This is a genomic window from Candidatus Nitrososphaera sp. 86-2, assembly GCF_056726185.1.
Map to the genome: position 1 here is coordinate 53,486 of NZ_JBWZON010000001.1, position 54,211 is coordinate 107,696.

General features: G+C 49.9%; 69 protein-coding genes and 1 tRNA gene (2 of these 70 cut by a window edge). 28 read left to right on the forward strand and 42 right to left on the reverse strand.

All coding sequences use genetic code 11. The features are described 5' to 3' along the window. Positions 1-115 carry the 3' portion of a hypothetical protein gene (locus tag ACYOR7_RS00355; RefSeq protein WP_294805756.1) on the forward strand. Its footprint begins 50 nt before the window's first position, so only the last 115 of its 165 coding nucleotides appear in the window; the start codon falls outside the window, past its left edge; its stop codon occupies positions 113-115. Between the two features lie 45 nt (positions 116-160). On the opposite strand, the gene ACYOR7_RS00360 is transcribed toward ACYOR7_RS00355, so the two are convergent. The 4 genes from ACYOR7_RS00360 to ACYOR7_RS00375 form a co-directional block, all read right to left on the reverse strand. Then, positions 161-589, reverse strand: coding sequence for a VOC family protein (locus ACYOR7_RS00360; protein ID WP_479912796.1), 429 nt, complete (start codon positions 587-589; stop codon positions 161-163). A 163-nt stretch (positions 590-752) separates the two neighbouring features. Next, positions 753-896, reverse strand: a complete 144-nt coding sequence (locus ACYOR7_RS00365) for a hypothetical protein (protein ID WP_294805752.1) — start codon at positions 894-896, stop codon at positions 753-755. Continuing rightward, positions 893-1,930, reverse strand: coding sequence for an LLM class flavin-dependent oxidoreductase (locus ACYOR7_RS00370; RefSeq protein ID WP_366137615.1), 1,038 nt, complete (start codon positions 1,928-1,930; stop codon positions 893-895). Before ACYOR7_RS00370 ends, ACYOR7_RS00365 begins: the two co-directional genes overlap by 4 nt. Positions 1,931-2,510: 580 nt before the next feature. Further along, positions 2,511-3,956 carry a multicopper oxidase domain-containing protein gene (locus ACYOR7_RS00375; RefSeq protein ID WP_479912797.1) on the reverse strand — a complete coding sequence of 482 codons (1,446 nt, stop codon included), beginning with the start codon at positions 3,954-3,956 and terminating at the stop codon, positions 2,511-2,513. 463 nt (positions 3,957-4,419) lie between these two features. Between ACYOR7_RS00375 and ACYOR7_RS00380 the strand changes: the two genes are divergently transcribed. The 5 genes from ACYOR7_RS00380 to ACYOR7_RS00400 all read left to right on the forward strand — a co-directional run bounded on the left by ACYOR7_RS00380 (position 4,420) and on the right by ACYOR7_RS00400 (position 6,484). Then, positions 4,420-4,650, forward strand: a complete 231-nt coding sequence (locus ACYOR7_RS00380) for a hypothetical protein (protein ID WP_479912798.1) — start codon at positions 4,420-4,422, stop codon at positions 4,648-4,650. 204 nt (positions 4,651-4,854) lie between these two features. Continuing rightward, a complete protein-coding gene (locus ACYOR7_RS00385; protein WP_479912799.1) occupies positions 4,855-5,265 on the forward strand; it encodes a hypothetical protein in 411 nt (136 codons plus the stop codon). A 110-nt stretch (positions 5,266-5,375) separates the two neighbouring features. Beyond that, entirely contained in the window at positions 5,376-5,636 is a 261-nt protein-coding gene (locus tag ACYOR7_RS00390) for a DUF7521 family protein (protein ID WP_479912800.1), read from the forward strand. 3 nt (positions 5,637-5,639) lie between these two features. After that, positions 5,640-5,996: an ArsR family transcriptional regulator gene (locus ACYOR7_RS00395; protein WP_479912801.1), complete on the forward strand. Its 357-nt coding sequence runs from the start codon at positions 5,640-5,642 to the stop codon at positions 5,994-5,996. Between the two features lie 71 nt (positions 5,997-6,067). After that, on the forward strand, positions 6,068-6,484 hold the full coding sequence (locus ACYOR7_RS00400) for a hypothetical protein (protein ID WP_479912802.1): 417 nt from the start codon (positions 6,068-6,070) through the stop codon (positions 6,482-6,484). Positions 6,485-7,334: 850 nt separating this feature from the next. Here ACYOR7_RS00400 and ACYOR7_RS00405 read toward each other — a convergent pair. From ACYOR7_RS00405 to ACYOR7_RS00420, 4 genes are all read right to left on the reverse strand, one after another. Further along, positions 7,335-7,628, reverse strand: a complete 294-nt coding sequence (locus ACYOR7_RS00405; RefSeq protein WP_479912803.1) for a hypothetical protein — start codon at positions 7,626-7,628, stop codon at positions 7,335-7,337. 1,047 nt (positions 7,629-8,675) lie between these two features. Further along, positions 8,676-9,170, reverse strand: coding sequence for a universal stress protein (locus tag ACYOR7_RS00410; RefSeq protein WP_479914435.1), 495 nt, complete (start codon positions 9,168-9,170; stop codon positions 8,676-8,678). A gap of 33 nt (positions 9,171-9,203) precedes the next feature. Next, positions 9,204-9,590 (reverse strand): hypothetical protein, encoded by a 387-nt coding sequence (locus ACYOR7_RS00415; RefSeq protein WP_479912804.1) that lies wholly within the window; start codon positions 9,588-9,590, stop codon positions 9,204-9,206. Between the two features lie 193 nt (positions 9,591-9,783). After that, positions 9,784-10,227, reverse strand: a complete 444-nt coding sequence (locus ACYOR7_RS00420) for a thioredoxin family protein (RefSeq protein WP_479912805.1) — start codon at positions 10,225-10,227, stop codon at positions 9,784-9,786. A 66-nt stretch (positions 10,228-10,293) separates the two neighbouring features. Here ACYOR7_RS00420 and ACYOR7_RS00425 point away from each other — a divergent pair, with 66 nt between their 5' ends. Continuing rightward, on the forward strand, positions 10,294-10,710 hold the full coding sequence (locus tag ACYOR7_RS00425; RefSeq protein ID WP_479912806.1) for a helix-turn-helix domain-containing protein: 417 nt from the start codon (positions 10,294-10,296) through the stop codon (positions 10,708-10,710). A gap of 78 nt (positions 10,711-10,788) precedes the next feature. Here the strand turns inward: ACYOR7_RS00425 and ACYOR7_RS00430 are convergent, their stop codons facing one another. The 3 genes from ACYOR7_RS00430 to ACYOR7_RS00440 form a co-directional block, all read right to left on the reverse strand. Continuing rightward, positions 10,789-11,211 (reverse strand): hypothetical protein, encoded by a 423-nt coding sequence (locus ACYOR7_RS00430; protein WP_479912807.1) that lies wholly within the window; start codon positions 11,209-11,211, stop codon positions 10,789-10,791. A gap of 369 nt (positions 11,212-11,580) precedes the next feature. Then, positions 11,581-12,210, reverse strand: a complete 630-nt coding sequence (locus ACYOR7_RS00435) for a hypothetical protein (protein WP_479912808.1) — start codon at positions 12,208-12,210, stop codon at positions 11,581-11,583. A 25-nt stretch (positions 12,211-12,235) separates the two neighbouring features. Continuing rightward, positions 12,236-12,799, reverse strand: a complete 564-nt coding sequence (locus ACYOR7_RS00440) for an RDD family protein (RefSeq protein WP_479912809.1) — start codon at positions 12,797-12,799, stop codon at positions 12,236-12,238. Positions 12,800-12,984: 185 nt separating this feature from the next. Between ACYOR7_RS00440 and ACYOR7_RS00445 the strand changes: the two genes are divergently transcribed. From ACYOR7_RS00445 to ACYOR7_RS00455, 3 genes are all read left to right on the forward strand, one after another. Then, on the forward strand, positions 12,985-13,533 hold the full coding sequence (locus ACYOR7_RS00445) for a hypothetical protein (protein WP_479912810.1): 549 nt from the start codon (positions 12,985-12,987) through the stop codon (positions 13,531-13,533). A 665-nt stretch (positions 13,534-14,198) separates the two neighbouring features. Then, a complete protein-coding gene (locus tag ACYOR7_RS00450) occupies positions 14,199-14,885 on the forward strand; it encodes a VIT1/CCC1 transporter family protein (RefSeq protein ID WP_479912811.1) in 687 nt (228 codons plus the stop codon). Between the two features lie 279 nt (positions 14,886-15,164). Beyond that, positions 15,165-15,545, forward strand: coding sequence for a hypothetical protein (locus ACYOR7_RS00455; RefSeq protein ID WP_479912812.1), 381 nt, complete (start codon positions 15,165-15,167; stop codon positions 15,543-15,545). A gap of 197 nt (positions 15,546-15,742) precedes the next feature. Here ACYOR7_RS00455 and ACYOR7_RS00460 read toward each other — a convergent pair whose 3' ends face one another. Beyond that, entirely contained in the window at positions 15,743-16,087 is a 345-nt protein-coding gene (locus ACYOR7_RS00460) for a P-II family nitrogen regulator (protein ID WP_294807097.1), read from the reverse strand. Positions 16,088-16,177: 90 nt separating this feature from the next. Here ACYOR7_RS00460 and ACYOR7_RS00465 point away from each other — a divergent pair, with 90 nt between their 5' ends. Further along, positions 16,178-16,615 carry a CBS domain-containing protein gene (locus tag ACYOR7_RS00465; protein WP_294807100.1) on the forward strand — a complete coding sequence of 146 codons (438 nt, stop codon included), beginning with the start codon at positions 16,178-16,180 and terminating at the stop codon, positions 16,613-16,615. A 163-nt stretch (positions 16,616-16,778) separates the two neighbouring features. Here ACYOR7_RS00465 and ACYOR7_RS00470 read toward each other — a convergent pair whose 3' ends face one another. Then, the gene (locus ACYOR7_RS00470) at positions 16,779-17,231 is read right to left on the reverse strand and encodes an Hsp20/alpha crystallin family protein (protein WP_479912813.1); all 453 of its coding nucleotides are present in this window, start codon (positions 17,229-17,231) and stop codon (positions 16,779-16,781) included. 812 nt (positions 17,232-18,043) lie between these two features. Here ACYOR7_RS00470 and ACYOR7_RS00475 point away from each other — a divergent pair. Beyond that, on the forward strand, positions 18,044-18,496 hold the full coding sequence (locus ACYOR7_RS00475) for a universal stress protein (protein ID WP_294807105.1): 453 nt from the start codon (positions 18,044-18,046) through the stop codon (positions 18,494-18,496). Between the two features lie 6 nt (positions 18,497-18,502). Here ACYOR7_RS00475 and ACYOR7_RS00480 read toward each other — a convergent pair whose 3' ends face one another. The 3 genes from ACYOR7_RS00480 to ACYOR7_RS00490 form a co-directional block, all read right to left on the reverse strand. Then, positions 18,503-18,895: a nuclear transport factor 2 family protein gene (locus tag ACYOR7_RS00480; RefSeq protein ID WP_294807107.1), complete on the reverse strand. Its 393-nt coding sequence runs from the start codon at positions 18,893-18,895 to the stop codon at positions 18,503-18,505. A gap of 82 nt (positions 18,896-18,977) precedes the next feature. Continuing rightward, the gene (locus ACYOR7_RS00485) at positions 18,978-19,589 is read right to left on the reverse strand and encodes a hypothetical protein (protein WP_294807109.1); all 612 of its coding nucleotides are present in this window, start codon (positions 19,587-19,589) and stop codon (positions 18,978-18,980) included. Positions 19,590-20,081: 492 nt separating this feature from the next. Then, on the reverse strand, positions 20,082-20,639 hold the full coding sequence (locus ACYOR7_RS00490; RefSeq protein ID WP_294807111.1) for a CBS domain-containing protein: 558 nt from the start codon (positions 20,637-20,639) through the stop codon (positions 20,082-20,084). A 98-nt stretch (positions 20,640-20,737) separates the two neighbouring features. On the opposite strand from ACYOR7_RS00490, the gene ACYOR7_RS00495 reads away from it, so the two are divergent. The 5 genes from ACYOR7_RS00495 to ACYOR7_RS00515 all read left to right on the forward strand — a co-directional run bounded on the left by ACYOR7_RS00495 (position 20,738) and on the right by ACYOR7_RS00515 (position 24,247). Beyond that, the gene (locus ACYOR7_RS00495) at positions 20,738-21,241 is read left to right on the forward strand and encodes a CBS domain-containing protein (protein WP_294807114.1); all 504 of its coding nucleotides are present in this window, start codon (positions 20,738-20,740) and stop codon (positions 21,239-21,241) included. 1 nt (position 21,242) lies between these two features. Then, positions 21,243-21,665 carry a universal stress protein gene (locus ACYOR7_RS00500; protein WP_294807117.1) on the forward strand — a complete coding sequence of 141 codons (423 nt, stop codon included), beginning with the start codon at positions 21,243-21,245 and terminating at the stop codon, positions 21,663-21,665. Positions 21,666-21,676: 11 nt separating this feature from the next. Then, positions 21,677-22,996 (forward strand): APC family permease, encoded by a 1,320-nt coding sequence (locus ACYOR7_RS00505; RefSeq protein ID WP_479912814.1) that lies wholly within the window; start codon positions 21,677-21,679, stop codon positions 22,994-22,996. A gap of 274 nt (positions 22,997-23,270) precedes the next feature. Continuing rightward, complete coding sequence (locus ACYOR7_RS00510; RefSeq protein ID WP_294807123.1) at positions 23,271-23,435, forward strand: ECF-type sigma factor; 165 nt, start codon at positions 23,271-23,273, stop codon at positions 23,433-23,435. An 11-nt stretch (positions 23,436-23,446) separates the two neighbouring features. After that, complete coding sequence (locus ACYOR7_RS00515) at positions 23,447-24,247, forward strand: CBS domain-containing protein (RefSeq protein ID WP_479912815.1); 801 nt, start codon at positions 23,447-23,449, stop codon at positions 24,245-24,247. Here ACYOR7_RS00515 and ACYOR7_RS00520 read toward each other — a convergent pair. Beyond that, the gene (locus ACYOR7_RS00520) at positions 24,240-25,328 is read right to left on the reverse strand and encodes an NAD(P)-dependent alcohol dehydrogenase (RefSeq protein WP_479912816.1); all 1,089 of its coding nucleotides are present in this window, start codon (positions 25,326-25,328) and stop codon (positions 24,240-24,242) included. The two genes, ACYOR7_RS00515 and ACYOR7_RS00520, sit on opposite strands and share 8 nt — an antisense overlap. A 69-nt stretch (positions 25,329-25,397) precedes the next feature. On the opposite strand from ACYOR7_RS00520, the gene ACYOR7_RS00525 reads away from it, so the two are divergent. Both ACYOR7_RS00525 and ACYOR7_RS00530 read left to right on the forward strand, forming a co-directional pair. Next, positions 25,398-26,585, forward strand: coding sequence for a CBS domain-containing protein (locus ACYOR7_RS00525; protein WP_479912817.1), 1,188 nt, complete (start codon positions 25,398-25,400; stop codon positions 26,583-26,585). A 396-nt stretch (positions 26,586-26,981) separates the two neighbouring features. Continuing rightward, complete coding sequence (locus ACYOR7_RS00530; protein ID WP_479912818.1) at positions 26,982-27,353, forward strand: hypothetical protein; 372 nt, start codon at positions 26,982-26,984, stop codon at positions 27,351-27,353. Positions 27,354-27,402: 49 nt separating this feature from the next. Here the strand turns inward: ACYOR7_RS00530 and ACYOR7_RS00535 are convergent, their stop codons facing one another. The 3 genes from ACYOR7_RS00535 to ACYOR7_RS00545 all read right to left on the reverse strand — a co-directional run bounded on the left by ACYOR7_RS00535 (position 27,403) and on the right by ACYOR7_RS00545 (position 29,131). Beyond that, positions 27,403-27,837 carry a hypothetical protein gene (locus ACYOR7_RS00535; protein ID WP_479912819.1) on the reverse strand — a complete coding sequence of 145 codons (435 nt, stop codon included), beginning with the start codon at positions 27,835-27,837 and terminating at the stop codon, positions 27,403-27,405. 115 nt (positions 27,838-27,952) lie between these two features. Beyond that, the gene (locus tag ACYOR7_RS00540) at positions 27,953-28,414 is read right to left on the reverse strand and encodes a universal stress protein (RefSeq protein WP_479912820.1); all 462 of its coding nucleotides are present in this window, start codon (positions 28,412-28,414) and stop codon (positions 27,953-27,955) included. A 156-nt stretch (positions 28,415-28,570) separates the two neighbouring features. After that, entirely contained in the window at positions 28,571-29,131 is a 561-nt protein-coding gene (locus ACYOR7_RS00545) for a hypothetical protein (protein ID WP_479912821.1), read from the reverse strand. 189 nt (positions 29,132-29,320) lie between these two features. On the opposite strand from ACYOR7_RS00545, the gene ACYOR7_RS00550 reads away from it, so the two are divergent. Next, positions 29,321-29,476: a hypothetical protein gene (locus ACYOR7_RS00550; protein WP_479912822.1), complete on the forward strand. Its 156-nt coding sequence runs from the start codon at positions 29,321-29,323 to the stop codon at positions 29,474-29,476. A gap of 76 nt (positions 29,477-29,552) precedes the next feature. Here ACYOR7_RS00550 and ACYOR7_RS00555 read toward each other — a convergent pair whose 3' ends face one another. The 3 genes from ACYOR7_RS00555 to ACYOR7_RS00565 form a co-directional block, all read right to left on the reverse strand. Further along, positions 29,553-30,116, reverse strand: coding sequence for a hypothetical protein (locus ACYOR7_RS00555; protein ID WP_479912823.1), 564 nt, complete (start codon positions 30,114-30,116; stop codon positions 29,553-29,555). Between the two features lie 266 nt (positions 30,117-30,382). Further along, a complete protein-coding gene (locus tag ACYOR7_RS00560) occupies positions 30,383-30,925 on the reverse strand; it encodes a hypothetical protein (RefSeq protein ID WP_479912824.1) in 543 nt (180 codons plus the stop codon). Between the two features lie 55 nt (positions 30,926-30,980). Beyond that, positions 30,981-31,592 (reverse strand): hypothetical protein, encoded by a 612-nt coding sequence (locus tag ACYOR7_RS00565; RefSeq protein ID WP_479912825.1) that lies wholly within the window; start codon positions 31,590-31,592, stop codon positions 30,981-30,983. A 121-nt stretch (positions 31,593-31,713) separates the two neighbouring features. Between ACYOR7_RS00565 and ACYOR7_RS00570 the strand changes: the two genes are divergently transcribed. Together ACYOR7_RS00570 and ACYOR7_RS00575 are read left to right on the forward strand one after the other, a co-directional pair. Further along, on the forward strand, positions 31,714-32,727 hold the full coding sequence (locus tag ACYOR7_RS00570; protein WP_479912826.1) for a hypothetical protein: 1,014 nt from the start codon (positions 31,714-31,716) through the stop codon (positions 32,725-32,727). Between the two features lie 155 nt (positions 32,728-32,882). Next, the gene (locus ACYOR7_RS00575) at positions 32,883-33,107 is read left to right on the forward strand and encodes a hypothetical protein (RefSeq protein ID WP_479912827.1); all 225 of its coding nucleotides are present in this window, start codon (positions 32,883-32,885) and stop codon (positions 33,105-33,107) included. A gap of 956 nt (positions 33,108-34,063) precedes the next feature. Here ACYOR7_RS00575 and ACYOR7_RS00580 read toward each other — a convergent pair. The 8 genes from ACYOR7_RS00580 to ACYOR7_RS00615 all read right to left on the reverse strand — a co-directional run bounded on the left by ACYOR7_RS00580 (position 34,064) and on the right by ACYOR7_RS00615 (position 39,919). Continuing rightward, positions 34,064-34,137: transfer RNA gene (locus ACYOR7_RS00580), tRNA-Pro, on the reverse strand. Positions 34,138-34,170: 33 nt separating this feature from the next. After that, positions 34,171-34,950: an ABC transporter permease gene (locus ACYOR7_RS00585; RefSeq protein WP_479912828.1), complete on the reverse strand. Its 780-nt coding sequence runs from the start codon at positions 34,948-34,950 to the stop codon at positions 34,171-34,173. Then, a complete protein-coding gene (locus tag ACYOR7_RS00590) occupies positions 34,940-35,893 on the reverse strand; it encodes an ATP-binding cassette domain-containing protein (RefSeq protein ID WP_479912829.1) in 954 nt (317 codons plus the stop codon). Before ACYOR7_RS00590 ends, ACYOR7_RS00585 begins: the two co-directional genes overlap by 11 nt. A gap of 84 nt (positions 35,894-35,977) precedes the next feature. Continuing rightward, positions 35,978-36,115: a DUF5679 domain-containing protein gene (locus tag ACYOR7_RS00595; RefSeq protein WP_226987284.1), complete on the reverse strand. Its 138-nt coding sequence runs from the start codon at positions 36,113-36,115 to the stop codon at positions 35,978-35,980. Between the two features lie 41 nt (positions 36,116-36,156). After that, a complete protein-coding gene (locus tag ACYOR7_RS00600; protein ID WP_294808581.1) occupies positions 36,157-36,564 on the reverse strand; it encodes an RNA-binding domain-containing protein in 408 nt (135 codons plus the stop codon). Continuing rightward, positions 36,561-37,130 (reverse strand): AAA family ATPase, encoded by a 570-nt coding sequence (locus ACYOR7_RS00605; RefSeq protein WP_479912830.1) that lies wholly within the window; start codon positions 37,128-37,130, stop codon positions 36,561-36,563. The genes ACYOR7_RS00600 and ACYOR7_RS00605 overlap by 4 nt, the downstream gene beginning before the upstream one ends. A gap of 36 nt (positions 37,131-37,166) precedes the next feature. Further along, complete coding sequence (locus ACYOR7_RS00610; RefSeq protein WP_479914436.1) at positions 37,167-37,961, reverse strand: sulfurtransferase; 795 nt, start codon at positions 37,959-37,961, stop codon at positions 37,167-37,169. Between the two features lie 104 nt (positions 37,962-38,065). Then, positions 38,066-39,919, reverse strand: coding sequence for a nitrite/sulfite reductase (locus ACYOR7_RS00615; RefSeq protein WP_479912831.1), 1,854 nt, complete (start codon positions 39,917-39,919; stop codon positions 38,066-38,068). Positions 39,920-40,063: 144 nt separating this feature from the next. Here ACYOR7_RS00615 and ACYOR7_RS00620 point away from each other — a divergent pair, with 144 nt between their 5' ends. The 3 genes from ACYOR7_RS00620 to ACYOR7_RS00630 all read left to right on the forward strand — a co-directional run bounded on the left by ACYOR7_RS00620 (position 40,064) and on the right by ACYOR7_RS00630 (position 41,998). After that, positions 40,064-40,603, forward strand: coding sequence for a VOC family protein (locus ACYOR7_RS00620; protein WP_294805944.1), 540 nt, complete (start codon positions 40,064-40,066; stop codon positions 40,601-40,603). Positions 40,604-40,650: 47 nt separating this feature from the next. Continuing rightward, positions 40,651-41,391 carry a 50S ribosomal protein L2 gene (locus tag ACYOR7_RS00625; RefSeq protein WP_294805942.1) on the forward strand — a complete coding sequence of 247 codons (741 nt, stop codon included), beginning with the start codon at positions 40,651-40,653 and terminating at the stop codon, positions 41,389-41,391. Between the two features lie 79 nt (positions 41,392-41,470). After that, a complete protein-coding gene (locus ACYOR7_RS00630; RefSeq protein ID WP_294805940.1) occupies positions 41,471-41,998 on the forward strand; it encodes a DUF6659 family protein in 528 nt (175 codons plus the stop codon). On the opposite strand, the gene ACYOR7_RS00635 is transcribed toward ACYOR7_RS00630, so the two are convergent. From ACYOR7_RS00635 to thpR, 5 genes are read right to left on the reverse strand one after another with little or no spacing between them, the layout of a single operon-like run. After that, positions 41,982-42,581 carry a DNA-3-methyladenine glycosylase family protein gene (locus ACYOR7_RS00635; protein ID WP_479912832.1) on the reverse strand — a complete coding sequence of 200 codons (600 nt, stop codon included), beginning with the start codon at positions 42,579-42,581 and terminating at the stop codon, positions 41,982-41,984. The two genes, ACYOR7_RS00630 and ACYOR7_RS00635, sit on opposite strands and share 17 nt — an antisense overlap. Positions 42,582-42,618: 37 nt before the next feature. Next, entirely contained in the window at positions 42,619-43,359 is a 741-nt protein-coding gene (locus ACYOR7_RS00640; protein WP_294805936.1) for a proteasome assembly chaperone family protein, read from the reverse strand. 45 nt (positions 43,360-43,404) lie between these two features. Continuing rightward, positions 43,405-44,169, reverse strand: coding sequence for a serine/threonine protein kinase (locus ACYOR7_RS00645; protein WP_479912833.1), 765 nt, complete (start codon positions 44,167-44,169; stop codon positions 43,405-43,407). Next, a complete protein-coding gene (gene cca / locus ACYOR7_RS00650) occupies positions 44,132-45,484 on the reverse strand; it encodes a CCA tRNA nucleotidyltransferase (RefSeq protein WP_479912834.1) in 1,353 nt (450 codons plus the stop codon). Before cca ends, ACYOR7_RS00645 begins: the two co-directional genes overlap by 38 nt. Beyond that, positions 45,481-46,038: an RNA 2',3'-cyclic phosphodiesterase gene (gene thpR / locus ACYOR7_RS00655; RefSeq protein WP_479912835.1), complete on the reverse strand. Its 558-nt coding sequence runs from the start codon at positions 46,036-46,038 to the stop codon at positions 45,481-45,483. Before thpR ends, cca begins: the two co-directional genes overlap by 4 nt. Positions 46,039-46,129: 91 nt before the next feature. Here thpR and ACYOR7_RS00660 point away from each other — a divergent pair, with 91 nt between their 5' ends. Next, positions 46,130-46,519: a hypothetical protein gene (locus tag ACYOR7_RS00660; protein WP_294805930.1), complete on the forward strand. Its 390-nt coding sequence runs from the start codon at positions 46,130-46,132 to the stop codon at positions 46,517-46,519. Here the strand turns inward: ACYOR7_RS00660 and ACYOR7_RS00665 are convergent. Further along, positions 46,514-47,638, reverse strand: coding sequence for a homospermidine biosynthesis protein (locus tag ACYOR7_RS00665; RefSeq protein WP_294805929.1), 1,125 nt, complete (start codon positions 47,636-47,638; stop codon positions 46,514-46,516). The two genes, ACYOR7_RS00660 and ACYOR7_RS00665, sit on opposite strands and share 6 nt — an antisense overlap. A 125-nt stretch (positions 47,639-47,763) precedes the next feature. Here ACYOR7_RS00665 and ACYOR7_RS00670 point away from each other — a divergent pair, with 125 nt between their 5' ends. Then, positions 47,764-48,726, forward strand: coding sequence for a deoxyhypusine synthase (locus tag ACYOR7_RS00670; protein ID WP_294805922.1), 963 nt, complete (start codon positions 47,764-47,766; stop codon positions 48,724-48,726). Here the strand turns inward: ACYOR7_RS00670 and ACYOR7_RS00675 are convergent. Continuing rightward, the gene (locus ACYOR7_RS00675) at positions 48,723-49,106 is read right to left on the reverse strand and encodes a nuclear transport factor 2 family protein (RefSeq protein WP_294805921.1); all 384 of its coding nucleotides are present in this window, start codon (positions 49,104-49,106) and stop codon (positions 48,723-48,725) included. The genes ACYOR7_RS00670 and ACYOR7_RS00675 overlap by 4 nt on opposite strands. A 13-nt stretch (positions 49,107-49,119) precedes the next feature. Here ACYOR7_RS00675 and ACYOR7_RS00680 point away from each other — a divergent pair, with 13 nt between their 5' ends. Further along, a complete protein-coding gene (locus tag ACYOR7_RS00680) occupies positions 49,120-49,977 on the forward strand; it encodes an inositol monophosphatase family protein (protein ID WP_479912836.1) in 858 nt (285 codons plus the stop codon). Here the strand turns inward: ACYOR7_RS00680 and ACYOR7_RS00685 are convergent. The 4 genes in view from ACYOR7_RS00685 to ACYOR7_RS00700 are tightly spaced (at most 49 nt apart) and all read right to left on the reverse strand, a layout consistent with a single transcriptional unit that may run on beyond the window. After that, a complete protein-coding gene (locus ACYOR7_RS00685; protein WP_479912837.1) occupies positions 49,974-52,739 on the reverse strand; it encodes a peptidylprolyl isomerase in 2,766 nt (921 codons plus the stop codon). The genes ACYOR7_RS00680 and ACYOR7_RS00685 overlap by 4 nt on opposite strands. Before the next feature lie 49 nt (positions 52,740-52,788). Beyond that, entirely contained in the window at positions 52,789-53,442 is a 654-nt protein-coding gene (locus ACYOR7_RS00690; RefSeq protein WP_294805917.1) for an MBL fold metallo-hydrolase, read from the reverse strand. 32 nt (positions 53,443-53,474) lie between these two features. Next, positions 53,475-53,864 carry a PIN domain-containing protein gene (locus tag ACYOR7_RS00695; protein ID WP_294805915.1) on the reverse strand — a complete coding sequence of 130 codons (390 nt, stop codon included), beginning with the start codon at positions 53,862-53,864 and terminating at the stop codon, positions 53,475-53,477. Positions 53,865-53,868: 4 nt separating this feature from the next. Continuing rightward, positions 53,869-54,211 carry the 3' end of a translation initiation factor IF-2 subunit gamma gene (locus ACYOR7_RS00700; protein ID WP_479912838.1) on the reverse strand. The gene runs 920 nt beyond the window's last position, so only the last 343 of its 1,263 coding nucleotides appear in the window; its start codon lies beyond the right edge, outside the window; its stop codon occupies positions 53,869-53,871.

The window sequence follows — 54,211 nt, forward strand, 5'->3', positions numbered from 1 at the left end:
CGGGGTAAACGTGGATGAATTCAGAAAGATGAGGCTGCCTCCCAAGGAACTGGGAGAGTTTGTGCGCTGCATAGACCGGCTACTGCTGGAAGGGCGCTCTGGTAATTCTGGATGAATCGCACCGCGTCGTTCCGGCAGCCAAGTCCATTTTTTCACGGCATCACTTCTTGTTCTTCATTTCCTCCGGCAGGGCATCCATGTTTGCGTAAAAAGGCTCCCAGATGTGCCCGTTTATGTCCTGAAAGGCGCGGCCGTACATCCAGCCATAGTCTTGCGTTTCTCTGTATTCCGAGCCTCCGGCCGCCACTGCCTTCTTGATCATCTCGTCGACTTTGGCGCGGCTTTCAAGGGACACCGCAACTAACGCCTCGGTGCTCTTGCGGGAATCGCAGATCTCTCTGCCCGGTATAAAGCCCTTGAAGAATTTTTCCGTCAGCAGCATGGCGTAAATGTCCTCGCTTATCACCATGCAGGCGGCGTTTTCGTCGGTGAACATCGGGTTGAACCCGAACCCCAGGTTGCCAAAGAACTCCATCGTCTTTTTGAGGTCTTTGACCGGCAGGTTTACGAATATTTTTTTGGTACTCATATCTTGCCTGTGGCAAATGACTTAAAAGCGATTGCTCCCCAAGGGGTGTCTGTTCCCGGAGAACCAAAGAGCGGGCGGATTATTACTTTTGCAGCCAATACGCAACCCTGCCATGTCGCATACTTGGATGATTGCTATTTTCAGGTTGTTGTCACCTTTCTGCCTAATCATCGTGATCAATCCCCAAGTTCTTGACATACTTTACAAACTCGTCATGGCTGATCTTGTAGTAGCCCATCATCTCTCTGGCAGTTGGCTCGTCTATGCCAAGTGTGCCTGTGCCAAGCTCGCTCTGTTCTTCTGTCATTTTGTGTCAACCTCTATTTCACGTAGTGCAGGAGCGACGCGCTCGCCTAGCAGCTCGATTGCCCGCACCATCCTTTCCTGAGATAATGAACCCGGATCCATCTGAAAAGTGACGCGGGATATGCCGCCAAGTGCCTTGCTATGTCGAATTATTTTTTCGACCACTTCATCAGGATCGCCGATTATCAGTGCCCCTTGTGGGCCACGCTGCATATCATATTCTGCGCGAGTTATCGAACGCCATCCGCGCTCCTTGCCGATTTTGTTCATGGCCCGCATGTAGCCGGGATAAAAGTCGCTGGCTGCCTGTTGCGTCGTCTCTGCGACATAGCCCAGTGAATGTAGGCCCACCTTTAATTGATCCGGCGAATGCCCTGCCCTTCTTCCAGCCTCCCTGTACAGGTCAACAAGTGGCCGGAAGCGCTGCGTTTCGCCGCCTATTACTGCAACCATCAATGGCAGTCCGAGTGTGCCGGCCCGGACGAATGATTCCGGTGTTCCGCCAACGCCTAGCCAGATCGGCAATGGATTCTGCAGGGGCCTCGGATAGACTCCCTGTCCGGTCAGCGCAGGCCGGAATTCTCCGGACCATCGGACATGCTCGTTATCACGGATTTTCAGCAACAGTTCAAGCCTTTCTGCGAATAGCGAGTCGTAATCTTCCAGTCGAAGGCCAAACAGAGGAAATGCTTCGATGAACGAGCCGCGGCCCACAACCATCTCTGCCCGGCCCTTTGACAAAAGATCCAGAGTCGCGAATTCCTGGAACGCCCTGACTGGATCGGCTGCACTCAGCACTGTTACGGCACTTGTGAGGCGGATGCGATTTGTCCTTGCGGCCGCTGCTGCCAGTATGACAGCAGGGGCCGAATCGAGAAATTCTCTGCGGTGGTGCTCGCCAATACCAAATACATCCAACCCGACCCGATCGGCGTGTTCAATTAGCTTTACCAAGTCCTGCAAACGCTCAGCCTGACTGATTCCCTTGCTGGCATCATCAAATGCTGCTGCAAAACTGTCAATTCCGACTTCAATCTTATTTGCTGACAGATTCCTAGCCATAGTGTCATTATGGAAACGATGATATTTAAAGTCAGTAGCAATATCTGACCTAGTAAGTATGTAATACTATACTTGGTAAGTCCGGGCTGCCTCTAGCTATTGAGGCAATCTGCGCAGTCATTTTTTGGCTCGCTATTTGAGCGATTGTGAGCTCTAACTCTTTCTCATCTCTTCCATGGTTGAGTCCAATTCAAGAACCGTTAAAAGGAATGGGGCCAGTGGGATTTAAGTATAGTAGGAAAATGGGTTCAGCGTTTTTTCCGTTCCGTTAATGACTTCTGGAGAAGCCCCCAAAACTCGATTGTGGTGGCATGACAAAAGGCCTTTGTTAGCTAATAGGTCCAGCATTGCCTTTCCATGTTTGTGGGTTCAATGCCAAAGTATTTAGCTATTGTGCAAAGTTTCTCTTGACGGCTTTTTTCGCAACTAGCTTATGTCTTGGCTTTTGACGCAACACTACCTTGCCGTTGGATTCGTACTCACTTTACTTCCTGATCTCCACCTTGCCGTTCCCTTTTGGTTGCTCGATGTCCTAAGGGAAAAGAAGATGCGTTCACTCAACAAATACCGTTCCCTTCATCCACGGATGAAGCATACAATAGTAATCTGACTTGCCCTCTTCTCCAAATGTATGCTGCCACTTTGCTCCCGCATTCAAAAAACCTGAGTCAAATTTGTTGTTAACTTCAGTAACCGTATGCATAGCGTTGTCTTCGTTTGTCCACGTAACAGCGGTGCCCTCTTTGACGCTTATGGCCGGGGGTGAAAACGGGTTTGTGACATCAGGACTGGAGGAGCCTTTTACAATAGTTACGGCATCTGTCTTGACGGCAGTCATGTTTTCAGTATTATCCTGACCGCTCTCGGCATGACCCGCATGCATGTTATCTGGCACTGACGCCTGACCGAGGTTGTCATATTGAGTCAGCTTTGGCATTTCGAGATTTCGCAAGTGGTCCTGCTGCCATTCAATCATTGATTTGCTGCCCTGCATGTTGCTTGGTTTTTCATTTGGTTTCACCAAAGTATCATTATCTAGAACGTCTAGAAATGCCATTGAGCCTCGCTCTTCCTGTATTCCATGAACATGAAAGAGGTATCTACCCGGCTCGCTCCATTTAGCTTCAATTATCGCCGTGTCGCCGTTAGCAACAAGATGCGTCTGTGCCCAGTGTGGAGCATTCCACAGTATTCCTGACTGCCATACCTTGAACAATGTACTGTGAATGTGGAAGGGTGACTGAAGAACGCCCCCGATTCCTATGACGTAGAATCTGGCGGTTTCGTTCTTTACTACGCGGATAGGCTCCTCCATGTACTGGTCTGCATAGCCATTAATGGGGTAGAATTGGGTAAAGTTTGCAAGAGCATTGTTAGGATCAAGCTCGCTTAGGACAAACAAGTATTCCCTTGCAGGTTGCATAGGGTGGTCAACAGGATCAATAATCATGGCTCCATACATTCCCATTCTGACATGCTGTGTTGTAGGAAATGCATGGCAATGGTACATGAACAGACCCGCCTCCTCTGCTGTGAAATTGTAGGTGTATTGCTGCCCCGGCAATACTTGAGGAATTACGCCGTCGTTAGCTGAATTGTGAGAACCGTGAAAGTGTATTGTATGGGAGTATGGAGTTTTGTTGATGAACTTTACTGTAACGCTGTCGCCTTCATTAAATCTCAGTGTGGGTGCCGGAACCGTTCCATTGTACGTCCAGACCTTTGCTTTTACACCCTTGGCTACTTCGATCTCCGCATTTTGAGCAATTAGAGTATATTCTCTATGTTGGGGATTTGGATTCTGTGCTTTTGGGTAGACATCATTTGCAGAAATATACGCTGATGAGACCGGTAGCGAGTTACCATTTTTCTGCTGTCCTTGTTGCTGCACCTGAGCTCCAGATATGAAACTGGTTTGAAAAATAAAGACAAAAATCATGCTCAGGGTAACTCCCATAACCAATCCTGTCACAAGGTACCATATGATGGGTTTATCCAAAAATCTAGCACACCCTCTCTATTTCATGACCGCGCGACTCGGTTTTATTGCGTTCTATCGTTTGACATATTCGCCGCATAGCTGGCAACTGCGTATCGACCTGCCGTGGATAAACCGTAAGTTTCGACGAGCCAGTTTGACCTGCTATCTTCTGCCCAATAGTTGTCATTCTCAATATTTCTTCCCCTTGTTCATCAGCAAGTGCGCAACACGAGTAGTTAATGGGATAGTCTGCTTTGCATTGCAAAGCAAGACAACCCTGCAAGATTTTATGCGATCAAAGGTGAAATGGCAAAAAGCCTGACTACTGTAAGGAGGTTCTCTTCTAACAACTAATGCTGCTACAGCGCTACACGATGGCTTTGCATAGCCGCAACGCTGTTGTCTTGAGATATAGTCTTTAATAATATTTTGAGATCCTAAGACTTTGATGACTCTGACACCAAGAAGGATACGTATGATCTTGACACCAAGCTCGCTGTTATTGATGTCTGTTCTGGCAACGATGGCCGTTTTCACCATAATGGCTGGACCACTGCATATCAGTGGCGTTCATAGCGCATTTGCGCAAGGTAATAACGTAACAACGTCTGGGAATCAAACCGGCGGCAACGCGACAGCGACCGGAAACCAGACAAGCAGCAGCGGTGGAGGCGACATGGACCAAGGCGACCCAGACGGAGACGGCATCTAAAGCTCAGCAAGATAGGTACTAGGCAGCCATCCGTACGATGTAGGTAGGTCCGTTTCTAGTTTTTTTCTTTTTCTTACATCTATCTGATTTATTTCCATTCATCCTTCTATGCCAATATCCACGAACTTATTCCCCAAGATTTTCAAGGTGACATTTCTTCGCAATCCTTAAGGTCGATTCTTGCGAAACTCTGTAGTCTTCAAGATGAATGGGCAAGCCGGAGGGAGGAGATATGGTCTCTTTTATCTAGGAGCGGCCGCAACAACTGGTTTAGCAGGGCTGCTTCATCTAGCTCTAGTTGTTAATGCCATTTCGCATAACATCTATACAAACACCATTACACTATTTTTGATAGGAGGAATTGCTCAGGTATTCTGGACTGTTCCTATTCTGAAGCGATGGGGAAGACCGTGGTACGCTGTAGGAATTGCAGGAACTGTTGTCTTTATTGCATTGTGGGCAATAACTCGAATGCAAGGCAATCCTATTACTCAACGGGCATCACGTGTCGGTCCAATTGATATTTCAACTGAGATCGTCCAGTTCGCATTCATAGCACTCAGCTTTGCTATCTTGGCAATCGAAAGTAAAAGGCTGCGAAAAGAAATATCGTGAGGCAAGGAAGAGCTCTTATCCATGGGAGTTGCCACGTACTTTCATTCTTTGCCCGTGGGAATGGTGGTTAAGCTTATGTCCTAGATTTAGATAGCAACGACAATCCAATCATGGAGCTTCATTATGTAGTATTAGCGATCCACCTGATTGTTGGATTCTTTCTTGTCTATTTGGCAGCTAAGGCATTTAGAAAGACACGATATCCGCCGATGGCTTTGCTTGCCATCGGATTCTCCATCATTGTCCTTGGAGATGCCGTCTTGGGCGACCTTATCGCACCCTTTGTAGGCTCGGATTTTGCGGATATTATAGAAGAGGCCGTCGAGATAGGCGGCTTTCTAGTGCTAATCTTGGCCGTAAAAAGAAGTTGAGAGATGATAGACTCGGCTCCTTTTGGAGATATCTTGGCATTATTATCAGACGACCAAAATAGACAGATAATCTCCATCTTGTACGACAAGGAGCTAAATGTCCGTCAGATATCTACCATCCTCAATATGCCGCAGTCAACCGCTTATCGCAAGGTACGGGTGCTAGAAGATCTCAAGATAATAAAGAAAACAAAGATAGTAAGGACCTTGGAAGGTCTTGATGAAGCATACTATAGAAGCTGGATATCCGAGATTGTCATTACCTTCAAGGACGGCAAGATATCTTATCGGCTAGAGCGAGTCAAACTGGAGGACAAAATAATGAGGTTGTGGCAGCACTTCTCCTCTGATCGAGTTTAAGAAAAACGTCCATTCCCACGTCGTGGGAATCATCGGCACTCATTATTATCAAAAAATGCTTCATAGTGCTCATGAACAATAAGAAAATGCTCGCCACAATCCTTGCAGGATTGATGGCTGCAACTGCAATAGCCTACATCATCGCATCATTCGATGATTTCCCGGAGCTAGGAGAAGAAATGGCAGCAACTCTGGAATTAACGTTGTTCCTTGGATCAGCAGCAGGCTATGCATTGGCGACCATTTGGATTTTGAAAAACAGAGAGAAATATAGCATCAAGCCATACATAGTGGCGATAGCAGGTTCTTCATTCCTAATTGTACTCTATGTCGTCTCCCGTACTGCGGACCTGCCAGTGGTTGGCTTACAAGATGATATAGGTGCAGTAGATATTGTCAGCAAGGTACTCCAAGTGGCAATCATTGGCATCTCTATCTCTCTTATCCAGAAGATCAGAAAGATGAAGGTGGTCAGTGGGGTGCAGTAATGACATCATCATCATCGTCTAAACCGTTTTCAATAAGGCGACTGCTTTCATCAGAGAGATTGCTTAAACCAACTTGTCGTCTTTGTCATGATAGAGCCACCAATGAAATACTTTTGGAGGTGCCAAATTATTACGGTTTGAATAGATTCTGCGATCCATGTCTAGCGAAAATAGGATACGAGATACCTGAAGAATAGGAATGGGGCGCCTTGGAACCGGGTTGGGGCTTCAGATGCAGGGCGAGGCCGTCCCTTGGGGCGGTTAGTGAGGGGCAGGCCAAGTTGCTATTCTGATTAGAGCAGGATAGTAACAATGCCATATAATATACATACAAAGTTTAGGCGTCCTATATCATTCCACTCAAACCAGTCAGTTTTACACAACTATCGAGTACTCACGAGAGGGAACGGCGGTGGGCGGCAAGTTGGAGACCAGCGTAATGCTATAGCGAGTAGACGGTAAGTTATCCAGACTGTGGCTAACGGTCATTGCCGAGCGGGTCCACTGAGTCATAATCTCCTTCTATACTTGACAAAATGACTGGGGGAGGGCAGTGGCAAAAACATTCCAAACAATGCCGATACAACCGGCGAAATATCAAGCAAGCCTCCGCATAGTGCTGCATTTGTTCAAAAACAGCGACAACTATTATACTATTTCAACTAGAAGATTGCGTGATCGTTCAGAAGTACTGTAGCACCTGTCTGCCGAATGCAGAGTACGAGGTTGGACACTGTTTGCCGTAACTATTCGCAGTATTCCTCGATTACTTCTTAACCCATCGACGAAAGCTAGGATTAGCTTCATTTGATGCAGAGCGCCTGCCTTGGAGAGGAGGGCTGCCGATGCGTCATGGCAACGCTACATCATCATTTTTTGCTCTTTGCTGATGAATAAGATTACCCGCTTCTTGACGTACAGTTTTATTCAGCCTCAAAAGCCAGCTTTCTTTCATTTGGCTCAATGATGTAAGAAAGAATCCTGCTATCGCAATGGCCGACCATGTATGGCTGAGCTGTGGTGTCGTAACACTTGCGATATTCAGAAAATGCATCCCTGTACCTGCAATTGCAAACGATAGGCCTGTGTTCCTTACGATGTCGTTGTTTCTGACGATGTGACCTAGCAACTGAACGGAGGACAATTTTTGTTCTAGTATAGTCCTATTTAATAATATTATGTTTGTAATACAAAATTGATTATTTCAGATGTAACGGCGGCAATTCTTACTGCCTCAACGTAAAGACAGGGCTCTGCTCTATTTAATAGAGGACGTTGCCGTAGCAGCCTGGATATCTATCCCCCTGTAGTTTCAACCTGCGATAAAATTTCTCCCCCTCCTACTGAGCTGACGTTAAATTCATTTGGGCTACAGAGTCGATATTTACTCCTAGCAGTTCGAGCTTGTGATAAAGATTATTTTCTAATTCTTTGTCTGTTCGCAATGCATTATCCTTTTGCCCTCATTACAAAGGGTACAGTCCGTGCTATCATTGATGCTTGTAGTCCGCTCTACTGGTAAACCCTTTGGTTGTCCGCTTCGGAGCCTTTTTCACTCATCCAATCATGGGCTGAGGAGACGATAGGTGCGAGCAAGAGGGTCTCCATCCCGCTCTAGTCCTTCCAAACACTAGCGGTTAGCTATACTAGATTAATTCTTTCTGCACACTTCCAATGGTACTTTCTGTCCTTCTTTTTCCTGGAACTATTGTAGTACAGGTCTCCCAAACCAATTAACTTGCCACAAGCTCGGCATAAAGGAAAGTGGCTACTCCTTGCAAAAAGCCTTTTCATTGTTGTATTGTCCGTCGTTCTAGGTTTGGATGGCCTGAATCTTTCTATTTTGACGATGGACAGCTCTTCATCTGAAGCACTGTCATAGTTCAATAGCCTTCGTACGCAAAGTGAAGATATAACTAGAGTGTGTACTGTGCATTCTCTTTCTAGAAAGAATAGGCCCTGTCATGCACTGCATACTTGGTCCCTAAGTAATGAAAAAGACGATCTTTGCATAGGCTTTGTATACAAGCAAGTGACTTGGTGGCTCTCCAAGAGAGCAGGATGACATACATGCAACCGCACTAATTCAAAATCTGATAAGGTTTTTTGGCTGAAGTTTTGTATGCAAGACGTGATCTACGAAATTGGTTACGGTACAGGACGTATGCTGGAAGCAGAACGGAACATGAGGTTAATGGACTATGGTAACAGGGCAAAGTGCTCTTTCACTTACGGCTCTTGACACACTGCCGAGAGTCTTTAGCTTTGATATTCCACCCCGACCAACATTTCCTATTATTATCAGGTCCGCTTTTTCGGTTTTTGCAATCTCTAATATCTTTTCTGCGACAGAATCACCCAGCGATACAGCTATCTTAACCACAGCCTTCGAACCTGTGATGCTCTCAACTTCTTCCTTTTTCCTTTCCAGCATTTCTTTGGCGTGTGCTTGCATTTCGCCGTATAATCTTTCAACATATTTTGAAAGTGGAATATGACGTCCGTCTGAGGTACTTATCGGACGTTCAATGAAAAGCGGCGTAGTTGGAATCTCCGGAACGATGTGCACGAGTATAATCTGACAGGTCATCCCGCTGTTTGTACTCTTTGCAAGATTGGCAGAATATTCTACAGCCTTGTCTGCGGGCTTTGAGCCATCGTATGGAACAACAATGTTTCTAAACATCGTTTTCACTTTGGAGCATCAAAAAAAGGAGAGTTAGTTCCTCCTCTCAAAGTAGGCACCCTTCATCCCTGTGCCACCACAGAAACTGCCATGCACCTCAACCACATCATCAGAGTCAGAGATTTCCTTCAGCATCTCAAGCGTTAGTTTTTGATTAGTTACGTAGTGTGTACCATGATCGAATATTGCAGGAGCCATTCCTGTCTTTTCAATGATGTATGCTCTTGCCTTTTCTGTGTCCACGCCTTCTCTTGTGAAAACCTCCAGTGTGTATGGCAAGCCTTCATCTGAATTCCGTTCCCTCTCTAGTAGATCATTTAGAAGTGCCGGATCAATTTTTGGCAACACGTGCTGGTATGTCTCTCTCAACTTGGTAAATTGGTCTCTGACTTCATTCACATTGAGTAGTTTTGTTGTCATATGAAAACATTGCAAAATTTTGGTAATAAGCAGAGAGTGTACTGTGTAATGCACTGCATCGCATTGGCTAGGCCATAAATGCTAAAGCTAGCCCCGTCCTAGCCTCCATTATGAACTCGCCCGGCCAAAGGAATCTGAATTCGCGTCTCAGGATAGATGATGAGCAAGAAGAAAAGGGAAGCTTAACCATCACTCAGAGACTCATGATCCGAGTCATCATAGACTTTATCTGTGTTTTTGGAGCCACTCCTCTGAACCCGTCCACCAATTCTCCGTTCCTAAACATTATGACAGTCGGAATGCTCTGTACTTCAAACAAATTCGCAATCCTCGGATTCTCCTCTACGTTCAGCATTCCAAAGACTGCCATGCCTGCCATTTCTGAAGCCATCTGTTCTATTGTCGGCGCGATCGTCCTACATGGTCCAACCCCTGGAGCAAAAAAGTCTACTACGAACAGAGGATATTTTCGCAGAGCTTGTTCAAAGTTCGAGTCAGTCAACGTAATAGGGACATCAATAGTCGCTTTGGTGTTGCCATCTCTTACGAACTCTTTCTTGCTGGCTCCGGTCAGCTCTCCTATCCTCAAGTCAGGGTCGAGATTATCAAATTGCACGGTATTGTCTTCACCGTGCAATATGAGAGACAATACCTATTAAATATTACGTTATTGCCAACACGGTACAATATCTTTAATAGTGAAATGCCACCAAAGGCTGCATGGATGCGGAATTCATCGCTTAATGTCATAACATCGGCTAATGCAACATGTAAGGATCTTCTGTCTTGTGTGTACGACCTCTCTTCTTCTGACATTGCGTTGCTGGCATTATTGCTTAGAGAAGCAAGGCCCAGGACCTTGGATGAGCTTGCCGATTCCATGGATCGAGATAGAGGCACTATATTTAGATCACTTCAGAGGCTGGTCGGCCTAGGCTTTTGCACAAAGCAGACTGTAAATCTGAAAGAGGGTGGCTACAAGCACTTGTACAATACTGCGGATATTGAGCAGATTGAGAGGAATGCGGAATATCGCGTAAAAGAGATACAATCTTCATTGAATCGCCTGATGAAGAAGTTCCGTCAGGATATCAGAAAGATGGCTACTTCTGAACAATGATGTAAGATCGCCAGATGTAAGGTCAGAGACAGGGACTGGTCATGTCCAAGATGGCCAAACGATCATTTGCAAGGAAAATTAGCTTGGCCGGTGAGGAGATTCTGGCGGTGCAAATGTCCCTGACTCGAACATCGTTTGCGCCTTCTCAATTATTTCCTGTTCGGTCTGACAACCCTTGATGCAATCCAAAAGATAAAGTCCCAATGCTGTGAGCCTAACTTTGCTGCTCAGAAATTGCTGGAAATAAACATCTCCACCAACAAGCGATTCTTCGGTATATCCAGTGTGGACTTTTGGTAGTGTTTCCTTGTCTATCTCTATTACACCGCTAACCCGAACGTAGTTGAGGTCCTGCCTAGTCAGGCCGTACTCGAGCAGTTCGAGAATTGAAAGGCTGACAATATCTAGAATCGTAACCACTCTGACTATTAGGGAGTCCCTTAGAAGTTTCGTCAACTCTTCAAAATCTATCTGCTTTTGAGCCTTTTCCTCCACAGTCATACAAACAGGATTCTACTTTAAAGATATTTCATTGCGTCCATGTTCTGGTAACTTGCCGTCTGCCGTTTGTTAGTCTGCTCTTTAATGACTGAAGATTATATAGTACAGCTTCAGAATTGCGCCCATCCCCGCCGAGCAAGATAACTTTATGCCGATAAAAAGAGCTGTAGCGAGGATGGGCATATAGGATTGCGCTTTTGATATGCACTCCCTTCGTGAGGAGAGTTCCATTGTTTATGTTCACACACGCACTCTGCTTCAACCCCTGCCTCTTGCAGACCCTTTGCAAGTGAGCCGGCAATTCTCTCTGTGTTTTTCCAAATAGTAGTGTGTCAAAGAGGACTACTGCTTGATCCCTTCTCCACCTTGCTAATCTTTCCTGTAGGTGATGCCGTTTTCGCTAGTTGTTGTCGCGCCACTTTGATTCTGCTTGTTTGCTCTACCGTCTATAGCCGTGATTATTGCTCCTACGACGAGTGCGATGATTCCTGCCGCGACCAGCCCTCCACCTGCAATTATCATGCCAAGTCCCTCTCGTTCTTTACCACCACCAACTGCGGTAGCATGGATTTTGGGTTTACCATCAGGTCCGACGAACGACATGTAGCCAAATGCGCCGCTAATGCTGACTGGCTTGGTGCCAATGTTTGAAATGGTTATGGTATAGACTCCTGCCACCTGCGGATTAAAACTGGTGAAGAAGGGCCCACCAAATGCATTGCTGTTCACCACTTTCCCATTTGGATCTGTCACCGTTTCTTTCAGCCTTATGTCTGAGAATGTTTGTTGTTGCTGTCCCGGTCCGTCAATGCCTATTGCCAGAGAAATCGGCCCATCCAAACGATTGACATCAGTTTTTGCATTCACTGACTTTCCCGCATCTATAATCGTCTTTGCCACTATTGTATTCTCCCGGAGGAAAGAGCCAGCGAAGGAAACACCCCATATTGCGGATATGACTATTCCTGCGACCAGCAGGACGGCGCCAGATGCCAGCACAACATGTCCTCTTTTCATATCTTGATCATTCCTTTAGGTATCTGACATTCTGGGCGCTATCCCCGCCTTCTTCGGCAGCTCTTATCACTATGGTATTTGCAGCCCCGCTGAGCAATCTCTGTCTTTTTTCATTTGTAAATATCCAGCCGAGAATTACATCTATAGGCAGCAGAAATACTTTGCCAAAGCTAGAGATTGCAATGCTTCTTTTGTCAGCCTGCTTGCCCTCAAGATTTGTAGTCTTGATATGCAAAAGCATTTTTCCAACTGATTGACCGCCATACTGGGATTCCATATATGTCCAGTATAGGAAGAATACCAAACTGCTTATTGCAAACCCAAATGGCCCGCCAAAACCGTTACTCCACCACCATTCATTACCATAGATCGGCATCATCATCGTCATTCTTGGGTTTGCAAATCCGTAGAGCCACATTGGCATAGATAGTAAGCCAAACAGAACCCCCAATCCTACGTTTACTATTATAAAGTCTACCAGCCAAGCCCAGAATCTTGTGCTCCATCTTGCCAAAACTATTTCTGGTTGATGACCTTCATCGTTAGGTTGACTTTTCGGATCTAGGGTCATGCATGGATTTCCCGATCATGATATTATAGCACTAGGATTGCTTTGTAGTGCACTGCAGCGCATGCCTGCTTGTTTGTTTGTTGATGGTGCCAGTCACTGGATGCTGCTATGACAACTATGGACGATTGCATTGCCATGCGATGTACTCCTAGGCGATAATAATCTCGGCGTCAAGTACTTGTCACATGGAGAGACGGTCAGTGTTCAAATCTCTGAATCCGTGGCCGGTCAGGTTTGTTGCAGCTGCGATAGTCCAAGGCGCCGCCATCGTAGCTCTCACAGCTATGCTGGTGATAGGATCGGCATTTTTCATGAAGCCTGATGTGGCAAGGGTAATAGCTGCTGGAGGGGCTGGAACTTGGTTTACATTTGGTTATCTAATCTACATTGTTGTCGGCGTAATTGGGGTAGCTGTTTCTGCGTTGTTTTATCAACTTCTAGGCACCAAGGTCTCAAAAGTCCTTGGATGGATGCATCTCCTTCTCATGAATGCCGGAACCGCTGCAGCAGCAGGAATGATGATGTACGTGGGCTATATGGGAGGAGGGGCGGCGCTCCCGCAGTCTGTCGGGGGATCTGGCTTTAACCCAGCACAAGTGCACGAGATTATCGCTCCCTTTGTAGAGCCAATAGGAGCTTCGATATTGGTCACACTACTTGGAGTCCTGTCTGGAGGAGTGGGCTATCTGGTGGCCTACAGAAGGGAACATAGAGAAAAGTCGGCTACACACTAAGATTTCTTTGGCATTCGTTCGGTAAAAGTAGTAGTAGTAGTAGTAGTAGTAGCTTCCAGTCCTGTCTTTCGCTTCAAGTGGAAGAATATCAAGTTGAGCAAGTGCTTGGCCGGTGATGCAATAGATTAATCATTAAATCCTTTATCTTTTCCTACAGATCTTTCAGATCTGTAATGCAATGCAGTCCTGAAAGATAAATCTCGCACGTATTAAATTAATGATCACCGTGAACATCCGAAATTCACGCACCTTGGGACTGACTAGTGGAAGCCGGAGCAGGTATCCATCTGTACGGAGGCAGATTCTCGGTAGATGAAATTGCTGATCAGATGGATGTAGGAGTGAAGATAGTAGTAAAAGTAATATCTTTTCTTCCTTGAACCGTTCAACCTCTGATAGGTAAATATGGTAATCTGGTTGAAATTCATGGTAGCGACCACGTTTGCGATTAATACTCTCCGATGAATGCCATTATTTCGATATCTATGCCGATTGGATTGCACTTAATCATACCTTTCTTCACCTTTAGGACGCCGCCATGATTTGCTTCCAGAACTTATTTTAAGAACTTTTCATGTGATGCACTTGCAGATCTAATTGGGCATATCAAAAGGACTAAAACATACAAGTCATAGCAAAGACTCTGTAGGTAACGGCAGCGACACATGAAATGGACACTTGAGGATTTTGTCTATGGCGCAACAGACGGCGCTGTCACTACCTTTGCCGTAGTTGCTGGTGTGGTGGGTGCATCGCTTTCACCTGCCATAGTGCTCATTCTCGGATTTGCCAATCTCTTCGCAGATGGGTTTTCCATGGCAGTAGGAAACTATCTTGCAACAAAGTCCAAAAAGGAGGCCATTGAACGAGCACGTCACCACGAAGAGTGGGAGATTGACCACCTTGCTGATCAGGAAAAGCAGGAAATCCGCGACATTTATGCAAAAAAGGGTTTCAAGGATGAACTGCTAGAAGAGATCGTACGCATAATTACGTCTAGGCGAAAGGTGTGGCTTGACACAATGATGAAAGAAGAGCTCGGACTAATCGAGGATCAAAAAAGACCAATCGATACAGCAATCACAACATTTACTGCCTTCAATGCGATAGGCTTCATACCGCTCTTGCCGTTTGTCATCATATATGCAACGGGTGCCATAGCAGTATCCCAAGATGCGTTCGTATTTTCCAGCATCTCAACCGCGGTAGCATTTTTCATTATTGGCGCAGTGAAAGGAAGAATATTGGGCAAGCCACTTGGTCGCTCCGGCCTCGGTACCCTGGGCCTCGGAGGCATTGCTGCAGCAGTAGCCTTCATTGTGGGATACTTGCTGAATCGGCTTGTGTCATGAAGGTGTCATATGGAGAGTATAGAGAGGCAATTTCTTAACAGAGAATGAAGAAGAATATGCAGTGCATTGCAGGGCACACCCCGAAGAGAAATAACAGCGAGTTCCTGATACCAATAAGAAATATCATCGCTATCCGCAGTAGGAAGCACAAAGGAAGGCATTCCAATTGAGTTACTTAAGGAAGGTTCTTCTGAAATTAAATGCAAGATTGCCGTGCGAAATAACATTGAGGCTGCCACGCTATAATAGAAAATCCCGCGAGTTTTTATAAGGAGTACAGTGCATGGCGGTGCATACCCGGTGATTAAGAACAAACCTGCGGTAAGAATTCTCGACATGGACACAACGTTATTGCGCTCTGACGAAAATAGAAAAAAGATGCTTGCAGATTTGGAGAACAAATACGGCGTTGTTTTCAAGCCGATGGCCCAAGCGGTAGAGGATGCCGTCCTTGAACGATTACTAACTGAATTGGAAAGACAGAACAAGGATGTTGCCGAAACAAGAACAATAGAAAATCGCAGTGCCGCATATGACCGGTACGTGATGATGATGGCCGATTATCTCTGCATACCGACGATCTTGACGGCGTTGTTCGCGTCTTACCCGTGGATGAAATTATGGTGGCCGTGGATTCAGGACTATCGCACAGACCATTGATAAAATTCCACTTTGTGGTTGTCTATGATAACTCGGCTGTTTAATGCCGGCCATTCGCTCTTTTCTAATTGTCGCAAAACATAATGAGTTATTCGAATATTATTCGAATAAGGTTCTCTCCACATAGTGTTGCCGCAGGATTGGATTTGTCGTCCAAATTGCAAGAGTTTGGGCTCTGCCCGGATTTTGCGGCTAGTCTAAAGCGCCCTATCTCCCTTTTCACCATTGCCCAAGTCATACGCTTCCGTCACTTCGTAGACAAATATCTTGCCTATTGCAGAAGCGCCCGTGCCAAAAGTCTGGAGAACGTCTTTTACGATCTCTTTGCTCATGGCATCAGATGCTATCACTTGGACCTTGGTGCGGAACCCGAATTCCGGCACATACGTCATGACCCCTCTCCCTACTGTCACAGGAGTCTGTCTTGCACGCCCTCTCCCCTTAATATCGTAAAACGACATCCCTCCGACCTGATGCTTGTGCAGCAGTTCATTAAGCTGGGGCAAGTGCTCTTGCGGAATAATTATGTCAAGCTTTTTCATGAATGTTATTTTTCTACATGCGAATGATAAACTAGTTGCACTGCTCTGCAAACATACTCGTTAAGAAGAAGCTATTCTAATACTTGAGATATGAGTGCAGTTAGCGAAATAATGTGTGCAAAAGTCATAACTGTCGACGGCAACTCTGAACCATTAGTTCTTCAGATTGTTGATATGATGGTCAAGAACAAAGTGGGCGCCGTCATAATTCTTGAAAATGGAAAGCCGTCGGGCATTATTACCGAGAGGGATATCCTCAAGAAAGTCTCCGTTCATAACAAAAAACCGGAGGATATTGCTGCCAAGAACATCATGTCATCGCCTCTGATAACCGTAAAGGCTTATGATTCCATAGATACTGCAGCCCAAGCCATGACTAAGAACAAAATAAAAAGACTGCCAGTCTTGGAGGACGACGGCTCTATTGTAGGGATGATATCTTCGACAGACATTGCCAAAAAGCTGGCCAAGATACTGGCCGATGATTACAACAGATACCGCTCCCTTAGGGCGGCTCTTGAATTGTAAATAACAATAGTTCAATACCTGTCCATGGTTGCGCCCTTGTGGCAGGCTTGGCATGCTCCGCACCACTCGCACACATGTGGCGTCTCGATGTTGCACTTGACGCACCTTGTTTCTGGATTGTGGACAGGAGTCTCGTGGTAGTTATGCGGTTGGCGCATGCGTGTCATTTGACTGGCACCTTCATCGCTTGTCGGGACGCACCTTCTTCCGCCTTTGGGAGTCTGACAGTCAATACACCATTGTTCATGTCTGCTGAAACCTTGGATGGTTCAATTTCTTCAGGAACAGGTATCCTGCGGTAGAAAGATCTGGCAGACCTTTCGCTGTAAAGGTAGCCTCCGCGCTTTTCCTCAGACTTGCCAGATATCTCGACTGTGTTGCCTGTCGCCTTGACTTCAATCTTGTCCTTATCTATTCCCGGCACCTCGACATGGATCTGGTACCTGTCACCCTTATCTGCCAGGTCACAGAGCGGAATCCGCATATTTCCGAGATTCAGCCCCTGCCAGGCGCTCATCATGGCAGCGATTTCTCTCCTAAATCCGTCAAACATGTCATCCATCTCACTTCTTTTTGCAAGTATGTTTCTCTTGGCAAGTTTGCCAGATTTTGTCATATGCGTCATCTTCAATCAGTTGGTATTTGAAACCCGGGTACGCAGTGCATTGCAATGTATACTTGTTCTGTAAATACGCGCAGAACATAACATCGTACAATGAGCAGGCTATCGAAGCCAAAAATGAGTGATGGGGCATTCGTGCTCATAGCCGTTGTATGATGCCTGGCCGCTTTTGCCATCCTTCTTGCAGCGGTAAGCACCGCCGCCGTTAGATAGGTGTTCAGATTCCTGCAAGAAAAGACCCGAGACATCATAGCGTTTAGAAATGTTGACGGTCTAGTAAAGATCGTATGCATGAAAGGGATTACAGGCGAGAACCCGCCTCCGCTCATGAGGGCGGGCGATTTTGCATTAGAGCATAAAGGCAGTAAAAGTCAATGCGTACGAATAGTCAGCGAAGCGGAAGTTTTCTTACAAAGCGGAGCGTGATTCCTCGTTTTTCATCCCTTTCAAGTATGCACATTTCATCAACTGCCATCGGGATCATTGAAGTCCGCATTTGACATATCGGGCAAGTTAACTGTATGCCTCTTTCATTGATGCAGGTTGCACACCACTTGCAACTATCGCAAATTTCAAGCACAATGTCAGGAAAGGTTTCGCCGGTGATTTTTTCTTGCCGTGTATTCAGGTCATCATAAGGCAAGACCTGGATTTCAGGCGAGTCCTTCTCCCTCTGCTCTCTTTTACGGGGCATATGTATACCAGTCTCAACTTGTCGTAATTAAGCTTCAAGAATGCAGTGCATTGCAGTAAAGCCATGTTGTGTGTGTATGTGTGTGTATATACTCCCTCGTGAAATTACAACCATGGTTTCGAGGATTCTTGTACCGCATGATGGGACTGTAATGTCCGACAGAGCACTGGCCAAGGCGACGGAGTTTGCCAAGGCGCTCAGAGCAGAGATTGTCATTGTACATATTGTAGACAGCAGATTCGTGCCGCCAAGCGCCACGCTTGGATTCATAAGCGACAAGACGTCGCTCGAGGGAGCCAAGACGGAGCTTATCCGCATCCTAAAGTCCGGCTCGGAGCAGATGCTCAAGCAAAAGATGGAAAAGGTAAAGGCAGAGGGGATAGGCGTCGATTTTATCCTAGGGGTCGGTTCTCCCGCTGACGAGATAGTCAAGATTGCCCGCGATACAAATTCAGACCTGATAATTATGGGAAGCAGGCAGCTTCATAGCGGAATAGGTGCACTGGGCAGCGTCGCAAGGAAGGTATCAGAGACCGCAGACCGGCCAGTTATGATAATACCCTGATTGATTCTATCTTACGAACTTGATGTGAAGGGTCTTTATCTTCCACCCTCTCTGTTCGTCCGGTTCAAGCCCGAATGTAAATCTGGCCTTCGTCTTGTCACCTTTCTCGAAAGTGACAAGGGCGGTCAACCGGTCGTCGGGCTGACCGGGTTCTGCTTCCTTTGATATCTTGATCTTGCGGCGCATGTCGCTGTTTGCCATCAAGGCCACCTTGAGAAATGGCTCGATTGACGAGCGACCATGCAACACCTGGGACGTGCTAAAAGGCTCATAGATTATCGCGTCGTCATCAAAGAGGTCAAGAAGGCCTTCTAAGTCTCGGTCCGATATTAGCCTGAAATATCTGTATACAATGTCCTCGCGGCTCTCGGCCCTTTTGACCTTGCTTTTACGCATCATGACACGTGTTCACCTTTGCCATTAGTATGATCTGTTGATAGATAACCTATCGGATTGCAGTGCAATGCAGTTTATTCAGTACTTACCTCAGCACTACCTCGGCAACGGTGGTGTTTGGCGTGACGTGAATATCGGCCTTTACCTTTGCAAGGTTTTGAAATATCAAGTTGAGGAGCTCTTTGGTAAAGAGCGACCAGTTCTCGCCAAGCTCGTGTTGCACTACAAAGACGTGCTTGCTTGACCCCTCTATTCGGTGGTCGGCCTTTATTCCAGAGACCTTCATGTACTCTTCCAGGACAGAGAGGACCACCCAGAGGTTGTAGTGTTTTTTCATGAAAAGCACAGAGTCCTTCATTAGATTAAAGGCAATCTGCGCCGCCTCTTTCACTATCTGGTCCCTATAGATCTCAACCTCTTTTATACCGCCAGCCTTGGCCGAAGAGATTGCCTTGTCGATGAGCGTCGAGAGCATCAATTTGGGTACAGGCATCATGCCAATCTTGCTCTCATATCTGTCCCACTCTGCATAGCGCTTGAGCACTTGGTTGACAAGGACATTGAGTGAAATTTCGCGCGTGTCTGCCTCGCCCTGTAGTTCATCTATTACCGACGAGTCAATTCTGAATGTGACGCTTCGAGTTTTTCTCGACTGTGATGAGGAAGATGCTTCTATGCCTTCAGAGTCTCCAGACATGTGTAGATACAGTGCCAGCTGTGAAATTCGGCTTAAAAAGGCTTTTTCAACGCGCTATGAGAACCGGGCAACTAGAGAGCTCCGCGACCTTGCGTGCAACACTACCGAGCGCTTTGAGCTTGGACATGCTTTGAGTCCTTCGCTCCCCATAAGTATCAAGTCAATCTTCTGTTTTCTTGCAGTCTGTCTCCAATATCTAAGCCGCAGGGTCGCCAACAGCATGCACAAGCTTTGCATTCACGTCGTGTGTTTTTGCAGCTATCAACAAGTGATTCTAACGATCTTACAACGGACCCGCGAGGCGATTCTGTATCAAATTCGGCGGCCTCGTTTATTGCCTCATTGTACGTGTAAACGAGCCAAGGGAGCCCCGTGACGGTCAGAAACGTAATTTTGGCGCCGGATAACTCGGCAATATATTCCGCGTACTTGGCAGCCCTTACAGAGAACTATGAGCCGTCCTATGAGACAAGTATGCTGCGATACATGCGCTCAGATCTGCCTCAGGTCACCTTCCAACAATCCGCTTCCAATGTGAAGTCTGTCCACATGCTTGGAGAGATCCTGCTTGCTCTCAAATCCTGAACCACAATACGGGCAAGTTACTCCGGTAAGTATTGAGCTTGTCTCGATCTGTCCAGTCTCAACACTCTTGCTTGGGCTGTTGCCAATGACCGATAACAACGTTACAAACCCGACTATTTTCCCACTTCTTCTGACTGGAAGCCTCCTTATTCCCGCTTTTCTCATTAGGAGGGTCGCCTCCATTGCAGTTGCCGATTCATCTATAGAAATTAAAGGCTTGCTCATGACCTCTTTCAAGGTTATCTTGAAGGGCCCCTTGCTTTCAGCCACCACCTTGTACAGGATGTCCCTCTCGGTGATAATTCCGATCAGCTCTTTTGTCGTGTCGTTTCGAGATACAAACACGCACGTAGAATCCTTCCTCTTCATAGCTTTTGCTGCCTGTATCACTGTGGCTGACTCCTCCATCACCAACATATCGGGATTTGCCAGTTCCCCGACCTTCCTCCCAAGATTGGCTTGCATGAAATGATTGTTGAAAAGGAACAATATATCATGGATGTATGCAGTGCAATGCACAAGATTCCTAGACGTAAAATATTGCCCATAGCCATGTTCTTTCTGTGAGTATAGAGTCCATTTCCGTATCGAATTTCATGACCAAGGTGGTCAGGACTGCAGGAGAGGATCAGACCATAAGAACGGTAGCAGAGATGATGGACAAACATGACATTGGAAGTGTCGTGATCATAGACAGCAACGGTTCGCCCTCGGGCATAATCACAGAACGCGACATAGTCAGGCTCGTAGGTTCTCCAAAAACATCCTTTGCAGCATCTGCAAAAAGCGTGATGAAAAAGCCCATAATAACGGCTGATGCCATAACGTCGCTAAAGGACGCCCTCCAGACTATGCAGTCCAAAAACATCCGCAGATTGCCTATTGTTGAAAAGGGCAAGATGGTTGGCATAATCACGGACAAGGACATCTTCCGGGCAATTCTGAAAAGCCAGACGCTCGTCTCGAGCGTAGTAAGTGACAGCGTGCTTATCGAGTATAGGCCGATCTACGAGCGGCTTTCCGAATTCATGCTGAGCGAGATATATCAACCACAAGGCGGCAGGTGAATTGTATTCAAGGGTTCTCGTTGCTATGGACGGCTCAGACTGTGCGAAAAGGGCATTAGAGTCAGCCATGGACATAGTCAAAGCTTCCAACGGCTCCCTTACAATCATGCATGTTCTTCAGGTTCCAAGTACGCCTGGATTTGGAAAAAAGCTAACTACAGAGATTCTTCTAGTCTATAGAAGAGATGCGAGGGCTTTTCTCGAGGAACAGCAACGCGAAGCCGAATCGCACGGAATAAAGGCCGAGACCCTATTAGTAAAGGGCAGTCCTGCAAAAGCGATAATGAGCGCAGCAAAGGCAATGAATGCAGACTTAGTAGTCATAGGAAGCAGAGGTCTTGGAGGGGTCAAGGAACTCCTGCTTGGAAGCGTTTCAAATGCAATAGTGCATGGCTCCAAGATTCCCGTCCTGATCACCAAATGACAGGGATTGAATTGAGAAAGTCTGGCGACTTGCGCCTGAAGCGGAGCATAAGCCTTTTTCAGGCAATCATGTACGGCTCCGGCTTGATCCTTGGGGCCGGAATATACGTTCTGATAGGAGATGTCGCGGGCATCGCGGGCAACGCAATGTGGATTTCATTTGCCTTGGCCGCGGCAATTGCCACTTTTACAGGGCTCAGCTATGCTGAGCTGACTTCGGTCTTTCCAAAAAGTGCAGCGGAATATCTGTTTGTCAAGAATGCTTTTGGAAACAAATCATTAGCGTTTGTCTCTGGATGGCTCATTGTATTCGTCGCAGTGGTGTCCGCAGCGGCTGTGGCCATCGGCTTTTCCAGTTATCTTGCTGTTTTCTTTCCAGACCTTGGACAGTCGATTTCCGCAATTTTGCTTGTCGCAGTACTTTCCGGCGTGAATTTTATTGGCATTCGTGAGTCGATGTGGATGAATACAGCATTCACGCTCATAGAAATTGCAGGTCTTGCGATCATCATATGTGCAGGCTTGCTCTTTTCCTCTACTACTGAAACGAACTTTTACGAGATGCCACCATCGGTGAACTCCTCTGCACTAGCGCTAAGTGCCATAGCTGGAGCGGCGGGCCTTGCGTTCTTTGCTTACTTTGGCTTTGAAAACCTGGCAAATATATCAGAGGAAACCAAGAACGCTCGCAGAACAATTCCGCTTGCACTTATTGCATCTATAGCAATCACGACAGGGATTTACATACTGGTCGCAGTGGCAACTGCTGTGCTTGTCGGATGGGAGGCTCTTTCGTCGACAAATGCGCCTCTTGCGCTCGCAGCTGAAAAGGCATTTGGCAGGTCGGGCATTATCATTCTATCGTCAATCGCACTTTTTGCCACGAGCAACACAGTGCTAATGATGCTTGTCTCCGGATCCAGGATACTGTTTGGAATGGCAAATGACAAGGCAATCCCGTCGGCTCTGGCGTCAGTTCATCCGAGGACCAAGACGCCGCTAGGCGCCATAATCGTGATCATGGCGCTTGTTATAGGCGTTGTAATAGCATCTTCAGGCAGGTTAGACGTCATTGCGAAGGTTGCGGTCTTTGGAATATTCATGGTTTATGTCATTGTTAATTTCGCATTAATATGGCTCCGGTACAAAAGACCCCGTATTGAAAGGCCCTTTCGCTCCCCTTTGAGCATAGGGAGGTTTCCCATTCTTGCAGGTCTTGGGCTATTAACCTCAGTCGCCATACTAACTCAGTTTGACATAGTAACTGTAGTAGCAGGGGCGGCAGCCGCCGCGTCAGGGTTGTTGGCGTACCTAGTACTTAGAGGGAAGTAGCGTTTCTTTTTGTTGTTGTTGCTGTTGTTGCTGCTACAGCATCGCCACCATAACTCGAAAAACTTCAAAGTAATTTCTTGCAAGACATGAAGGGTAGCAGTAGCTATTTTTTGTCACACAAGTGGTGATATAGGATATCACAACCACAACCGCCGTCCGGCCGACTCGCGCGTAGTATTTTTTGCACGTCAAAAATGGCGACTCTATTTCATCATGCACTGCCATGCACTGGAGTCCCGTACTTTATTCCTTTGATTTATCCGTAACATATTGTATGTGCAGCGAAAAAGTCATCAACGTTGATCCAGCACTCTTGAAGCGACTTGCAAGAATGTACGAGGCCGGGCTGTCGATAAAAGAGATTTCAGAACAGCTTGATATTAGCGCAATATCTGCAAGGAGAATTCTGGAATTACTGGGGTACGCCGTCGCCGACTAGGGGATTCTAAAATGCAAGATATTACCATAAGGAAGGCGGCGCCTCGGATTTTTATGCGGCCGTTGCTGTATGTGAGTCCTTCTGATTCAATGCTTCAAGTCGCTACCTTTCTTGCAACAGGGCCCCAGATCTACGTGGATGGCTTGGTTGTCCTAGACGAAAAAAAGAAACTTGCAGGCAGAATAGGCGGGTATGCCCTTGCAAACCACATCTTACAAACACGGGAAAAGTGGACGGATAGCAAGGCTTCCGCAATTTTGGAGCCTCTTGAGCACCCGCTGCAGGATAACGATCTTCTCTCAAAGGCGCTATGGATATTCAAAGATACTAGGTTTGCATTCATGCCGGTGGCATCATCAAATAACGAAGTAACTGCCTCGCTATCTCTCCGTGACTTGATAATTTATGCCACGAGACTAAAGGCCTTGATACAAGACCTGACATCTCCTCTGCTGACTATTGATAATGATGCGAGCGTGCTGGATGCACTTGAATTCATGTTGGAAAAGGGCTTGCGGAATCTTGTCTTCTTAAGGGAGGATGTCCCTTATGTCATCAATGATAGAAAGGTCCTCGAGTACATACTCCGACCTCTGACGAGAAAGATTGTTTCGCGCTCAGGCTTCGAAGTGCTTGCCAATTCAAAGCTAACAGACCTTGATGCGACCAAGGGAATATGCGTGGATCCAAAGGGCTCTGCAGGTTCTGTTGCACATCTCTTTACCGACATTGGAACGTCGTGCCTTTTTGCAGGCAACAGGATACTGACTCCCTGGGACCTAGTAATGAAAGGTTCTGGGTTTATCAGTTAGGCGTTATTACGGCCCTTCCTGTTATCTGGCCATTTCTCAACAAGTCTATTGCATCGTTGACCTCTTCTAGCTGGAATGTTTGGAGCATGTGCTTTAACTTGCCTTGCTTTGCCAGCTCTATGACTTCCCGAAGTTCGTTGTAATTACCCCATAGCGAGCCGGTCACCTCATACTCGTTTAGCACAGTAGGCATCAACGGCAACTGCACTTTTGAGCCAAAAAGTCCCACTATGGCAAGAGCACCGCCCTTTGCAAGAAGGTTAACTGACATTGAAGTAGTATTTTCTGCGCCTACACAGTCGATAATAATGTCGACTCCCCTGCCTTGCGTTATTTCCATCACCTCTTTCCTAGTGCTCTCGGATAGCCGAATTGCATGCTCGGCACCAAGGTCTTTAGCAAACCTTAGCTTCTTGTCACTTCTGTCGATTGCTATCGTCGTTGAATTTGGAGCAAGTAGCTTGGCATACTGAATACCATAGGATCCCAAGCCGCCAATACCCACTACTGCGATGGTTGTTCCAGGTACAAGCAAATGGCGAAACTTCCTGATGGCGCGATACGGTGTCAAACCTGCATCTGTCAACGGCGCGATCTCTTCTGCCTTCAACTTTGTATCTTCCACTTTTATCAAGAACCTGTAGGAAGGAACCGCAATGTATTGCGAGAACCCGCCGTCGTATTGCGATAACCCTGGCCATTTGGCAGCAGGACACATCTGCTCGTCGCCCCTTTTGCATGCAAGGCAGGAACCACAGCCCCACCCGCCAAACACAGCCACTAGATCCCCTCTTTCACAAATGCCCTTGGGCACGGAATCGCCTATCTCTTCTACTGTGCCCGCAACTTCGTGCCCCGGTGTCTTTGGCAAAGCCAACGGTATTGCATCTCTCCACTCACCGTTTATCAGATGGAGGTCGCTGTGGCACAGTCCGGCGCCACCCACCTTTACGACTACACCTTCGCCTCGTGGCCTTGGCATCTGAACAGATTCTACGACCAGAGGTTTTTGATATTCATGGATCCTTGCAGAAAGAATGTGTTCAGCCATAGGAAAATGCGAAACAGCATCATATTTCAAGAAATAGGTTGCAGTGCAATGCAGAGAAGACGTACATAATAAGTAACAACATAATCAACTGCGGATTGCATGAGTAGCAAGGAAATGACTTTGAATCACTCTTTTGAATCTCTTCAACGCAGACCTGTAAACAATTGGATTGAATCGCCAGTTGTCGTAGAACCTGATAGCACGGTATCCAAGATAGTCGGCGCTATGATAGATAGAAATGCATACGATGTCTTTATTCCATTGGCAGGCAAAATTGCCCAGATAAATTGCCGCGATTTGCTCTCTGTTCGAGACATAACGTCGACAAGACCTTCTTTGCTTGGCAAGATAGTGCCAATGCTATCACCTGAAGTTACTGTGGGATACGCAGCTAGAATAATGAGCTACTACAGGTTGCGAGCTCTTCCAGTCGGCAATAAGGAAGGGGAATTAGTTGGGCAGATATCTGCAAAGAGCCTAGTCAAGACCATTCAAAAATTCATTAGAGATGGCACGATTCCAACAGCCGCCGTAAAGGCTCTCGACATAATGACTCCGCAGCCAATAGTACTTGCAGAACACGACAAGGTTTCCGCTGCAAGGAGCATCATGGAAAGACGTAGAATCGATCACCTTCCCATTGTAAAGAAGAACAATAGCGAGTTATCGGGTATTGTTACTTCAGGCCACATAATACGCATGATGCTTCCATCGGAAAAGATAGCAAAAAGGTCATTGGGAGTTGAAAAATTGAACAGGCTGGATATGAAAGTTTCCGGAATCGCAGATAGCAACTTGGTGATATCAAGTCTCGAGGATTCATTGCAATCGGTGGTAGACACGATCCTAGAGGCGGACTCGACGTACTCTGTCGTAACGGACGACAGAGATCTGAGAGGCATCATAACCTACCGCGACATAATGTCGCTGTTTGCAGAAAAGGCTGCAGAGGATGTTCAAGGATACATAATTGGGCTCCCAGAGGATCCGACTGAAGCCGAGTCTGTAAAATCCAAATTCGCCAGCACAATTAGACACCTGGATGCAGTCCAACATATCGAGGAAGCTAGATGCAAGCTAAAACTACATGATTCCAAAGGAGGGAGAAAGAGATACGAAGTAGATGTACGCGTTGTAATGCCAAATAGAAGCTACTCCTATCAAAAGACGGGCTATGATTTGGCCAAGATATTTGGCCAAGTGGGCGACGCTATCAAGAGAAAAATCGCAGAGAGGTCAAGCACAAAAGGACTTGATAGTGCCCGGAAAAAGAATGTTAATAATTAGGCCCGCACTGCATTGCAAAGAAATCCTGCTCCTATAATAGAATGAGCCCGAAGTTAGGGGCGTGATATCCCATGGGGAAGGTCAGCAGGAGGTTAGTGAGGTGATGCTCACTCGATAGCAAGGTTCGCTTCGAGTCAAAGTTCCATACCTTGGAGATGGACAAAAGGATGCTGCAACTGTCACCGTCTCAAATTTCTTCCTATGCATAAAAGACCTCAAACGGAGGCCTTTACACTTGAATAGCTTTACAGAAGCGGTCACAATCAGGTTTGACAAGAAATTGTTAAACCAACTCAGAATTGAAGCCAGAAAAAACAGATCAGCCTTAACGCCCTACTAAATCAGCTCGCAAGTGCTCATGTAGAATGGCATACAAATGCCACGGAAGCTGGTTTCATGCCAAAAAGAAAGGCACTAATCAAAAGCATATTTGAATTGCTGACAAAGGAACAGATAGATTCCCTGGCACAAAGGGCGGAGCACCATCTTGCCGGTGAAACCATGATGATCATGACTAAGAAGCTGACAGAACAATCCGTTCTCGAACTAATAGAAAGGTGGATACGGATGTCTGGGTTTCAATATTACCACACAATTGATCGTGATAATCACATCTTTGTAATTCAGCACAACATGGGTGAAAAATGGTCATATTACTTGAGTCGACTCTTTGAGGAAGTATCGTCTAGAATCAATTATGCCAAGCCCGAGGTTCAGATGACGAATAACGTGCTTCTCGTTAGGCTTCGAAAGGCATCTGTGCACTGAGAGATTGCTCTTTTAAAAGATATTGACCACATGGGGACTTTGTCATAGTTCACGGCTTTTCCTGCATCCACCGCTTTCCTATCAACACCACGACAAGGCCGACAGTGACTGCAGTCGGTAAGACCACTACAGTAGTAATGAAGCTTGTCGGCAACCTGCAGGAAAGGGATACAAGTGTTATAAGCGCCGAAATTACTATTAGCGCAAAACCTGCGGCGCTTGCTATAAGGGCAAGTCGTCTTGTCTTGAAAAGCACCAGTATTGAAGAGACAGCAAAGGGCACGATTATGATTCCTCCTGCCATGCCCACTGCTATCTGCGATTCGCCAGCCTTTAGGTCAAATCCGTACGCGCATTGCTCCCTGTTTATCTCAAAGACAGTTGATGCCGTAGCTTGTGATGCAATAGAGAAAAAAATGAAAATTGCGCCGATTATGCCTGCGTTTACAGAAAGAAGCGCATAATCAATAGATCCAGAAGACATGCGCCTTGGGGTCACTTCTGATTGTTCTTAATCTTGTGGATATCGAATACGTCTGGTAAGGTAGTGTTAAGGAATAGCATTCTGTCTTCCAACAACCCTGTCCCGAATCTGGGCTCTATTTTATCACCAGCACAGGACAGTGGGCATAGGTCACTATACCTGATGCAACGCTGCCAAGCAACACTTTCTTGAATCCGGTGCGGCCTCTACTGCCAGTCACTATGAGGTCGATGTGGTTATTCTCTGCATAGTTTACAATCTCGCCAACCAGTGAGAATGGGCCTTCGACAATCTCGCTCCAAATATTGACTCCCATGCCATCTGCCTCCTTTCTGATGCGGTCAAACCAAGCAGAAGCTTTCTTTCCTGCAGCCTCTATGATTTCGTTGATATTTTGCGGGGTTGGCATTCCATAAACGCCGAGGTATGAGAGGCTTTGATTCAGTTCCATAGCATGGATGACCACCAGTTCGGCGCTGTATCTCTTGGCTAGATCTATTGCAAAAGAAGCCGCACGGTAGGCATTTTCTGAGCCGTCTATGGGAACGAGGATTCTATGTATTGCAGTGCTTAACATATCGAGAATGACAGATGTATTATTTTATTTAAGAACGGAGAATGCACTGCATTGCACAGAAACCTAGATCTTCAAGTGCGATAATCGGTTCCAATAAATCGTGCTAATGCGCGCCTCTACGTGGCTTCTTATCGATGTGAACGGTCGCGCTAGTCGCTATTTCGTTTTTTGGACCACTTCCTTCCTTGCCTTGAACTCGAAATAGACAGTCGAGCCGGTTATTTCCCTCCTGTCAATTTCTGCAAACTCTTCTAACAATTGCGTATACGTGCCACCCTTGAGTTTCGTAAACTTTTCACCCATATGGAAGCTCATAACCAAGACCTGACTACCGTTATCTGGGTTCTTGCTAAGCTCGATATCAAATTTATTTGCCTTTGCAAATGCTTTAATCAATTTCAGATACGATGCAAGTGAGGGTTTCCCATGGTCAATTATTGCTCCTTCTTTGTACCGAATTGCATCGATATTAGACGCTTCTTTGATCTGCTCCTCTGTCATCGAGTCTATTGCTGTTTTATGGATATCCCTTGATACTAGTATATGCCCCATCGTCTTGGAAAGGACATATGTATGCAGGTATTCTTTGAGCATATCATTTACCAGGCTGGAAATAGAAGCTTCATCTCTTCCATTGCGATATTTTAATTGGGTTAATGTTCGATAAAGTTCCTTGTCCATCATGATATCTTTAACGTGAATATACTCGTTGGACAACCAAGCCACCTAGTGTAATGTATTTTCTTGTATGCAGACAAAATAAGCTTTTGGGACTTCTAGTTCTTATGGTCCTGCAGCGTCTGTGTCATTTTCGTTTTATTTCCACCTAATGATAATGGACCTTTCAGCACGGGAAATATCTTGAGGAATTATTTTAGTAATGTAAACGGTATGAATATGTGAGCTTTGGAGGGCCTGAGCGACCTTGCCAGCTCTGCTGTCCAGCCACTGACATTGGATGGTGGTTATCTTTGCCTTGCAAGGGTCAAGGCCAGCTCGCCCATCATCATTTCGATTTTGTCCCAAGGGCACCGCTTCAAGACGAAAGAAGCTGCAAGCTAGTAGGACTGACTTATGTTGTCTGTCACTGTCGTATGCCCGTAGCATCATGACACTCGAGTGTTTGACAAGAATTAACTCATTCAAACACTCCTACGGAGAATAGGTGGAGGATGACCAGCAAGACGAGTAATCCGGAGAGGATCAACTGAGTATGGAAGATTCTCGCGTAGTTCCTTGTGCTGCTATTGCCACTCTTCATCCGTGCAAACCTCAATACTATACCACTTGCTACGAGCACCGTCATTGTAATTGCCAATGCAAGCGAAATTGCATCCAGACCACGTATGAGAAGTACTCCGTGTGCAATTCCTGCTACAAATCCTACGGCATTGATACCCATGTGAAGGTTAAGCATAGTTGGATGTCGTATTGCAAGGCCGCGGGTTATTTCGTGCCCGCCGCCAAGGGAGACGACCGAAACCTTTCTGATCCTCGCATAAGCAATGAAAGGAATATTGGCTATCAGTCCTGCACCAATGGCTACCCATCCAAGTGATTTTGCCACTCCCCGCGCTCCTCCGTTAGCACTGCCAATTGCTCTTTCGTTACCACCCTGACCGTCTTCTGCCCATATGGAAGAATTTGCAGGAATTAATGCAACGACAGCTATTGCAATAGACAGTACGAGTATTGCTGCCATCTTTGCCATTCCTTGCAATGAGAAACAACGCAAGGGTAGTGGTTGATGCTGAACACGAGGGTGGGTTATCGCGCTTCGCAGCCGCCTAAGTTGCTGAAAGTGCTGGTTTGAATGTAGTTTAAGATTCTGCTTGTTCTGTGAAGCGATTACTGCTCCTCCTTCGCTGTTTTTCCTCTCATTCCAGATTTTCCGACCCGTTTGATTCTGTATAGGTACTTCAGACTGCGCACTATTGAAATCAAAAATCTTGGCAGACATGCTACTTACTATCCACTTCCACTCCCGCCGACGGCAGGACTACCATTATTGCGGCTGCCACTATTCTTGAGAATTGCTGATCTTCTTTGTTTGACTTTGATTAGCCGCAATGCAGTATAACCAACGACGCCAATGATTGTGGCAATAGTTCCATAAAGTACGATATTTCCGATGCTTGCTGCTAGTGTATTGTTTTCGTCACCTCTCCCACTACTCCTCTCGGCACGACCCTCGGGGACTCTGCTATCATCATTTTTATCGCTGACGGCGCCTTGTGATTGACTCATTTGTTGCTGTTCGCTCGTCGGCGCGACTAGAATTTGCTCTTCTTCCAGTTGTTCATTCGAATCGGGGGTATTTCTGTGAAAATTGACTGAATTAGGACTAGCCGCCTCTTCGTGCTCTCCGTAGGCGTTTTGTGTAATGAAAAGAGATGCCTGCAGTTGTGGTGTGCCCGAGGAAGTAGTGGTTAGCGCGACTATTGACGCTACTATTAGCGTCAAAAGTGTTAAGGTGGCTGCCATCCGCGGTGATGATGATTGGATTTTCACTGCGTTCTTGCCTCTCCTGCAATCACCCGTATGTATTGCACTAATGTCGACTCGGTCATCTTACCAGCTGCCCCCGCATTCGGCTCTTGCGCAATTCAAGGAGAAGAGATGCGCCGACTCCTATGATACCTGCCTGGAGGACTTTACTCACCAGGTCTATTGTTCCTACATCCTCTTGCAGTCCTACAAATGGCAGTGCGACTGTCCTAGAGATTAGGTACAATACTATTAGCGCTGAAGAACCTCCGATTGCAATGACGTATGGCACTTTGGTCTTTTGGTGTATGTTGCCGTTAGGCGCATTTTGCCTGCTGGCGTCGACTATTCTTCTGGGTTTTGCAGCTTTGGACAGATCTACTAGCATCCATCCCGCTACTCCAACATATGCCGCGCCGACTGTCGCGAAAAAGACCGTTTCTGCAAGCACGGACGAAGGATTTTCATCTACGGCAGCAACACCTGCAGCATTATTGTTGCCATTGATGTCGTTATTGCCGGCTGCTACTGCCGCTGCTTGTCCACCAGTTCCAACAATTTCGTTTTCTGTTTTTTCCTCTACCTGCCCCAGTTCGGTTGATTCCTGCACCGCCACTGCAAAATAAATCGCGGCCGTAGAAATCATGAGAGCAGCTACTGCGTACTTTAGGACAACTTCATTTTTCTCCATCGAGTTGTTATTTACCGATTTTTGTATTTGAAGACTGGAAAAACACAGTTGCGATGGCCGATAACTTAGTTATATGCCGACATATATCCATAGAATAAAGAAATGCTTCGGTGTTGCACACATGGACCTTCACAAAAATGATAACGACGAATACGATGACACTAAAGAAGTAGACAGTGATAGAAGTCAAAGCGGAAGCGACGACATTGGCGAAGGCCGTCGGTATCATCTTCCAAGCATTAGCACAATGTATACACGCTTGTCTGCAAGGCTTCTCCGCTCTGCAGAAACAAGCACCACTGTAGTTATTGCTGCGATTATTGCCTTGGCCGCAATGTCCTTGATTGATACTTTTGAGGTAGAATCGGTTACCAAGATCTTCCCAGGAGATTCGCTTGACCTGTTTATTACAATTGTTTCATTCGGAGTACTTGCCGCAATGGTGCATGTCCTTCGCTCTTTGCTCAAGACAAGAAAGACTTTGGATAGGTGGGCCAATACATTTGAGGAAAATGCCATCAAAAACAGCCTGAACATAACGCTGTCAGCATTGGACAAAAATGCTGTCATACAGGCGATATCAGAAAGCGTTGAGCAGTTAGCCGAGCCGCTTGAAAGATACCTAGAGGCGTCGCCTTTGGCGGCTTCGTCGTCTGCAGAAGCGGGAGCGAAGCAAGACAGGTCTTCTCCTGACGAGTTCTTTGACGTAAAAATAAACAGAATTGCTTCAAGATTTGACGTTCTCATAGATGAAGACCATGTAGATCCAGAGAAGGATCTTGGAGGAGAGCAGAGTTTGAAGGGCTTGTTGAGAGACTACGGCTCGGTAATTGTAAAGATAGCAGACGGCCTTATTGACGGACAGACAGTCCGCTCTTTTTCAGATGACCTTCGCAGCTATTCAAAAACAACAGGGCACTCTGTCGGCATGGCACTCTTGCTATGCAGAAAAGCAAGCCCTGAAGCGATGAAAGCGGCAGTTAATGCGATGCCAAAGCAAGTTTTGAAAAACAACCAGTCGCAGCAATCAATCATAGTAATTGAGGTGCCATACAATAGAGACACTGGTTCAGAAGGAGAAGAAGAAAATGATGATGAACCAGAAACCACTGCAGGTAACAAACCTGCTGGCTAGGAAGAGAAAACAAAGGAGCTAGAATGCACACGGGACACGAGAAAAGAAATTGGATTTGAACATGAGCCTTGTTGTCTGAAAGGAAGCGATTCTCATCGGAGTATACCATGCTCTCTATTCTAGAGTATTTGTGTACAAACCCGGAGAATATGCCTGTGACAAAGTATCACATCATATCAAAGCTGCCAAGCATAAAGCGTCAGCGACCGGACAGGATTTCCAAGATAATGGATACACTTGAAAAGAGAGGGCTTGTAAAGTCGATAAAAACCCCAAATGCTACCTATTATTCAAGGACGGAGAAGGGGTACGCCGAATACGCTGGTTGGGTGCGCAACTTCCTTGATTTTTCACGGTCCATAGTGCAGGACGACGAATAATAGGTCGCAGGTATGTGTATCTGCCGGATCTTCTGCAGTGTGGCCAGTTGCCAATTGATATCAGCTTGACGTTGTAATGGTTTTTTTCCCATCAAGATCATTCTCGTAACTGGCAGAATTATACATCCTCTTCCTTCCTGCCTTGCTTATGTCAGTCTGTTCCGTGTAGATCTTTTCTGACTGACCTGACTGTTTTGACTAATATTTGACGGTCGTTTGACCTCCATCTGACTTCTATCTGACTGTCCTTTGACTATCTATCGTTGGCCAATCAATTCCGCCTCGCGAGTTTTATCCATTTCCCAATACTCGAGTTGGAACCGGTCAGATTTTTCAGCTCGATTTTACAATGATTTCTCTTGACATTATAGGCTTCTTCCTGACAACGGCTCCGTTAGCGTAATTCGTATAGCTAGGACTGCCCTAGCTTTTCATTGTTATGAGAACCAAAACAGGCCCAGCTATGGTCAGGTATGGTCTCTATTTGTATTTTAATTCTATCCCTCTTTTTTGCTAGTCGCTAAAAGTGGCATTTCAAATGACAAGACCTTCATCTTTTCGTTTGTAAAACTATCATAATGAAATCAAAATCTACATCTCCACACAATTTTAGACGACGCGTAAATAGGAAATACAGTCGTCATATACATCGTAAGAGCGTTGTCAAGGAACTAATCGATTTGGATGCAAGCAAAGAAATCCTCAAGATTGTGGATCCTACATTCTATCGATTTTTCGTTTACGGCATGTCGCCGTGCTCTAGGAAATGCCTATTCTTGTGAGCGAGATTCTCAAGTCAACGTCCCATCCGGTGACCAATAATGACCGTTTTCCCTGGGGCCAGATCCATGGATTGCCCATCTAAAATGAGTATAGAAATTTTATAAAAAACGAGCTTAAATGTGGCTGAATATCTGTTTAATATCAAGTAATATTGTACATATTATAAAATTTCATGGGGCCAGTGGGATTCGAACCCACGACCTCCAGCGCCCCGGGCTGACATCCTGCCAAGCTAGACTATGGCCCCCTTGGGTGTCACGCTAGTCTACCTCTATTAAACCTACACCGCTTTCATGCGCTTGAAAGAGTAGATGCCAAAGAGCCCTAGCGCGCCTGTGTACGCGGTCAGCATCGCAAAGTTGAACGCCGCGCCTTCTGCTCCTATGCCTAGCATCGTCCCGCGCATCGCGCTCACGCCATACGTCGCAGGATCGATGGCGGTGAGCACCGACAGCCACGCCGGCAGGTTGTGGAGCGGAAAGAGCGCGCCGGACAGAAAGAACAGCGGGAAGACGACGAAACTGACAATCATCTGGAACCCTTCTAGGCTGTACATGTAGCTTCCAAGCGCAAGCCCAAGCGAGGTGAGGCCAAACGACATGAGCAGTATGACCGCCACTGCCTGCACAACCGAAAGCGGCGTCAGCGGTATCCCGATTGCGGCGCCTATTGCAAGCAGTATGAGCGCCTGCACGAGCGAGTTTGTCATGCCGCCGAGCGTCTTGCCGACAAACACCGCGCCCCTGCTCACCGGCGCCACCATCACGCTCTTTAAAAAGTCGAACTTGCGGTCCCAGATTATATACGAGCCGTAAAACACGGAGGTGAATATTATGGACATGCTGACAATCCCCGGAAAAATAAACTGCTGGTAGTCGAGGCCCGGCGCGGTGCTGACCGTAGCGGCAGATCCTATCCCGGAGCCGATGACAAAAAGCCACAGGATTGGCGTAAACGTGGATGCGACGAGCCGGCTTTTTTCGCGCAAAAACACCTTGAACTCGCGCAGCCATATCGCGTACACTTTTGCAAGGTGCGACTGCACATCTTCAATCATCATACTGGGCGTACCTCTCCATGAACCCGCCTTCCGCCTGTTCCTTGATGTTTCTGCCGGTCAGATGTATGAACACGTCGTTCAGGGTCGGGCTTGAAAACTCGGCCTGCTCTGCCTCGATGTTCTGCAATAATATCGGCAGGCTGCGCTTGGCATCTCTGACCGACAGCACCAGCAGGCCGTCGACGAACTCGGCCTTTTGCACAAAGTCAAGCTTGCTTGCGATTGCGTCCGCGCCCTTTGTCCTCGTCTTTATCTTGATGACGTCGCCTCCAAGGGCCGCCTTCAATCTCGCCGGCGTGTCCAGCGCGACTATCTTGCCCTTGTCGATAACCCCTATTCTGTCACACAGCATGTCGGCTTCCTCCATGTAGTGCGTGGTGAGGATGATTGTCACCTTCTCCTCCTCTACCAGCCTGCGCACGTACTTCCACATCGTCTCCCTGCTTGCCGGGTCAAGCCCGAGCGTGGGCTCGTCGAGGAACATCACGCGGGGCTTGTGCAACAGCCCGCGGGCTATTTCCAGCCGGCGCCTCATGCCTCCAGAGTACGTCTTTACCCTGTCGTTCTTTCTGTCGAGCAGGCCGACCAGCTCCAGCACCTCGTCTATTCTCTTTTTCCTGATGTCGCGAGGCACGCTGTATAGAAGCGAATGGACGTACAAGTTTTCATGGCCCGTCAGCATGTCGTCGCTGCTTGGAGCCTGGAACACGATTCCGATGCTTTCGCGCACCTTGGCCGGCTGCCTCACGATGTCATAGCCGTTGACGGTGGCGGTGCCCGACGTGGGCTTTAACAAAGTTGCAAGCATGTGGATGGTGGTAGTCTTGCCAGCGCCATTTGAGCCGAGGAGCCCGAATATCTCGTTCTCCTCGATGTCAAGCGTCAGGTTGTCTACGGCCACAAGGTTGCCGTAGCGCTTGGCGAGGCTCTTTATATTTATCAAACGCGTATACAGTCACGCGCAATCGGCTATTATACCTTAGAAAAAAAATAAAAAAGCGTGTAAAGAGAAAGAAGAGAGGCGCGTCTATCCGCCTATCTTGAACATCTTGGTGCCGCACTTGGGGCATATGCCCTGGGTGGCCGGCTTGCCGTTCTTCATTGTAATCTTTTTTGGGTCCTTCATTTCGCGCTTGGCTTTGCACTTCACGCAGTATGCTTCCATAAGGGCGGTACGGGGATGGGGGTAAAAGAGTTTTTCCACTGCTAGCTCTCGGGTACCAGCCAGTCCGTCAGGGCGTCAAGCTCCTCGCAGTTTATCGTGACGCGGATGGGCCCAAGGGGCGATTCCTGCTCGTCCTCGATTACCGCCGCTATCCCGGCAGTAGCTGCCTGCTTGTTGAGCAGAAACCACGTGCCAGTGCCGGCGCGGTTGTCAATCAGCATCCTCCTCAGCACGCCCATCGCGGATCTGGAGCGCACCTGCTCATATATTATCGACAATGACTCGCTTCCGGCCGCCCTGCCGATGACGCGGCTTCCGTAGCGGAACTCGGGCGAGCACCTTTCAATGATGTTCTCAATAGCGCCGATTACCTTCTGCGGGTCCTCGGACGGGTTCACTGCCGCCTCGACCTTTACCTCTATCGGCGACGACACGCGGGGTTTCCTCATCTCGACGCCTCCTCAAGCCACACCTTCACTATCCCGTACGCCTTCTCTTTCAGCTCGTCGATTGTTATCTCGTTGTTCGACAGAGTCTCGTCGGCAAGCGCGATTGCCTCGCTTATCCCAACCGACAGCTCCCGCTTGTCGCGGCCTGAAAACTCGTCCTGGTTTGTCGGCGCGTCGGACCTGCCCCTCTCTGTCAGGTGCTTAAAGCGCGTGTCTTGCGATGCGTGTATCGCAAGAAGCCTGACCTCTCCTATCTTTTTCAGTACCTCGACTTCGGGGATGCTCCGTATTCCATCTATCACTAGGTTGTTCTTGTTGCCGTCCCTTTGAAGCTTGTTAAGTATCAGGTGCGCCACTGCTCCCGGGCCGAGGTCCTGCCTCAATTTCAGCATCATGCTACCCAGGTTCGCGTCCGTAGGCTCTAGCTTTTGCCTCTTGGCCTCCTCACGCACCGCGTCGCCCATCGTGATTACAGAGAATCCTTTTTCCTTCAGGTACGACGCCACGGTGGACTTGCCGGCACCCGGCATCCCTGTGAGGCAGACAATCAATCTCTTGTTTGGCAAACGAGTGATGATATGTGCCAGCCCGCGGGTTTATGACTATTCCGCCGAAAGATCCCAGTAGTTGGCTTCCTTGAACTCGTCCTTGGGCTTGCCAAGCGACTTCCACTCCTTGAACGACTTGGGGTACAGTTTCACGTTGTTGTAGCCGGCAAGCTTTAGCGCATAGTACGCAAGGCCGGACAGTGTTCCTACGCTCCCGCAGTAGGTGATTATCTCAGAATCCGGCGCGATGCCGCGGTTTTCTATCATGCGCTTTAATTCGTCTGCCTTTCTCAGGATGTTGCCGTTTGTGCCGAGCATCGTGTAGGGGATGTTCCTTGCGGTAGGGATGTGCTCCGTCAGAAAGTTCAGGCGCTCGCGCGAATCGACCAGCAGCTTGCCCTCTTGCGATTGCGCGGCCTCGACGTACTGCGCGTCCGCGTAAATGTCCTTGTTTATGGAAAGAGGATGCTTTGAGCGGGGATAGCTGTTGTTTGCCTTTGTTTCAGTTTCAAGGCCGAGCTCCTTCCACTGCCTAAAAGTCATCTCCAAAAGCGCGGTGTTTGTGTGGCCAATGTACTGGAACGTCCAGGCGACCCTGGCGGCAAGCGCGCCAAACGTGTCGTCGTATATCACAACGGGCATCTTTTCTGTTATGCCAAATTCCTCAAGCAGCTGAATTACGCGCTCGGGCTTGTCGTCCTCTAAAAGGCGTGCAAGCGGGAGAGAAACCGCGGTCGGGATGTGGCCGGCGGCATAGTCGTCTGCTTTGCGGACGTCGACCACGCGCACGGTTTTTTTGCGCACAAGAGTGCGCAGCGTGTCAGCGTCGCACACTATGGGCAGCTGCACAAATTCCTGCTTTTTTGTTGCTGTTACTACTGAAACAGGCTTGACCTTTTTTACAACCTTGGACTTTGGCTTGGACTTTACTCTGGCCTTTGCCGCGGCTCTTTTCAAGCCGCGCATTCTCCCCTTGCGGTCTTGGCAGTGAACTTGGCGTCGCTGCCATAATCGCGATAGGCGTCCGGATCCTGCTCGGCTGAAGGGAGCTGGATGACGGGCACGAGCGCGTTCTTTACGTCCTCCAGATTCTTGACCGTTCCTGTGCCTTGGCCCTTTACCACCTTTACGACCCACTGGTGAAACGTCTCGCCTTGCCCGCGCTCTGTCCTGTACATCTCTATCATCTTTAGTATCACGTCAATGACGCGCTTTGCCGGCACGCGCATGACGGCCCTGCCAAGCTCGCCCTGTTCGCCTGCACTTCCTCCAAACAGCATCGTGTAGGTGGGCGACATGGCATTTCCAATTCTTGACGCGCCGCCAAAAAAGCCGACAGTGGCTATTTCGTGCTGGCCGCACGAGTTGGGGCAGCCGCTTATCTTTATCGTGGCGTCGCGCAGGTCGTCGTCGGTGTCAAGCCCACGCTCCAGGAACTTGCGCTGGACCTCCTTTGCCAGCCTGTGCGAGTTGGTGATTGCAAGGTTGCACGAAGTCGTGCCAGAGCAGCCGACCGAGGATGCAATCGTGAGTGCGCCCGGGTTTGCAAGTCCCGCTGTCGCAAGCCTGTCGTAAAAGTCGCGCAGGTCCGCGCCGCGGACGTAGCGCACCGCAAAGTTCTGCTGGGGTGTGTTTCTCGCCGCGCCCTCTGCGGAAAAGTCGCGTATCGCAGACGCAAGGACGCGCAGCTGGCTTGCGGTGATGTCGCCGGCGCCAAGCGTCACAAACACGGTAAAGTATCCTTCCTGCTTTTGCGGCGCGGTGTTGGAGTGCAGCCAGCGCTCGTACGCCGGGCCGTCCTTTGTCACCTTGTCAAACATCGGCAGCCTTGTCATGCCGGTCGCCTTTGGCAACTGCCTGTTGTCCTCCTGTGACTTGACATTATACGTAGAGGCCGTGGCAAGCGACGTGGTCATCTCTACCGCTGTCCTCTCTTTCAATACCATTTTCTGGAATTTCTCCCAGCCCGTCTCGTGCACCAAGTAGCGCATCCTATTTCTGGCCATGTTCTCGCGGTTTCCGTGCCTGTCAAACAGCCTGACTGTCGCCATGCACGTGGCAAGGACGCGGTCTTCCGGGGTGAAATCTTCAAGCGGGTGGCCGATGAACGACGCGGCACCAAGCCCTCCGCCCAGGTATATCCTGAACCCTCTGACCTTCGCGCCGTTTTCTCCCTCCCTTACCGCTGGAACGAGGCCAATGTCAGCCACCTTTACCAGGCCGTGCTTTTCGCAGCAACCAAAGTTGATCTTGAACTTGCGTGGAAGGTTCTGGCACATCGGGTTTCTCAGAAAGAACCTCGCAATCGCCATAGAGTACGGGGTGGCGTCAAACGCCTCGTCCGGGCAGACCCCTGCAAAGTGGCTGCACATGACGTTTCTGACCGTGTTGCCGCAAGCCTCCCTCGTGGTCAGACCTGCCTCGACGAGGCCGCGCATCACCTCACTTACATCTTCCAATTGCACCCAGTGCAGCTGTATGTTCTGCCGGGTCGAGACGTGCGCCGAGCCTATCGAGAACGCCTCAGACAAGCTTGCTATCTTTTCAACCTGGTCGGCGGTCATCTCGCCTGACGGCACCTTTATCCTTACCATGCTGTAATCGGCGTGCAGGCGCGACCCGTAGGCGCCGTGTTGCAGCCTGAAACGGCGGAAATCGTCCTCGCTAATCTTCCCTTGTCTGAAAAGCTTGACCTTTTTTGCGAAAAACTCTGTCTCTTCCTCCCTACCCCACCGTGGGTTGGGCTTCGGAGGCGAGATGCCCTTTTGCTTGGAGTTGGCAGCAGTAGCCACCCTAGACCTGCTCATTATCTCTCTACGTCATGAAATGGCCGTCTTAAATCATATATTTTTTGTGGATACGGGAATAATTGGCAGCGGCGCTTGAGAACGGCGGCAATATACGCCATCTATTTGCGCAAGCCTTAATTAAATCGCAAGCTTTTCAGGGGCGTGGCTAAAAAGAAATCAAGCCAGAAAAAGAAAGCCTCCTCTTCAAAGAAAGTCTCTCCGGTTCCAAAAGGACACCATGCTGTCACCCCTGGCATTGCGGTGCGCGACGCCGCCCAGGCCATCGAATTCTACAAAAAGGCATTTGGCGCCAAGGAAAAGTCCCGTATGCCCGGCCCCGACGGCAAGTTGATGCACGCTGACATTATGATAGGCGACTCGCACATCATGATGGGAGAAGAGAACCTCCAGATGGGCAACCCCTCGCCATTGTCCCTCAACGGCTCACCGATAAGCCTGTACGTCTACGTCAAAAACGCCGACAAGGTCTTTGATCAGGCGGTAAAGGAGGGAGCCAGCGTGGTAATGCCTGTTATGGACCAGTTCTGGGGCGACAGGGCAGGCATGGTAACGGACCCGTACGGGCACAAGTGGTGGCTTGCGACTCACAAGCAGGACCTCTCGCCAAAGGCAATGAAAAAGGCCGCAGAAGAGTTCTTTGCCTCCCAGCAGCAACAACAACAGCAGCAGAAGATGCAGTAGAGCAAGCTTAAAATCACCTATCGGAGGGCTTGTTCCTGAGCTGTTAAATGGGCAAGAGAACACTCGTACGCAGGCGCGGGCGCGGAGGCAAGCAGTTCCGCGCGATCATTGTCGGCAAGATAGCGCCGGCAAAGTATCCCAATTTCAAGCTAGAAGAGAATCACAAGGGCACGGTAGTTGACATTGTTCACGAGAGGGGGCGCGACGCGCCGCTGGCAAAGGTATCCTTTGACGACGGCCGCTATTCGTACGTCCCGGCACCAGAGGGTACCATAGTCGGGAGCACAATCCAGGTCGGACAGGGCTCGCCGGCAAGCAAGGGCAACATCCTCGCCCTCGAATCCGTCCCGGACGGCACGCTCGTGTGCAACATTGAAAAGAACGTAGGCGACGGCGGCAAGCTGATAAAGGCCGCCGGCTCGGGCGCCATTGTCTTTGCACACGGCACGGAGGGAGTCACGATAAAGTTCCCATCAGGCAAGTTCCTGACCCTGAACGCAAAATGCAGGGCGATGGTTGGAACCATCGCAGGCGCAGGCAGGAAGGAAAAGCCATTCCTGAAGGCGGGCAGCAGGGCAAAGTACATGCAGGCCCACGGCAGGCTGTACCCGACGGTGAGGGGCATTGCGCAGGCAGCCGTCTACCACCCGCACGGCGGTGGAAGGCACCAGCACATCGGCCGCCAGTCGTCGGTGTCGAGGAACACGCCGCCAGGACGCAAGGTCGGCAACATCGCGCCGAGAAAGACCGGCCGCGGCAGGATAAAGGAAGTCCCGCAAAAGGCGTAACGCCTTCCTTTTTTCCCTCTTTTTCCCTCTTTTCATCAATAAACCTAATATTCCGTCCTACATTCTAAAAATATAAAATATGAGAGCCGAGCAGTTTTCCAAGAACGTCCTCGCACTAAACGCCAAGATCCGCTTTGCCGGAGTAGTAGAAAAATCTGGCCATCTTTATGCCAGCGCCAGAAGGGAGGGCGTTCCGGCCCGCCTTTCGGACAGGAGCAGCGAGATAAGCCTGTCGCAGTCGGCCTACATCATCGACCTGCGCAAGATATTCTCAAAGGAGCTCGGCAACCTGCGCTCCGTCGTCTACAACTATGACACCGTGAGGCTCATCAGTATACCAGTCAAGGACCACATACTGGTGTTATCGACAGAGGCCGACGTCAACCTTGAAGAGCTGACGCCAAAGGTGCAAGAGTACGTCAAGTCAGTCGAGGAAGAACTGTCGCTCTACCCGCCTGCAAACGTCGTCAACGAGGAAAAGAAGGAGGCGCTGCGCAACCTGCTTGAATCCGGCATCTCTGAGGACCTCGTGGCCGAGCAGCTGGACCTTGACGTCAACACGGTAAAGGCGCTCGCGCAGGAAATGAAGATCAGTCCACCGTCTTGAAGAATTTTTCTTCAAGCGACCTCCACAGATACCACGTGGCGACGCTTCTATAGGGCCGCCACGGTCTGGCAATCTTTACAATCCTTTCCTGCGCCGGCAATTTGCGCAGGCTGTACGCCTTTTGAACTGCCCTCTGTAAGCCAAGGTCGCCGACAGGAAGCACGTCGGGCCTGCCTAGGCAAAAGATCAAAAACATCTCTGCAGTCCACCTGCCAATGCCCCTGACCGTGGTCAACTGCTGAACGACCTGCTCGTCTTCCATCGCTGCAAGCGACGCAAGGTCCAGCGCGCCTGCGGCCACTACTGCGGCAAGCCCTTTCATGTATTCTGCTTTTCTGACAGAAAGGCCGACTGCGCGCAGCTGTGCGTCGGGAGTCGCGGCAAGTATCGCCGGCGAGGGGAACCTGCCGTCGTACAGTTTCAAAAACCGCGCGTGGATGGCGTCAGCAGCGGCGCCGGCAAGCTGCTGGTACATTATGGAACTCACGAGCGACCGAAACGGGTCGCCGCCGGTTTCAATAGTATAGCTTCCAACTGTCGTGATTATTTTGCCCAGGCGCTCGTCGGCGCTAGACAGATGCAAGACCGCATCCCTGCCAGTTGTTGTTATCATCATTCCATCAGCCGTAGAATGCTTCTTCCTTTGGGACCGTCGCGTGCTGCTCGCTGCGTATCCTTTTCAGAGTCTTTTCCATCGTCTCTGCCTCCTTTAGCAGCGCTGGTACGTCGCACGAGGCGCCCGGCGCAAGCTTGGCAAGAGCTTCTGCAACTGCGGCTCCGGCCCTAAAGTCGGGCATGTCGCGCATCACCTTTACCAGAAGCACGAGCACGTCATAGTTGCGCCATGTGCCCTCATTGAGAAGTATCGCCGGTATGCCCGAGACAGAGCCGTTGAGAACAGGCGGTATGCCGGCCTCTGCCGCCCTTTTGAGGGCGGACGGCGTGCTCCCGACCGCAAACACCGGCGGGCTTTCTTTAGCGTCCTCGCCTTCCTCGTACGGGATGCCTGCCGCGCTGATGATAAGATCGCAGTTGCTGTCAAGGGCCCAGTCTATCATCATGTTGGCTACGGGCCGGAACATTGTAGAGTCGAGGTTCAATTCCGTCACGAAAATCGCCAGCTTTAGCTCCTCGTTTGCGTACACCCGGGCCGGAAAGTTGGGCATGGCGTTTTTGATTATCGAAAGGGGTGGGAACGCCGGCGAGTCGATGACTGCCACAAACTCTGTCTTTAGCGAATGTATCAGGCACTCTGACGCGATGGCGTTTGCAAGGCCGACGCTTGGAAAGCCGTCGACCAGTATTCCGCCCTTCATGTTCACGTTTTTCAGCTTGCGTATGTCGATTTCGGGCTCTGCCAACGGCGCAGCTACGCAGTTTAGGTTAAAAAGTATAGCTTGCATTAATCATGAGACAAGCGCCAGTATAGCGTCGAAATTTTCGCGCGTCTGGTCACGCTTGTATCTCTTGAGTACGCCTATCGCCGCTTCTTTTTCGACATGCAGGATTTTTGCAAGCGCGCCTGCGACTGCGCCGGACACGAGGAGCGACTGGCCGGCGGCAGAGACGTTTGCCACCTTGCGCTCCGTGCTTGCGCTTTCAAAGTCGATGACCGCGACTTTTGCATCACCGACTATGATGTGCCTGTCCACATGAGAGAGCTCGCCGTGGTCAAGCCCCGCCCTGTCAAGCGCGTAGCACTGCTCAAGGGCAGACCTCACGACCGCAGACGCCTGCCTTGCGTCGATTGTTTCGCTCTGCGCCCATTCTACAATGGTTGCGCCCTCTGCAAACTCCATCAGCATGAAATTGTCAGAATGGTCGACAAGCCCCGGGCCCACGCCGGCGCCGTTTGCGATACTGTGGTATCTCACCTCGTCGTGCATGGTCGGCCTGTTGGCGTCCGTCCTCCTTATCTTGAGCGCACATGTCTTTCCGTGCACCTTTGCCTTCACCACAAGCCCGACGCAGCCCTTGCCGGCAACGCTCGTGCCTCCTATCACCGTCCTGCCCCCGGCAAAAACCGCGGTCACGCCAAGGCATTTTAGCTCTAAAAGGCGCGCCGCGTACTCTTTATCGTCTCCGCGTGGATAGGTCAGTATCTTGGCAAGCTCGGGCGAGCCAAGGGCAAGCTCACTTGAAGAAGAAAATGAGGCTCTCTGTCGAGACAAGTTCGTCAACGGCCTCTTTCACCAGACCTGAAAGCCTTCTCTGCCCGCTTCCGCTATAAACCTTGACCCTGCCTGTTACCATGTCCCTTGCTATCCCGTTTGCCTCCGGCGGCCTGTCCAGCAGCGCCTTGACCAGCTGCCCTGCGTCGGTGGCCTTTCTCTCGACTATCGTTGACACCCTCATCTCCTTGTCGGCCCACATTGCAAGCGGCCTTGCAGCCTTGACAAAACTCTCCGTGTCCTTTGCCCTTGCTATCTCGGGGCCCTTGCGCATAGTGTACTCTGGCAGTTCGAGCGATTCGAGCAGGAACGCAAACGCTCCGCTCTTTTTCTCGTCGGTGTTGCAAGCCGTCCTGAAAACCGTAAAGCCGGCAATCTCTAGCTGCTTGGAAATAGAATTGGCGCTGCGCTTCAACTGACCCCATATCGTGTCCGGGCTGCGCTCCCTGTGCGAAAACTCTACCACCAGCACGTTTCTGTACAGCTTTTTGTTCACGCGGGGCTTTTGTCTTGCAAAGAATTTTTCAGAAGGGCTGCGCAGAAACGCCCTTGCAGCCAGCGTGAGCCTGCCGGCGCTCTCTGGCGATACCGCGGTGCCGAGGTTGCGCCTTGGGTCGATGGGGTCGATAATCACAAGCGGGCTTGAAAACCCCTTTGCGACGTCCTTGTCATAGTCGCCGACTGAGATGACCTGCCCCTGCTTGAATTCCGCGGCTGCGGCAAGCGCGTCCTTTAGCAAGCCGTATTTTGCTATTAGCACTTCAGAGACATAGCCGGAAAAGCCGCCGGTGGATATCTCGGCGCCATAGATGCCGGCAGATTTCAAGAACTTTTTCAAGAGCCTGACCTGCTCTTTTCTGGCAGCATCCAGCGTCTCTGTGATGTACTGCGTGTGGAAAGGCGATCTGTCTGCCGCGCTCTTCCACTGGCCCTTTTGCACGTCGTAGCACGGAACGATGTTTATCCTGGTGCCCCTGACTATCGCCTCGACGTACGGATGGTCAGAATAGCGCAGTTTCGGTCCGTATTTCTTTAGCGCGTTACTGCCAATTTCTACTCCCAGCTTTTCGAACCTCTCCTCGCTGACGGAAGGATCGATTTTCACGAAAATGTCAATGTCGGCGTCGCCCCGGAGCCACGTGCCCTTGGCAAATGAGCCTCCAAATATGACGTCCTTTACTTCAGGCGTCCTGCTATGTTCTACGAGCCTCTTTGCCTCCTCTGCGACCGCGGTTATCTTTTTTTCCTCCGCGGCAGTGGGGTTGCACAGCGCAAGCGCCTTTTCGAGGACGCCCTGGATGATAGTATCGGTCAAGCTCCCGACCCTTTTGAAGCGCTGACGGTATAAATGTTCGAGTACGTCGGCCCGGAAGGGGCAAGGTCGCTCTTTTTCAGGTGCACGCTGTCGACGACGCTTGTCCCAAAGGTCTTGCCCGCGTACTTTGCCACGTCGATTGCGACGTGCCTGTTCTTGGCCCGGAAAATCGTGAGATGAGGCGAGAACGGCTTGTCAGGAGCAAAGCCTGCTTCGGCGACCTTTGCGACAACCTGTTCTGCGAGCGCGCTGAGCTTTGGCGATCCGTCGCGGTCAAGGCCCACCCAGACTACCCTTGCGTTTGACGCCTTTGGGAACGCGCCCACGCCCGTGTACGTGATGGGAAACGGCTCAAACTTTACTCCCGCAAGCTTTTCCTTGACCCTTTCAGCCTGCTGGCCTGTTATCTCGCCAAGGAATATCAGCGTAAAATGGAAATTATTTGGCTCCACGGGCTTGACCTCCTTCGGGCTCCAGCCCAATGACGATATCATCTCCTGCTGGAGTCCTGCTATACCGCTGCCCGGGGCATCGACTGCTACAAAAGCCCGCACGATATATCCCTCTCAGGCAGGTTTGTTTATAATATTTTTTGCCGCAGCATGCCTGCAATCGATTAAATAATTGCAGATGCGATGTTGGCCTGTGGCCGGCGCGGACAGCTTTGCAGTAGAGCAGGGTAAGGGCGAAAAGGCAGTAACGTGGATGAACGAGTACGCAAAAAAGAACAAGATCAACTTTGAGGCAAAACTGAAAGAGGGCCACACGATGTCGACGGTAAAATTCGGCGACTTCCAGTTCATCTCGTGGAAGGGCGACTGGCCGGCAGCGCGCAACATCATCAAGCGAGTGAGCGGGAAACTGGGCGTAAAGACCCTGGAATCCGGCTACCACGAAAAGAAGGACCTCCTCTCTTCCATGTTCGGCTCGAATTCCGAGTTTGCCAAGGTCTATTCAAACGGCAACCTGGTGGGGCAGCTAGAGATGTCGACAAAAGGGGGAAGGTGGGTCGTCAAGAACGAAGTGTTCTCATGAACTCTTTTCCTTCTTGTTGTTGGCAAAGTAGATCTTTTTCATTTCCTGCACCCACTTGTCCTTCTTGGAATAGATCTCTTTTTGCTTCCTCGGCTTGCACACCGACAGCGCATAAGAGCAGAGCAGCGGGAAATACACGGACGAGTCGCCGTACACGATGACGTTTCCTCGGTGCGACGTCTTTATCTTGCCCCAGCTCTTGCCCTCCTGCAATGTCGCGCCGGAAAGTCCGCCAGTGTCCGGCCTTGCGTCGGTCATCTGGATCAAATAGTCCTGGCCGCCCTCCTTTATCTTCAATATCTGATACAGCGCCGGCCCCGTCTGCTGGAAAAAGTTCTTGGGCACGCCGCCTCCAAGCTCCAGCCCGCCAGATTTCTTGCTCTTCCACAGAATCGCCGCGGACTCGGCGACATCAAGTATCGTGTTCGGGAAGACGCCCCTGCCCTCAAGCAGAAGCGGGAGCATGTTGAGGCCGATTGACGAGTCGCCTATCGCCGGCATGTAGACGGGCACCTTGTGCTCGTACGCCTTTACCAGAAACGACTTGTCAGGGTATTTCGCGTTCTCTTTTGCGGCTTTGCCCAGCGCGTATGCAATGTCTGCTGTGGACGCGTTCTTGGGTATCTCTGCCGACCTCTCTGCGATGTCCTTCTGGACCAAAAGGTCCTGCGCCTGCAAGGTCTCTAGCTCCTTGATGTACACGTCGTAGATGCGGACGATCTGCTTTGCATAGAGCACGTCGTCGTCGACATCGAAATGGCCCTGCTTTACCGGCAGGCCGTACGCAAAGTGCAAGTCGTGGTACACGTTTGCGCCAGTAGCCACTATCCAGTCTATGAACCCCGCCTCGATCATCTCCGAAATCGTCTTGCCCATGCCTATCGGAGTCATGGCGCCGGCAAGCGTGAGGCAGACGGTAGAGCCGGTGTCTATCATGTCCTGCAATATCTCGGCGGCCTCGGCAAGCCTTCTTGCGTTGTAGCCGGTCGAGCCGTAGAACTTTATCAAATCAGGAACGGTCATGTTTGGAGAAACTGTCGGCGGGTCTATCTTGCGCCCGGAAAACGTGTGTCTCTGGTCGCTGCCGTGGTGATCGTGGCTGCTGTGGTCGTCGTGCACCCTTTAGTTAGAAAAGCACCTGCATTTAAAAAATTCTGTTCGCGTGCGTTTCTTGCAAAGGCTAGGCGAAAGCGACTCCCTGCAGGACATTATTTTTATTATAGCGCGCCCTGTACGGCGCTGTTATGGCCGGCAAGAAAAAAGGGGCAAACGACCTGTTGCACAGCGCGGTAAAGGATCACGCTATTTCAAGAGACTCTGACGTGAACTCGATATTTGCGAGCATGGCAAGCTCGGGTGGCTTTGAGTCGCGCAACCTCGCTGACGGGGTCGACATCCTGAAAAGGATGATAGAGGAGCCAAAATGCACCAAGTTCCTGTCCTTTGTGGCCGCGCTGATGTCGACAGGCGCCCGCGGGATTGTCCGGGACATGCTGAAGAACAGGATGTTTGACGTCGTCATCACTACCTGCGGCGCGCTGGACCACGACATCGCAAGGTCGTACGACAAGTACTACGCCGGCGACTTTCGCATGGACGACATGACCCTTTTGAAAAAGAAGGTCCATCGCCTCGGAAACGTGCTCGTGCCGATGACTGCATACGGCCCGCTCATTGAGGAAAAGGTTCAGGAATGCCTGAACGACATGTACAAGGCAGGCCACCGCGACGTGTCGACCTACGAAATCACCGATTATATCGGTAGCACACTTGGCGAGTCGTCTTTCCTTTACTGGGCTCACAAGAACAAGATACCCGTGATAGTGCCGGGCATAGTCGACGGCGCAGTCGGGAGTCAGATATGGCTGTTCAACCAGCAGCACAAGGATTTCAAGCTCAACCTGCTAAAGGACGAGACGAAACTTTCCGACATGGTGTTTGACGCCAAGAAATCCGGCGCCTTCATGATAGGGGGCGGGATTTCAAAGCACCACACGCTCTGGTGGAACCAGTACCGCGGCGGCCTCGACTATGCCGTCTACATCACCACGGCGCCGGAATGGGACGGGAGCCTGTCAGGCGCGCTCGTGGCTGAAGCAATATCATGGGGCAAGGTCACGACCAAGGCGAGGCAGACTACAATCCACGGCGAGGCGTCGACGCTCTTGCCGTTCATCTATGCTGCGCTTGCTGCGGCCGGCCGCTAGCCCTGCGCGCCGTAAAACGCGCTGGACCTGACTACAAGGCCGCTGCTGCCTGAAAATTGGAACTTTTCCACCACGAGCGTCCTCTGGCCGTTCAGCAAAGAGCTGTACTCGAAATAGCACTGGTCGCCGTTTATCGCAAAGGCTACCGGGGTAAAATGCAGTTCGTGGAGCTTTTGCAGCGCAAGCGACCAGTACTGTTCAAGTTCCTTCTTGCCCCTTACCCTGCCCTCGCTTTTTTCCGGCATCATCGCCTTTATCTTGGGGCTTGCAAACTCGATGTCGTCAGAATACATGGCAAGGACCGCGGCAAGGTCGCGGCTGTTCCATGCCCTGATCCACCTGTCAAGATGTTCACGGACAAACTCCTCTGAAATTGCCAACGCCTGAAATCTCGTGCAAAACCGTATTAAATCTGCCGGAAACGATTATTACGGCTCGCAGGCTAGCAAGAAGCACCGCTTGGAGCTCAAAGAAGACGCACTGCGGCACTCGCTTGCCGCCGGCAGGCAGGCCGCAAAACTGCTGAAGGACAATTTTGGCAATTCTGAAACCTATGACGTTTCGGTAAAGCACGACCGCTCGCTCGTGACAAGGGTGGACGGCGAGTCGCAGGCACTCATAATGTCGTACCTGAAAAAGCAGTTTCCAGACATTCCATTCGTAGCCGAGGAGCAGGACAGGCAAATCAACGCCGGCGTGAAAAAAGACGGATATTATTTCGTCATAGATCCGCTTGACGGCACCGCAAGCTTTGTCATCGGAATCCCGTTCTTTTGCACGTCAATTGCACTCTGCAAGGGCTCGCAGACCCTGACTGGCGTCCTTGTCGACCCAAACCACAACGAAGAGTTTACCGCAGTCCTGGGCAAGGGCGCGTTTTTGAACGGCAAAAGGATTGCAGTCACAAAGAGGCGCAACATTGAAGAGCTGTACCTGAACGTGAACCACACAAAGTTCGACCAGGGCAGGTTTGAGCGCATCAGCGCAAACATACTGAAAAAGATAAAGCGCTTCCACAAGCTCGGCAGCCTCTGCCTGGAAGTCGCGTACGTCGCCTCCGGCCGGCTGGACGGCACGATAAACAACGACCTGTCCATGTGGGACATTGCAGCCGCCGGCCTGATTCTTGAGGAGGCCGGTGGCAAGTGGACGCTCCTTGACGGGAGCAAGCCGGCGTTCCCTGTCTTTGACAAGCTGGACATCGTGGCCACGAACGGAATAATCCACGACGACCTTTTGAAAGCGCTCTAGCGGGGCACTATTTTCACTGACAGTATCCTTGCGTCGTCAGGATTTGCGATGTGGTCGCTGACGCTCTGATCGCTGCCGCCGACCGTCGGCAGGCTCGCTATCTTGTCCACCACGTCCATGCCCGCTATGACGCGCCCAAAGGCAGTGTACTGGCCGTCAAGGACTTGCCTTATGTTATTGTCGTCCTTGAGCACGATGAAGAACTGCGAGCCGGCGCTGTTGGGGTCGTTTGCCGTCCTTGCCATCGACAGTATTCCTCTGTTGTGGGGTATATCGGTAAACTCGGCGTTTATCTTGTAGCCTGGGCCGCCAGTTCCCCACTGGTTCCTGTCTGCAGTCGCGTTCTTGGTCAGCGGGTCGCCTCCCTGTATCACAAAGCCTGGTACAATCCTGTGGAAGGCCGTCCCGTCGTAAAAGCCGTTTTTGGAAAGATCGATAAAGTTCTGGACCGTCTTTGGTGCAGCGTTGGGGAAGAACTCTGCCTTTATCACGCCCTGCGTGGTAGTTATCTCGGCTATCTGCGGGCCCGGCGTCATGTTTGCCAGCGTCCCGCTGGTCGGGGTGTACGGGTCATGCGTGGGATGTGGCACATAGTCCTTGTTTACCTTGTATATGAGGACGCCCGTCACGATGCTGCTGTCTTTTTCAAAGCTTGGCGACGCGTACACCAGGTGGAACGGCAGGCTGGGGTCGCCGTCCGCGGGGTACTTTACATGCTTTGAGTAAAGCCCTACCAGACCGGGCTTGTATGTCGGTTGTATGTTGGCAAGGCCGGTCGAGGTGAACGACGCAAAAGAGAGTGGATCGTACGGTATGAGCTTGCCAAGGAGCGTGTTGTTCCAGAACGCGTTCTTGGGCGTAAAGCCGTCGCTTTCCAGGTATCTGCCTGTGTCATAGCCTGCAATCCTGATTATCCAGTTCTTTTTGCTCTCTTCTCCGCCCTGCCCGAGGGTAAACACCGGGACGTCGGCGCCGGTGGAGTTACCGCCTCCTGGCCTGCCGTTAAACTGGTGCTGGCCGACGACATAGACTACGAGGTAGTCTGCCTTCAGGTCGTGCGCTATCTTTATGCCGGACTGCTCGTCGCCGGAGAACATCTTGGCTATCGTCTCGATGCGGGTCTGGTTGAAGGTGGCGCCATCCGCAATGGTGGTGCGCTCGCCGAGCGTGGTTATCCAGTAGCCATAGTCCCACCACGACGCGATGACCGCGTTCTTTTCGGTGTGCTCGGAGATCCACTGTGTCGCGTTTATCCAGTCGGTGCTCGTGGTCCGAAACACCGTGCCGCCGTTTCCGATGGCAGTCGGCACGTCGACGGCAGCCACCCAGTTGGAGTTTGGCGGGTAGAACACGGGGATGAGGAGCATCGCTATCACGATGCCGACGTACGCCATCTTGACCGGGGTGCCCATCGGCTGCTTGGCCGCTTCCTTGCGCTTGCCCTTTTGCGGGCCGGACGTGTGCGCGTCTCTGTGCTCAAGTATGCTCCTTGTTATCTCGTAGAGGCCGATGCTTGCAAGAACTATGACGCCTATCGACGCAAAAACCAGCAGGCGGGCAAACGTGGCGCTCACGTACGCGCCTGTGATGCCGATGATGAGCGCAAACACCGCCGTGTCGTTGCGCCTCTGAAAAGCCATCCACGCGCCAAAGCCAGCAAATATCAGCAGGATGGAAAAGTCTGTGAAATAGTCCGCAATCGTGGGAGTCAGGTGCTCCGCTACCGATTCCACCAGCGCGTTCTGCGACGAGACGCCAGGGAAGATTGCATTGATGTATCTGAAACTGGGCGAGATGTACGAGCCTGAAACCACCAGGCCGATGCCTGCCGCCACAAACGCGATGAGCAAAAAGACCATGTTGCGCTGCCTTGCGCGCTCGTTGTCCTTGCTCATCTTGCCGACAAAGTTGGCCGCGACGAGAAAGATGGTGGTCCCTATCATGGCGACTCCCGGCAGGCCGGCGATGAACGACATTCCCGGCCTTGGGAATCCTGCAGCGGCTATCAGCGTGAATACCGTAAAGGCGACTGCGACGTACATCGGTATCGTCAGGTCGCGCTTGAAGAACGGAAGCGCAAGGAAAAACAGGGCTATCGGGATGCTAAAGTACTGTATCCCTCCCCAAGAGGCGTTTGCAAGGCCGAGGAGAAGCCCACCGAGCACCGCCTTTGGTATCGCATACTTGATCTCTTTGTGCCTTATGGCCGAGATGAACAGGTACGCCGCCAAGAGCCCGAAGAACAGACCGAGTGGCTCTGACTTGAACCAGCCGAGGTTGCCCCTGAGAATGATTGGCGGGCTTAGTGCAAAGAGAAGCGCCGCAAAGAGCCCCGCGGTAGTACCGCCAAGGACGCGCAAAAGCGCAAAGACGACGATGACCGTAAGCGAGCCCATGACGACGGGAAACATTATGGTAAAATCAAGGAGCGACCCGCCGCCTCCAAACATCGAGTACATTATGGCCGCAGTCACATGCAGCCCTGACTGCGATGTGCCGGGGATGTCGCGCCCTTCTGGATACCACGACATGGTGTCGTGCCAGTGCCAGTAGGCGTCAAGGCCGTTGTCGAGGATGTATTTCGTGGCCCTGTAGTCGAAATACGGGTCAAACTCGTTGAGGTAGGCGCCGTACTTTATCGGCATCGCCCTCATGATTACTGCAATCGAAAACGCCATCGCAAGGACGGCTATGACTATGAGGTGTCTGGTCTGAAATTCAAAAGAGCCAACGCTAAACAGCGACTTGCCGCCTTGCAACATATATTGCCGTTTGTGGAGCCTTCACCTCTTTTTTAAGGTACTGCCTATTTTATTCCTGCTCAAGTATCTCCACGGGGCACGCCTTTACCAGTTCCTTAAAACGCGCCGCATCTTTTTTCGAGCCGACAATTGAGGCATAATGCATCGGGATCGCAAGCATCTTTGGCTTTATCTTTTCGTCCACCGCCTTTGCGGCCTCGTCTGCAGTCATGACGTACGTGCCAGAGACCGGCACGAGCGCGATGTCAGGATGCACCTGCGACATTTCCGGTATGTCGTCAGAGTCGCCGGCGTGGTAGACGCGAATGCCGCTCAGCGTCATCACGTAGCCGACCTTCTTGTCGGCCTTTGGGTGGAACTTTTTGTTGGTGTTGTACGCCGCCACCACCTCCACCTGCACGCCTTGCACCATCACCCTGTCGCCCGGCGCAACCGCATTTACCGCAAGCCCAAGCGGCCTTAGCTGCTCTGCGCATTCCTTTGCCGCTATTATGTCGGTTTTCTTGCCGACCACCTGTTTCAGGTCATCCATACTCAGGTGGTCATAGTGGTTGTGGGTTATCAGGACAATGTCGGCGTCGTTTCTTCCCTGCTGCGCCTTGGACAGCTGGTACGGGTCGATGTAGATCGTTTTTCCGCTGGCGACAATCCTGTAGCCGTCGTGGCCAAGCCAGTGGAACTTTATCCCCTTGTAATCGAGCATGAGAAAGACTCATCTGAAATTTATTTAAGTTTTCAGTCCAGGTTCGGGTTTGCCACGACGAGCCTGTCGCGGCTCAGCGTCAGTACGAGCACTTCGTTTGCAATGAGGCGCCTGCGCAGGTTGGTGTCGATGGTCGCAACGGCGCACTTGTTCTCCGTCGCGTATTCCACAATCGCGTCGTCCACATGCGCGGCTTTTGGGATCTGCACCTCCTTGAATTTTGTGCTGATGATTTCAAGCGCGGTCTTGGCCATCATGGCCCGCTTTGGTCCCGCCTTCTCTGCAAGCCTCTTCAGTTCGTCGATGACAATTCCGGGAACGATAAAGTCAAGCCGGCCAAACTCGTGCTCCACCCTGTCAATGTATTTTATCGGCTTTTGCACGAGGACCATGAGGAAACTTGTGTCGCAGAGAACCTGCATAGCACTAGACCGCTATTCCGGACCCAATGAGGCGCCACCTTTCTGCAATCCTGCGGCTGATGGCGACCCTGCTCTTTGGCATCAGGCACACCGGCTTTTTCAGTTTCACTTCCATCTTGCCGTCGCGAACGCTGGTAACAGTGCCGACTGCCGCAGCCGTTCCGATGTTGAGCCTCAATGGCTCCTTTGCCTTTATCGGCTCGACCTTGACCATATCCTGCGTGCCAACAGCCGTGTCAAAGAGATGTGTCTCGACAGTAACGTCCTCGACGTCTTTTGGAAGCGTGCCAGGCCTGCCGATGACAGAGCCTATCAGAGAATCGCTCTTTGTGTACGTCGGGTCCAGC

What these genes read in the sequence shown, in the direction of transcription:
- ACYOR7_RS00360 (WP_479912796.1), bottom strand. Translation starts at nt 589, where the DNA reads ATGAGTACCAAAAAAATATTCGTAAACCTGCCGGTCAAAGACCTCAAA.
- ACYOR7_RS00365 (WP_294805752.1), bottom strand. Translation starts at nt 896, where the DNA reads ATGACAGAAGAACAGAGCGAGCTTGGCACAGGCACACTTGGCATAGAC.
- ACYOR7_RS00385 (WP_479912799.1), top strand. Translation starts at nt 4,855, where the DNA reads ATGAATGGGCAAGCCGGAGGGAGGAGATATGGTCTCTTTTATCTAGGA.
- ACYOR7_RS00390 (WP_479912800.1), top strand. Translation starts at nt 5,376, where the DNA reads ATGGAGCTTCATTATGTAGTATTAGCGATCCACCTGATTGTTGGATTC.
- ACYOR7_RS00395 (WP_479912801.1), top strand. Translation starts at nt 5,640, where the DNA reads ATGATAGACTCGGCTCCTTTTGGAGATATCTTGGCATTATTATCAGAC.
- ACYOR7_RS00400 (WP_479912802.1), top strand. Translation starts at nt 6,068, where the DNA reads ATGAACAATAAGAAAATGCTCGCCACAATCCTTGCAGGATTGATGGCT.
- ACYOR7_RS00410 (WP_479914435.1), bottom strand. Translation starts at nt 9,170, where the DNA reads ATGTTTAGAAACATTGTTGTTCCATACGATGGCTCAAAGCCCGCAGAC.
- ACYOR7_RS00415 (WP_479912804.1), bottom strand. Translation starts at nt 9,590, where the DNA reads ATGACAACAAAACTACTCAATGTGAATGAAGTCAGAGACCAATTTACC.
- ACYOR7_RS00425 (WP_479912806.1), top strand. Translation starts at nt 10,294, where the DNA reads ATGCCACCAAAGGCTGCATGGATGCGGAATTCATCGCTTAATGTCATA.
- ACYOR7_RS00430 (WP_479912807.1), bottom strand. Translation starts at nt 11,211, where the DNA reads ATGACTGTGGAGGAAAAGGCTCAAAAGCAGATAGATTTTGAAGAGTTG.
- ACYOR7_RS00440 (WP_479912809.1), bottom strand. Translation starts at nt 12,799, where the DNA reads ATGACCCTAGATCCGAAAAGTCAACCTAACGATGAAGGTCATCAACCA.
- ACYOR7_RS00445 (WP_479912810.1), top strand. Translation starts at nt 12,985, where the DNA reads ATGGAGAGACGGTCAGTGTTCAAATCTCTGAATCCGTGGCCGGTCAGG.
- ACYOR7_RS00450 (WP_479912811.1), top strand. Translation starts at nt 14,199, where the DNA reads ATGAAATGGACACTTGAGGATTTTGTCTATGGCGCAACAGACGGCGCT.
- ACYOR7_RS00460 (WP_294807097.1), bottom strand. Translation starts at nt 16,087, where the DNA reads ATGAAAAAGCTTGACATAATTATTCCGCAAGAGCACTTGCCCCAGCTT.
- ACYOR7_RS00465 (WP_294807100.1), top strand. Translation starts at nt 16,178, where the DNA reads ATGAGTGCAGTTAGCGAAATAATGTGTGCAAAAGTCATAACTGTCGAC.
- ACYOR7_RS00470 (WP_479912813.1), bottom strand. Translation starts at nt 17,231, where the DNA reads ATGACAAAATCTGGCAAACTTGCCAAGAGAAACATACTTGCAAAAAGA.
- ACYOR7_RS00475 (WP_294807105.1), top strand. Translation starts at nt 18,044, where the DNA reads ATGGTTTCGAGGATTCTTGTACCGCATGATGGGACTGTAATGTCCGAC.
- ACYOR7_RS00480 (WP_294807107.1), bottom strand. Translation starts at nt 18,895, where the DNA reads ATGATGCGTAAAAGCAAGGTCAAAAGGGCCGAGAGCCGCGAGGACATT.
- ACYOR7_RS00485 (WP_294807109.1), bottom strand. Translation starts at nt 19,589, where the DNA reads ATGTCTGGAGACTCTGAAGGCATAGAAGCATCTTCCTCATCACAGTCG.
- ACYOR7_RS00490 (WP_294807111.1), bottom strand. Translation starts at nt 20,639, where the DNA reads ATGCAAGCCAATCTTGGGAGGAAGGTCGGGGAACTGGCAAATCCCGAT.
- ACYOR7_RS00510 (WP_294807123.1), top strand. Translation starts at nt 23,271, where the DNA reads ATGTGCAGCGAAAAAGTCATCAACGTTGATCCAGCACTCTTGAAGCGA.
- ACYOR7_RS00515 (WP_479912815.1), top strand. Translation starts at nt 23,447, where the DNA reads ATGCAAGATATTACCATAAGGAAGGCGGCGCCTCGGATTTTTATGCGG.
- ACYOR7_RS00525 (WP_479912817.1), top strand. Translation starts at nt 25,398, where the DNA reads ATGAGTAGCAAGGAAATGACTTTGAATCACTCTTTTGAATCTCTTCAA.
- ACYOR7_RS00530 (WP_479912818.1), top strand. Translation starts at nt 26,982, where the DNA reads ATGCCAAAAAGAAAGGCACTAATCAAAAGCATATTTGAATTGCTGACA.
- ACYOR7_RS00535 (WP_479912819.1), bottom strand. Translation starts at nt 27,837, where the DNA reads ATGTCTTCTGGATCTATTGATTATGCGCTTCTTTCTGTAAACGCAGGC.
- ACYOR7_RS00540 (WP_479912820.1), bottom strand. Translation starts at nt 28,414, where the DNA reads ATGTTAAGCACTGCAATACATAGAATCCTCGTTCCCATAGACGGCTCA.
- ACYOR7_RS00555 (WP_479912823.1), bottom strand. Translation starts at nt 30,116, where the DNA reads ATGGCAGCAATACTCGTACTGTCTATTGCAATAGCTGTCGTTGCATTA.
- ACYOR7_RS00565 (WP_479912825.1), bottom strand. Translation starts at nt 31,592, where the DNA reads ATGGAGAAAAATGAAGTTGTCCTAAAGTACGCAGTAGCTGCTCTCATG.
- ACYOR7_RS00570 (WP_479912826.1), top strand. Translation starts at nt 31,714, where the DNA reads ATGGACCTTCACAAAAATGATAACGACGAATACGATGACACTAAAGAA.
- ACYOR7_RS00585 (WP_479912828.1), bottom strand. Translation starts at nt 34,950, where the DNA reads ATGATGATTGAAGATGTGCAGTCGCACCTTGCAAAAGTGTACGCGATA.
- ACYOR7_RS00595 (WP_226987284.1), bottom strand. Translation starts at nt 36,115, where the DNA reads ATGGAAGCATACTGCGTGAAGTGCAAAGCCAAGCGCGAAATGAAGGAC.
- ACYOR7_RS00600 (WP_294808581.1), bottom strand. Translation starts at nt 36,564, where the DNA reads ATGAGGAAACCCCGCGTGTCGTCGCCGATAGAGGTAAAGGTCGAGGCG.
- ACYOR7_RS00615 (WP_479912831.1), bottom strand. Translation starts at nt 39,919, where the DNA reads ATGAGCAGGTCTAGGGTGGCTACTGCTGCCAACTCCAAGCAAAAGGGC.
- ACYOR7_RS00625 (WP_294805942.1), top strand. Translation starts at nt 40,651, where the DNA reads ATGGGCAAGAGAACACTCGTACGCAGGCGCGGGCGCGGAGGCAAGCAG.
- ACYOR7_RS00630 (WP_294805940.1), top strand. Translation starts at nt 41,471, where the DNA reads ATGAGAGCCGAGCAGTTTTCCAAGAACGTCCTCGCACTAAACGCCAAG.
- ACYOR7_RS00670 (WP_294805922.1), top strand. Translation starts at nt 47,764, where the DNA reads ATGGCCGGCAAGAAAAAAGGGGCAAACGACCTGTTGCACAGCGCGGTA.
- ACYOR7_RS00685 (WP_479912837.1), bottom strand. Translation starts at nt 52,739, where the DNA reads ATGTTGCAAGGCGGCAAGTCGCTGTTTAGCGTTGGCTCTTTTGAATTT.
- ACYOR7_RS00690 (WP_294805917.1), bottom strand. Translation starts at nt 53,442, where the DNA reads ATGCTCGATTACAAGGGGATAAAGTTCCACTGGCTTGGCCACGACGGC.
- ACYOR7_RS00695 (WP_294805915.1), bottom strand. Translation starts at nt 53,864, where the DNA reads ATGCAGGTTCTCTGCGACACAAGTTTCCTCATGGTCCTCGTGCAAAAG.